Consider the following 55344-nt stretch of genomic DNA (forward strand, 5'->3'; position numbering starts at 1 on the left):
ACGATCGAGGCATAGATCCCCGCCTCGGGCGGCAGCCCCGCCAGCAGCGCATAAGCCAGCGATTGCGGGATCAGCATGATCGTCACGATCACCGCCGCGATCAGGTCGTTCGACAGCGCCTCCCGGTCGTACCGGCGGCCCCAATCCAGAATTGGCAAGTATCGCAACAGGTTGTGCATCGGTTCCACGTTCAAGAGGGCGCAGGGCGGGTGTTGGATGGCGCAGGGCAAGAAGCCCTAGCGACCTATTCGGCCGCCACCTTCAGCGGCTCGGGCTTGGCCATCCATTCCTTGCCCTTCAGCATCGCTGACCAATAGACCGGCGGTAGCAGCTTTTCCTTCAGGAACCAGGCCGCGCGGCTGGGTTTGGTCCCGTCGATCAGGAGTTTCGGGAAGCTGGGCTTCAGGACGCCGCCATAGCCGAACTCGGCCAGCACGATCTTGCCGCGCTCCACCGTCAACGGGCACGAGCCATAGCCGTCATAGGCCGCCACCGGGGCGCGGCCTTGGATATCGGCCACGATGTTGTCGGCCACCACTGGCGCCTGCTTACGCGCCGCCGCCGCGGTTTTCGCGTTCGGCGCGTTCATCACGTCGCCCAGCGACCAGATGTTGTCGAAGCTCTTGTGGCGCAGCGTCGTCTGATCCACATCGACCCAACCTGCCGCATCCGCCAGCGGCGACACCCGGATGAAGTCTGGCGCCACCTGCGGCGGGCAGACATGCATCATGTGGAACTCGACCGTCACCTGCTCGGGCTGCTCGTCGGGCTTGGCCACCTTGAACGTGGCGGTCTTCGCCGTTCCGTCCACCGCCACCAGATTGTGGAAGAAATTCAGCGCGGCGTCGTATTTCTTGACGTAGTCCATCAGCGCCGGGACATAGTCCTTGACCCCGAACAGCACCCCGCCCGCGTTCATGAACTGGATGTCGATGTCCTGGAGAACTCCGCGCCGGACCCACGCATCGCCCGACAGGTACATCGCCTTTTGCGGCGCGCCGGCACATTTGATCGGCATCGGCGGCTGGGTGAACAGCGCCCGGCCCGCTTTCAGACCCTCGACCAGCTGCCAAGTATAAGGCGCCAGATCATAGCGATAGTTCGAGGTCACCCCGTTGCGGCCCAGAGTTTCCTCGAGCCCTTCGACCGCGCCCCAGTCCAGCTTGAGCCCAGGGGTCACCACCAGACGGTCGTATTTGACCACCCGGCAACCATCCAGAATGACAGCGTTGTTCTGTGGCTCGAACGCGGCCACGGCGGCCTTGATCCATTTGACCCCGCGCGGGATCAGCGCGCCCATGGTCTTGGCCGTCTGTTCCGGGGTGAACACGCCGCCGCCCACTAGGGTCCAGCCGGGTTGATAATAGTGCACGTCCGACGGGTCGATGATGGCGATCGACAGGTCGGATTTGCGCGCATGCAGGCTGGCAGCGGTGGCGATGCCCCCTGCCCCGCCGCCCACGATCACCACGTCAAAGGACGCGTCGCCGGTGTCGGTGGGCGTTTTGCCGCCATTGGCGATGCGGCGGGCCACGCCGCTCATGTCATATCCGGCAGCCTTGGTTGAGGTCAGGATGTCAGGCAAGGCTCGGCCCTGCGCGGCCTCGTGCAGCGACCAAAGCGTGGCCGAGCGCGTGCCCGTCCGGCAATAGGCCAGGATCGGACCTGGCAGTTCGGTCAGGGCTTGACCGAAGGCCTGCGCGTCCTCATCCCGAACCAGGCCAGTCTGGACGGGAACGTACCGGGCTTCGATGCCAAGCTTTTCTGCAGCGGCCTCGATTTCCCCGAATGTCGGTTGGTCGGACCCTTCACCGTCGGGGCGATTGCAGATGATGGCGCGGAAGCCCGCGGCCTTGATCGCCGGGATATCGGCAAGCGTTACCTGTGGCGACACCGAGAGTGCGCCCGAAATCTTTCGGATTTCCATTGTTGTCTCCTGCGGTCAGATCTTGTTGACCGGAACCTTGAGCATCTGGTTGCCGTCCTTGTCGGTCGGGATGTCACCCGCCCGGATATTGACCTGGATCGACGGGATGATCAGGGTCGGCATCGCCAGCGTCGCGTCACGCTCGGTGCGCATCTTGATGAACTCGTCCCGCGACTTGCCGCCGCCCACGTGAATGTTGTGCGCCTTTTCCTCGGCCACCGTGGTTTCCCAGCGAATGTCGCGGCCGTTGGGGCCGTAATCGTGGCACATGAACAGGCGGGTTTCGTCCGGCAGGCTCAGCACCTTCTGGATCGAGTCATAAAGCGTTCCCGCATCTCCGCCCGGAAAGTCGGCTCGGGCCGAACCACCATCGGGCATGAACAGCGTGTCACCCACAAACGCCGCATCGCCCATCACATGCACCATGCAGGCCGGTGTATGGCCCGGTGTGTGCATGGTGAAGGCGGTCATGTTGCCGATCTTGTAGGTCATGCCATCGGTGAACAGTGCATCGAACTGGCTGCCGTCACGCTGGAACTCGGTGCCTTCGTTGAAGATCTTGCCGAAGACCTCCTGCACGATCTTGATGTTCTCGCCAATGCCGATCTTGCCGCCCAGCTTCTGCTGGATGTAGGGCGCCGCCGACAGGTGATCGGCATGGGCGTGGGTCTCGATGATCCACTCCAGTTTCAGGCCCTGCTTTTCGATCTCGGCGATCAGCAGGTCGGCATGTTCGAATGTGATCCGGCCAGCGGCATAGTCGATGTCCATCACGCTGTCGATGATCGCGCAAGCGTTGGATGTCGGGTCCGAAACGATATAGCTGATCGTCGCCGTGGCCTCGTCGTAGAAGCCCTGAACCTTGGGTTTGACGCTCAGATCCACCGGATACGCGGAAATCGGTGTCGCGATTGCGTCAGCCATTTTCTGGTTGTGGGTGTCGATTGCCTTTTGGTCGGTCATGATCGTGCCTCCTCTCTGACGCTCAGGCCTTGGCCGAACGTGTAATCAATGGTTGCCCTTGCAGAATGCGCGCCAACGCCAGCCCGGCGGCGACCGCGCCCAGAAACAGCAGAACCTCCCACCGTCCGGTGCCCAGGGCCGGAATTGCCGCGCCCGGGCAGAATCCTGCGATGCCCCAGCCCACGCCAAACAAGGCTGAGCCGCCGACAAGCTTCATGTCGATGTGCTTTGCGCCCGGAATCTGGAACCGGTCCGCATAAAGAGGCGCGGCGCGGCGCCATACCAAGCGATAGCCGATGAATGTCACCACCAGCGCACCGCCCATTACGAAGGCGAGGCTGGGGTCCCAGGTTCCGGCCAGATCGAAGAAATTCAGCACCTTGGCCGGGTTCATCATGCCCGAGATCGCGATGCCTGTGCCGAAGACGAGGCCGGTCAGGAACGTATGAAACAGTTTCATTGCCTCACCCTCCGAACATGTGGCGGATTACGAAAACCGTGATGGCGGCAGTTGCCATGAAGGTCGGAACGGCGACCAGGGACCGGGTCGCCAACCGCGACAGGCCGCACACTCCGTGACCCGAGGTGCACCCCGAGCCGAGGCTGGCGCCCAGACCGACGATGACGCCGCCGACAACGATCATCAGCGGGCTGATCGGCACGTCGATGGCCGGCATGGAGCCGGTCAGCACGTAGATCAGACCCGGCGCAACGATCATTCCGGCAACAAGCGCCAGACGCCAGGAAAACTCGGACCCGCTGTCAGGAAAGACCAGGCCGGACATGATCCCGGTGGCACCCATGATGCGGCCGAGGCCCAGCATCAACAACACGGCGCCCAAGCCTATCAGCAGGCCGCCGCCAAAGGATGCAAATGGCGTGAATACGGTTTCCATATTATCTGGTCCTGCAGGTTTTGATGCCCAAAAGCGTGTACACCGGGCAGAATTTCATGGTCGCGGTCAACAGCATGATGATGCCGACGATCACAGCGCCATATTTGAAAAGGGGTGCGGCGAACAGGGCCAGCCCGCTGAAGAGTGCCAGGTACAGCAGGACCAACCCAAGAGCTGCGCGCAGCGTGCGGTCGATCGTTCCGACGTTGTTGGTCATGTCGCCCTCCATATTCAGGTTTCTGAATGGCATATATGACGCCAGGAGCGTCTCTTCAGTGACAATGTCACGAAAGCCGAAAAGATTCCCGAAAAATCAGGTGCTGTGGGCCAAAGCCTGCAAAGCCGTTGTGTCGGTGAGCGTAATCTTGCCCCGGGATTGTGAAACTAACTCGCGTTTTTGGAAGTCGTGCAACACCCGCGAGACAACTTCACGCGCGGTTCCCAGTTCGCTGGCCAGTTGTTGGTGTGTCGCCTGCACCTCGTTCGCGCCATCGGCCAATGCAAGCAGACGTTCTGCCAGCCGGACATCGATCCGGCCGAAGGCGACGTCATCGACCACACGCAGAAGGTCGATCAAACGGCGGGAATAGGCTTGGAACACGAAATCGCGGAAAGCGTCCTCTTCCGCGGCAAGGCGGTCGAAGGCAGGCTTGGGCAGGACGATCGCGGTGACATCTGTTTCAGCAATGCCTTCGGCGTTATAGGCCTCTTCGGCCAGCATGCATGCCGTGGTCAGCACGCAGCTTTCGCCGGCTTCGACCCGATACAAGACGATTTCGCGCCCTGTATCCGAGCTTTGTGAAACGCGGATCCGGCCTTCGTACAGAAACATGAGGCTGTCCGGTACATTGTCGGGCCCGAACACCTCGGCCCCTTTTGGAAATTTCACGATCCGCGCAGCCGCGCGCAACCGGGCGCGGACCGCCTCGGGCAGGTGGCTGGTTCCGTGGAACCGCTGGGTCCAGTCAGCGATCGTCATGTGGCTGCTTGCATGGGTGGCCAAAAGCCCTCGTAGATCAGTACGGTTCTGCCGTCTTTCGTCCGGCCCGGACGACACGCTCGTAACGGTGCATCTTGTGCACCCGGCGCATGGCGTAGGACAGAACCGTGGTCACGATCAAGGGAAAGCTCCCGAATATGCCTCGGGTCCATCTGTCAGTCGCGACCCAGATCCTTGAGGATCGGACAATCCGGGCGGTCATCTCCGGCGCATTCTTGGATCAGGTGCGACAGTGTTTCGCGCATGGCTTTCAGGCCTTCGATCTTGGCATCAATCTCTTCGAGGTTCTGTTTCGCGATCCGCTTGACGTCCGCGCTGGCGCGGTGCTTGTCCTCATACAGCGCCAGCAGCGAGCGGCAGTCTTCGATGGTGAACCCCAGCGACCGCGCGCGCCCGATGAAAGCCAGCTTGTGCAGCTCTTTCTCGTCGAAATGGCGGTATCCATTGGTCGAGCGTCTGGGTTTGATGAAACCGATATCCTCATAATACCGGATGGTCTTGGCCGGCAAACCCGAGCGTTCGGCGACGTCCCCGATGTTCATGGCGGCTCCTTTCCTATTCGGCGGGTGTGGGTGCGTGTGCGATGGTCTGCGGTTTGCGGTCAGATCCGCTCGGCGGTCGGGCCGCCTTGACCCAACGCAGCCGCAGTGCGTTTGACAAGACGAACACGCTGGACAGCGCCATGGCGCCAGCCGCCAAAACCGGGGACAGCAAGGGTCCGCCAAAGGGATAGAGGATACCTGCGGCCACCGGAATCAGCAGCGTGTTGTAGCCAAAGGCCCAGAACAGGTTCTGCCGGATATTGCGCATGGTGCGCTGGCTGATATCGAAGGCGTTGACCACGCCGATCAGATCGCCCGACATCAGCACCACGTCTGCGGCCTCGATTGCGACGTCGGTCCCGGTGCCGATGGCAATACCGACATCCGCGGCCGCCAGCGCCGGAGCATCGTTGATCCCATCGCCGACAAAGGCCAACTTGCCGCCGTTCACGCGCAGGTTTTCCAATGCAGCGACTTTGCCCTCGGGCAGGACTTCGGCGACCACGGTGTCGATCCCAAGCTGTGCCGCGATGGCATGGGCCGTCGCCCTGTTGTCGCCCGTGATCATCGCCACTTTGAGCCCCAGCGCGTGCAAGGCTTCGATGGCCTCCGGTGTGCTGGGCTTGATCGGGTCGGCCACCGCGATTGCGGCGGCAGCGGTTCCGTCGATTGCGGCGTAGAGCGGTGTTCTGCCTTTGGCGGCCAGCGACGCGCCGTGATCTGACAGCGCGCTGATGTCGATGCCTTCGCGCTCCATCAGACGATCGGCACCGATGAGGATGCTGTGCCCTTCGACAGCCGCTTGAACCCCATAGCCGGTGATCGACTTGAAATCCTCGGGCTTCGGCAGATTCAGGCCGCGTGTCTCGGCCGCGCGCACGATGGCGGTGGCGATCGGATGTTCAGAAGTGGCCTCGACGGCTGCGACCAGGCGCAGGACGGTGTCCTCATCCAGCCCTTGGGCAACCACAAGATCAGTCAGTTCCGGGCGGCCTTCCGTCAGGGTGCCGGTCTTGTCCACCGCTACAACAGTGGTTTCCTGCAACATCTGCAGCGCGTCGCCCTTGCGGAACAGAACGCCCATTTCCGCAGCGCGCCCCGTGCCCACCATGATCGATGTCGGCGTAGCCAGGCCCATTGCGCAGGGGCAGGCAATGATCAGCACCGCGACCCCGGCAACCAGAGCCATACTGAGAGCCGGGTCCGGTCCGAACAGCAACCAAACAAGGACTGTCACGACCGCAACTGCGATCACCGCGGGAACAAACCAAAGGGTTATACGGTCAACCATGCCCTGAATGGGCAGCTTCGCGCCCTGAGCCTGTTCGACCATCTGAATGATCTGCGCCAGCATCGTATCCGCTCCGATCTTTTCGGCGCGGACGGTCAACGCTCCGGTACCGTTCACGGTGCCGCCTACGACGGTTGCGTCAGAGGATTTCTCGACCGGAACGGGCTCACCCGTGATCATGCTTTCGTCAACATACGAACTGCCGCCCAGCACCGAGCCATCGACCGGGATCTTTTCGCCGGGCCGCACGTGAACCAGATCGCCCACTGCTATCTGATCAATAGGCAGTTCGACGATGCGGTTCTCCCGTTCGACCCGCGCGGTTTTGGCCTGCAGGCCGACCAGCTTGCGGATCGCCTCGCCGGTTCGGCCTTTGGCGCGTGCTTCAAGAAAGCGGCCCAGCAGGATCAGAACCACGATGACCGCGGCCGCCTCGTAATAGACATTGGCCGTGCCGGTCGGAAGGATTTCGGGCGCAAAGGTCGAGATCAGCGAGAACCCATAAGCCGCCGACGTGCCCAAAGCGACCAGCGAATTCATGTCTGGCGCACCCTTGGCAAGTGCTGGAAAGCCCTTGGTGTAGAATTGAAGACCGGGCCCGAACAGGACCAGTGTCGTCAAGACGAACTGAATGTAGTGGCTGGCTTGCAGACCGATGGTGCTTGCAATCAGATGATGCATGCCGGGAATGACATGCGCGCCCATTTCAAGGATGAAAACCGGCAAGGCCAGGATTGCCGCAAACCCCGTTCGCAGTGCCAGTATGCGGATTTCGTCAGCTTTGCGATCCTGCGCCGCTGCCTGAGCCGAGTTGCGCGGCGTCGCCGGGTACCCGGCCGCGTTGGCCAATGCAGCAATCGCTTCGGGTGTCGTGGCGCCCGCTGCAAACTGGACGGTCGCGCTTTCCGAGGCGAGGTTGACCGACGTCGCCAGCACCCCCTGCCCGGCAAGCAAAGCCTTCTCGACCCGGCCGACGCATGAAGCACAGCTCATGCCCTGGATGTTGAGCGTGACGGTCTCGGTTACGGCTGGATAGCCCACCGCCTCCATCGCCTGTGCGATGGATTTGACATCAGCCGGAGCATGGAAATCCACCTGGACGCTCTCATTCGCCAGGTTTACTGCAGCCAAGTCGACGCCCGGAACCGCGCTGAGCGCACGCTCAACCCGGGCCACGCAAGACGCGCAACTCATCCCCTGAACCTGAAATTTGGCATGTGAAATATTGGCCATGTCGTCACCACGATTATCCGGTCGACCCTGTACATAAGGGTTCCAGCAAGTGGAAGGTCAAGGCCCTCTGCGGAATATCCCTGCACACCAAGCAAACCATCCCGTCAGGGCAAGAGCAGTTGCGGCTGTGCTCCGTCGGCAACAGGGCAACGATGGATGGCGACGGATCCTTGGTGAATTGAAGCGGAATCGCTTGGATGCGAGGGTATCACGCAAAGAGAATCACTTGGGAATCGGAAAGGTGCGGCATGACAACGAGGAAAGCATTGATTGGGCTATGCGCGCTGTCCCTGATTGCCGCCTGCACCGAGACCACGTCGATGTCCGGCGACAAAGCCCCCGGTGATCTTGCCAAAGTGCCCGAGGGCGTGGTCGAAATCGCCGCTCCGGGGCAGGACCTGACCGCCGTTCGGATCATGCCCGAAGACGGTTGTTACTGGTACCGTTACGTGGGTCCGGTCGAAACGACATACCTACCGCTGAGAACCGCCGATGGCCGCCCGATCTGTGCCCGGGCGTGACGGATCAGCTGCTGGCAGTCGCAAATCTTTCGGGTGGGTATAGATGAGCCGTCGCACCCGGCTGCACCCGGTCATACAGGCCTATGATATGGGCCATGACCATGCGCACACACCCTGAGCTTGCCCGCCCGCCGATAGACCGGGAATAGGGTGTTCCGTGGATGCGCAGATATGTGTCGCGATTGCCCTGAAACAGGTAGAAAGCGCGTGCGCCCAAGGGGTTGTTGGGTCCGCCGGGCATTCCGTCGGCAAACTGCGCATAGTCTTGCGGATCACGTTTGATCATGTCCGCGGTTGGGGTCCAACGCGGCCATTTGGCCTTGCGCCGGATGGTATAGGTCCCGGGTTCGTAGAGATTGCCACGGGCGATCGCCACGCCGTATCGCATCGCGGTTCCGCCCTCTTCGATGAAATACAGGTAGCGCGCGACCGCATCCACGTGAATGTCACCGGGCACCAGCGACCGATTGGTTTCGACCCGTTGCGGCAGAAACCGGGGATTCAACCCCCAAGGGTTCGAGGTGGCCGGGTCATAGTTGGCCGGCGTCACCTGCCTGTCCCAAGCCGCCCATTGAGATGCGGTCGACGCTTCGGCCGATGTCGCGCCAAGAATCGGTTGCGAGAAAACAGCAAGCGAAGTCGCAACAAAATGTCTTCTGGTCAGCATGTCTGCACCTCCAGTCGCCTTGCCGTGGCAGCAAGAAAAAAGATCGGACTAAACGATTCCCTGAAACAGACCCCGAGTCCATTCACTTGTTCGTTTGATGCAAAACCTTGTCGCAACTGGTGTTTTGAGGTCGTGCACAAACGGCTGCCGAAAGCCACGCATCTGGATAAGACGAATTTCTGAGCCGCCTCGGGTGGGTTGTCATAAAACTGTTACGGAAGCGTTACATAAGCTTCGCACGCCCGGACTACTGCACTCATCAAGGCCGCAGGGGGCGGCCAAAGCTGATTCTCAGGAGTGACCATGACCACCATCAAACTGACCGCTTCGGTTCTGGCAATCACCGCGATCGCCGCGTCCGCTGCCTCGGCGCGCGACGCCATCCGTATCGTCGGATCGTCGACCGTATTCCCGTACACCCAAGCCGTGGCCGAGCAGTTCGCCAACAACACGGGCGCAGCTTCGCCCATCGTCGAATCGACCGGTACCGGCGGCGGCATGAAAATCTTCTGCGAAGGCATCGGTGAAAACACCGCCGACATCACCGGCGCATCGCGTGCCATGAAGGCTTCGGAATACGAGCTGTGCCAAAAGAACGGCGTCACAGACATCTCGGAAGCCCTGATCGGTTTCGACGGCCTGTCGATCGCCATCTCGCGCAGCAATGAACAGGATTGGGACCTGTCGCTGGCCGACATCTACATGGCTCTCGGCGCCCAGGTGCCGGTTGATGGCGAGTGGAAGGACAACCCGTACAAGACCTGGAACGAAATCAACCCCGACCTGCCGGCCGTGGAAATCCTGGCCTATGGCCCGCCGCCGACCTCGGGCACCCGCGACGCGTTCGTCGAGCTGGCCATGCATGAAGGCTGCAAAGAGCTGGACTTCGTCAAGAGCGGTGACTTCGACAAGAAATGGGTCAAGGAAAACTGCTCGCGCATGCGTACCGACGGACCCTTCGTCGAAGCGGGCGAGAATGACAACCTGATCGTTCAGCGCCTTGAGGCGGACCCGAACGCCGTGGGCATCTTCGGCTACTCGTTCCTGTACGAGAACCTGGACAAGCTGAAGCCGGTCACGATCGAAGGCGTCGAGCCGAATGCCGACACCATCGCCGACAAATCCTATCCGGTGTCCCGCCCGCTGTACTTCTATGTAAAGAATGCGCATCGCGGCGTGATCCCGAACCTGGACGAGTTCCTGGCAGAATACATGTCGGATGATGCTTTGGCATCCGACGGCTACCTGGCCGAACGTGGTCTGGTTGGCCTGTCCGACGAGCGCCGTGAAGAGCTGCAGGACGCAATTCTGGACGGCCAGAACATGGAACCCAAGTCGTAAGATTTGCAATTCACAGGGCTGTCCGGCCGCGAAACCGGGCAGCCCATTTTTGTGCCTGGGGGGCAGATGACTACTTTCGTGTTTGCGGCGCTGTTGGGCGTCAGTATCCTTGGATATTTGCTGAACAGACGGGCTGCGGCCGGTCTGCGCGCAGATGGGACGTCCCTGCACTCCCTGCCCGGCTATCACGGGCTGTTTTCTTTTCTGTCCACGCTGGTTCCAGTCTTTGTGCTGATCGTACTTTGGCTGATCTTGCAGGGGCCGGTGATCGACCATGTGGTCATGTCGGGCCTGCCTGCCGGCAGCCTTGACGGATTGGACACTGGCGGGCGCCAGCTGGTGCTGGCCGAGATCAAGTCGATCTCGCGCGGTCAGATTTTCGGCGAGCCGGAACAGTGGAAGACGGACGCAGCCCAGCGGTATCTTGAACTGCATCAGATGTCGGGATGGGTTCTGCTGTCGATCGTTGTCATTCTGTCACTGGCCATCGTGGCATTTGCCCGGTCGCGTGTCGGCGTCGAATTCCGCGCCCGCCACAGTGTGGAACGCATCGTTTCCGGCCTAATGATTTTCTGCTCGACCGTCGCCATCTTTACGACCGTCGGCATCATTGCCGCGCTGCTGTTCGAATCCATCCGCTTTTTCGAGATGGTGCCGATCACCGAGTTCTTCTTCGGGCTGAACTGGGAACCGCAGATTCCTCTGCGCGAGGACCAGATTGCGGCCGAAGGTGCCTTTGGCTGGCTTCCGGTCATCCTCGGCACGATCGTCATTACCGTGGTCGCGTTGTTCCTGGCGGTGCCGGTGGGCCTGCTGTCGGCCATCTACCTGAACGAATTCGCGCCCGACCGCTTGCGGGCGGTGGCCAAGCCAGTGCTGGAGATTCTGGCCGGCGTGCCGACCGTGGTCTATGGCTTTTTCGCGATCCTGGTCGTGGCCCCGGCCATGCGCAGTTTCGGAGCCTCACTGGGCATTCCGGTTTCGCCCAACACGGCGCTGGCCGCAGGCAGCGTGATGGGCATCATGCTGATCCCGTTTATCTCGTCCTTTACCGACGACGCCCTGTCAGCCGTGCCGAAATCTCTGCGTGACGGAGCACTGGCGCTGGGTGCGACACGGGCCGAGACGGTTCTGAACGTGCTGTTCCCCGCCGCCATTCCCGGCATCGTCGGTGGCATCCTGTTGGCCGTCAGCCGCGCGATCGGGGAAACCATGATCGTTGTGATGGCGGCGGGCCTGATCGCCTCGCTGACCATCAACCCGCTGGACAGCGTGACCACGGTGACCGTGCAGATCGTCACGCTTCTGATCGGCGACACCTCGTTCGACAACCCCAAGACGCTGGCAGCCTTTGCCTTGGGCATGATGCTGTTCGTCGTCACCCTGATCATCAACGTCTTCGCGCTGCGCATCGTGCGCAAGTACCGCGAAGCCTATGACTGAGGCCAAGAATCATGGCTGACCTGACTGCAGGACAAAACAACTCGCCCAAAGGCGGAGACACCGCCGACGCCGTGCGCGCCGGCCTAGCCCGCCGCAACCGCAAGCAGAAGATACTGCAGGGCCTTGGCCTGGGCGCGATTGGGTTTGCATTTCTGATGCTGTTCATCCTGGTGGCCTCGCTGGTGTCATCCGGATACCAGGCGTTCACCCAGACCAAGATCACGCTCGAGGTCTATGTCGACCCCGAGGAGATCGAGCCCGAAAAGCTGCCGCGGGGCGGTTTCAAGGACGTGTTGCAAGCCTCGCTGTCCGAGTTGCTGCCCGAGGTGGACACCAGCGATCGGGCTACCCGAAAGGCCCTGTCAGGCATTCTGTCCAACGGAGCGCAGTTTGATCTGCGCGACCGGGTGGTGGCCGACCCTGCGCTGATTGGTCAGACCATCACGATGACCGTGCCGGTATCTGACCCGTATGACCAGCTGAACAAGGGCACCATCGACCGCGACACGCCCGAACAGAACCGCCGCTTGAACGATGCCGAGATTGCGTGGTTCGATCAGCTCAAGGCCGAAGGCGTGATCAGCAAGCCGCTGAACACCGGCCTGGTCACCAATGCCGACAGCCGGTTCCCCGAATTGGCGGGCCTGAAGGGCGCGCTGATCGGGTCGTTCTGGGCGCTGTTCGTGTGTTTCGTGATTTCCTTCCCGCTGGGCATCGGCGCGGCGATCTACCTTGAGGAATTCGCGCCCAAGAACAAGGTCAGTGACTTCATCGAGGTCAACATCAACAACCTGGCCGCGGTGCCGTCGGTCGTTTTCGGCCTGTTGGCGCTGGCGGTGTTCATCGGCTGGTTCGGGCTACCGCGCTCGGCCCCGTTCGTGGGTGGCATGACGCTGGCGCTGATGACCATGCCGACGATCATCATCGCCACCCGCGCGGCGCTGAAGGCCGTGCCGCCCTCGATCCGCGAGGCGGCCCTGGGCATCGGTGCGTCCAAGCACCAGGTGGTGTTCGGTCATGTGCTGCCGCTGGCGATGCCCGGCATCCTGACCGGTACGATCATCGGGCTGGCGCAGGCCTTGGGGGAAACTGCTCCGTTGCTGCTGATCGGGATGAACGCGTTCATCACCTCGGCCCCGGCTGGCCCGTTCGACAGTGCCACCGCCCTACCCACGCAGATCTTCATCTGGGCTGACAGCCCCGAGCGCGGCTTCGTCAGCCGGACCTCGGCCGCGATCCTGGTGCTGCTGGGGTTCCTGGTCACGATGAATGCAATCGCGATCTATCTTCGCAACAAATTCGAGCGCAGCTGGTAAGCGCAAAGGGGTCATCATGATGAACGACATGAGCAAGATCGAGCCGAGTACCGCCGTCGACGCCATCAAAATTCAGGCGAAGGGCGTCCAGGTCTTTTATGGCGACAACCAGGCAATCAAGGACGTATCGGTCGACATTCTCGACAAAACGGTAACCGCTTTCATCGGCCCGTCCGGATGCGGCAAGTCCACGTTCCTGCGCTGCCTGAACCGGATGAACGACACGATTGACGTCTGCCGGGTCGAAGGCGACATCCGGATCGACAACGAAGACATCTACGACAAACGGATCGACCCGGTGCAGCTGCGTGCCAAGGTGGGTATGGTGTTCCAAAAGCCGAACCCGTTCCCCAAGTCGATCTACGACAACGTAGCCTATGGTCCCCGGATCCACGGACTGGCCAGAACAAAAGCCGATCTGGATGAGATCGTTGAGAAATCCCTGCGCCGTGGCGCCATCTGGGATGAGGTGAAGGATCGCCTGCACGAGCCCGGCACCGGCTTGTCCGGCGGTCAGCAGCAGCGCCTTTGCATTGCGCGCGCGGTTGCCACTGAACCCGAGGTCCTGTTGATGGACGAGCCGTGCTCGGCTTTGGATCCAATCGCAACCGCCCAGGTCGAGGAACTGATTGACGAGTTGAAGCTGAACTTCTCGGTGGTGATCGTCACGCACTCGATGCAGCAGGCGGCTCGAGTCAGCCAGAAAACCGCGTTCTTCCACCTTGGCAGTCTGGTGGAATACGGGGACACGGGGCACATCTTCACCAATCCCGAAGACCCGCGCACGGAATCCTACATCACCGGGAGAATCGGATGACCCAGGACGCCATGAAGGACAAGCACATCGTCCGATCTTTTGATCAGGAACTCGAATCCGTTCAGGCGCATCTGATGCGCATGGGTGGTTTGGTCGAGAGCTGCCTGTCGGACGCGATCCGGGCACTGTGCGACAAGGATGTCGAACTCGCCGCGCGCACCGTCAAGGCTGATCGCGCCATCGACGAGTTGGAAGAGATGGTCAAGAACGACAGCGCCAACATCATCGCACGGCGCGCTCCTACGGCCATCGACCTGCGCGTGGTCCTGGCGACCTTCACCATCGCCAACCAGCTCGAGCGCAGTGGGGACCATGCCAAAAACATCGCCAAGCGGGCCGTGACCCTGGCGGACTCCGCGAGTTTGGACGAAGTCAAATCGGCGATCGCGCGTCAGGCCCAGCTGGTGCAGAGCATGATTGCGGATGCCCTGGATTGCTTCATCCAGCGGGACGCGGACAGGGCCCAGGCCATCCGTGAACGTGACGCCGATGTGGATGCGATGTACAATAACGTGTTTCGCGCTCTGCTGACCCATATGATGGAGAACCCGGGCAATATCACCCCGGGCATGCATCTGCATTTCGTGGCCAAGAACCTCGAGCGGATCGGTGATCATGCCACCGGGATCGCCGAGCAGACCATCTATCTTGTCAGTGGGCAGTTGCCTGATGATGACCGCCCGCGCCTCGACAAGACACCGACGGAAACCACCGAGGTCCTGTGATGCCAACGCCATCGATCCTTGTCGTCGAAGATGAACCCGCACAGCGCGAGATCATCTGCTACAACCTCGAGGCCGAAGGCTTTGACGTGCGCCAGGCCGAAACCGGTGACGAGGCGCTGTTGCAGATCAAGGAAGTTCCGCCCGATCTGATCCTGCTGGACTGGATGCTGCCCGGCGTTTCCGGGATCGAGATTTGCCGCCAGCTGAAGATGACAGCCGCGACCCGTGCCATTCCGGTGATCATGCTCTCGGCAAAATCCGAAGAGGTCGACAAGGTGCGCGGGCTGGAAACCGGTGCCGACGACTATGTCACCAAGCCCTATTCGGTGATCGAGCTGATGGCCCGAGTCAAATCCCAGTTCCGGCGGACCCGCCCCGCAGCCGTAGGCGAGCGGTTGGAATACGATGACATCGTCCTGGATGCCGAGACGCACCGCGTGACCCGCGCGGACGAGGACATCAAGCTGGGCCCGACAGAGTTCCGGCTGCTGTCGACCTTCATGGAAAAGCCGGGCCGGGTCTGGAGTCGCGAACAATTGCTCGACCGGGTCTGGGGGCGCGACATCTACGTGGACACCCGGACCGTCGATGTGCATATCGGGCGTTTGCGAAAAGCTCTGACCGTGCGTGGAGGGGTTGACCCGATCCGCACCGTGCGCGGGGCCGGTTACGCGCTCGGCTGAGCCCTGGCCTCTGCCATTTCGCGCAGGTGACATCCCAGCATCAGCTGCGCGGGCCAGAGCAGATAGGCCTCGATCTCGATGTTTTCGCCGAAGGTCAGCAGCAGCAGGGTCATCAGCAGGCCCAGCGGCAGTCGGCCGCGCGCCGAGCGGACCGCGTCGGTGATCACCACGCCGAAATGCACGGCGAAGGGGACAAGAAACGCCACGAAGCCGGTGATGCCCTTGACGAACAGAAGGCCGTACCAGGTATGGTGGCTTCCGATGGGCATATACTCGACCAAATGCGCACCGGGCTGAACCGTTCCGTGACCAAAAAGCATCGCGTCGGACTGCCAGCGTTCATAGGCAATGCGTTGCAGGGTTTCGCGCACACGGGTGCTGTCGGCGCGGGCCGATTTGAAATTCTGCAGCGCCTGGTTGACCAGGTCGATCGCGGCGGCTCCCCACGCCGCGGACGCCGTTGCCACGGCCGACACCAGAAACCATCCGATGCTGCGCGCCACCAACGGCAAAAGGCGCGGCCCCAGCGTGCAGGCCACCAACCCGACCAGCCCCATGCGGGATTTCGACGCCAGGATCATCACAATGCCTGCGCTCAGACCGACGGCCATCCATCCCCGGTGCCGCTCTTCGAGCGCGAACAGGACCATGCATACCCCCAGCAGGGCGGCAAATGGCGACCAGGGCGCGAAGAACTGCCACCGGGGCGTCCAACTGGCCGGATCGATCGTGTAGAGATAGACTGAGAAATACTCGGGCCCCGGCCCACCTACCGCCTTGAGCGGTGAGGTGAAGATCTGGCTGGGCAGGCCCAGATAAGGTGCCGCCAACAGCGGGGGCGCAAGGCACAGGGTCCACAGCCCCAGTCTGCACTGGCCCCGCACCAGAACCTCGCGCCGGATCGGCAGCACGGCCCCGGCCAGAATGAACAATGGAATAAGCGCCCAGCCCTTGGCCCAGCCGATCGAAGACTTGATGGTTTTACCCAGCCCCAGCCCCCAATCCAGATGGCCGGCCCACAGTGCAAACAGCATCAACAGCATGCCGGCCATCCATAGCCAAACCAGCGCCGGAACCGGCCCGGTGGCCCGCAGGTCCGGACGGATCGTCGGCCCCAGATACAAGGCCAGCGCCGCCAACCCCGCCAGGGACCATCCCAGTACCGGCCCGACGACATAGAGCGCGCCGATGGCATAGAACGGCCATGTCCAGACCAGCGCGCGCCAGACAAGCCGCTCGGCCGGGTTCTGCGGCTCGGCCTGGGTCATGCCTTGTTCTCGCCTGTGTCTTTCAGCAGCCGCGAGATCAGCGGGTTGCGGACCCATGCCAGCGTCAGCCCGATCAAAAGCATCAATGTGGCGGCAATCCCGGCCGCGATCGATAGCTTCTTGTTGGGTGAAGACGGCCGTTCCGGCAGCGACGGATTTTCCAGCACCTGGATCAGCGGGTACGAGGCATAGACATCGGTCTTTTTCGATTCCGACCGGGCGATGGCCGAAGCAAAGACGGCTTCGGCCACGGCAAAATCCCTTTGACGGTCTTCGAGTTCGGCGGCCACCGGCGCCAGCGCGGACAGGCGCGCAGTTTCGGCCGCGACCTGTGCGGCAAGGGTTTTTACATGCTTCTCCTGCCCCGCGCGCAGGGCGTTTTCGCGGACAAGCTCGCTGAGCAACTGCGCGCGCTCTCCCTCGGGGGCGCGGTCCAGACCCGAGAGCTGATCGACCGACAGGCCGGTCACCTCGGCCGCGCGTTGGACGGCAACCTGTCGTGCGCCTTCATATTCATCCCGCGCTGTGCGGTAGACCGGATGGCGCGGCCCGAAATTAGCATCGGCCTGCGCCAGCTTGGCCGCGCCGGCCGAGACATCCTTGAGCAGCGACATGTATTGCGCGTCGGCGTACAGCTTTAGCGTCACCGCGGCGGCATCCGGCGGCAGATCCAGCGCGACCTCAAGAGCCGCGACCCGCTCGGCCTGGCGGGCCAGCGTGCTTTCTTCGGCCCGCAGCGTCTGGCGCGCGCGGTCATTGGCGGCCACCTGCTCACGGTATTGGGCGGCCGAGAGCAGCCCACTCTGCCGCTGCAATTGCTCGATCGCAGCGCGGGTTTCACGAACCGAGCGCTGATACTCGTCGATTGCGCCGCTGTTGCTGGCTTCGCGCGTGGCGATCTCGTCCGCGCGCAGGGCGTCGATCTCGGCAAAGAATGCAGCGACAAGGGCATCGCCGTGGCGTTGCGCATCCCCCGGGCTGGTGGCCTCCATTTCGATATGGATAAGGCTGGTCTGGTCCACCAGGCGGATGCGCGGCTTGCCGAACGCATCGCGCTCGGCCTCGACGGCGCGTGCGGCCGCATCCAGAATGCGATCGGCCGACAACAGCCGTTTGTAGGTTTCGGTGGGGCTGATCGACCCGTTGGCAAAGGCCGAATTGGCGTAGGACGAGGCCTGCCCGATATTGGCCAGATTGACCGTGGCCGACGCGCCCGATCCCGGCAGGATCAACGAGGCGTGGGATGCGTATTTGACCGGCGCGGTTGCCAGATACCCGCTGATCGGAGCCCAAATGCAGCTGGACCCCAAAAGAAACAACGCAACGTATCGCGGCAGCCGTCCCGCATCGGTCAGCCGCCCGCCCTTGAGAACGCGCCGCCAGCCCAGCGACCGGATGTCAGTGCGGCTGATGCGCGCCCAGTCCCAGGGGCGGTTTGGCGCAAGCGTTTGTTGGTTGTCGGAAATCTGGTTCGGCATATCAAATCCTCTCTTACAGGAATGATATACCGGGGCGGCTTGGGCTGTCCGCTGCGCAAGGGGTTAGGCCGGGGCGGGTTGGGACAGGCCCCCTATCCGAAAGGATGGGCGCTGGTCAGAACAGGCCCGCCTCGCGCGCGGCCATCGCGGCCTGGGTACGGTTGCTGACACCCACTTTGCGGTACAGCGTTTTCACATGCAGCTTGATCGTGGGCTCGGACAGGTCCAGATCGCGGGCGATCTCCTTGTTCGACTTGCCCTCGGTCAGACCCTTGAGGACCTGGCGCTCGCGCTCGGTCAGTTTTTTGGCCATCGGGTGGGTGTCGTTCGGCTGCTCGGCGCTCATGAATCCGACGGGCAGATATTGCTCGCCCATGGCCATGAAACGGATGGCGTTCACCAGAGACTTGGCCGGCAGGGTCTTGGGCACGAACCCGGCTGCCCCCAGCTCGAGCGCACGTTCAGCCAGATCGCGCGAGGCATCGCCGGTGAACAGCGCCACATGCCGCGCGCGATCCATGCCAATGCAGGTTTCCAACCCGCTCAGCCCGTTCATGCCTGGCATGTTGAGGTCCAGCAGAACCAGATCAAACGGACCGTCGGATTCGATCTTGGCCCTTGCGGTTGCAAAATCCGGCGCGGTGGTGGGTTCGATCCCGCCTGCGGCCTCGATGAAGGCGACGAGCGTGTCCAGAACCAGTTCGTGATCGTCGGCGATAAGAACTTTCATCAATGAACTCCATGTGCCTCCACCCAGACCTGAAAAGGTTAGTAAACCATTGATGATCGGCGGTGAAGACTACCGAACGGACAGGCAGATACCCGATCGGATAGGAGCAACTGGCCGGATTTCCTTGCGGTGCCGCATCCAGGCCGCGTCAGTCAGCCTATTTCTCCGCGCGCTCTCCCGATGCTCGTCTGTTGCGGCGCCGGCACAGCGGGCAGGTTCAGGGCAAGAGTTCAGTTCATGTTCGGAGAGTTCCATGCACTTTCAAGCCGCACACGCCCTATTCGACGGCGCACACACCACGCCCGGCACCGCGCTGCCAATCACCGAAATCCTCGGGCAGCCGGTGGTGAATGCAGAATCCGGTCCGGTCATCACCACGCTTTTGGATGGTCACCGCCGGACCGTCTTTTTCCTGAACGCACATTGCGCAAATGTCCGGGCAAAGAATGACCAATATCGAGCAGCCCTGACGCAAGCCGACTTCGTCCTGCCCGACGGGATCGGGGTCGAGCTTGCCGCCGCGATGCAGGGCGAACACCTGACCGAGAACCTGAACGGAACCGACTTTGTCCCGCGCCTGGTCCGGCGCGCGGCCAAGCTGGGCCAGTCGGTCTATCTGCTGGGCGGAACGCCCGGCACCGCACAGGCCGCAGCAGCGCGCCTGCAAGACATGGCACCCGGCCTGAGGATTGCCGGTTCACGCGACGGGTTTGGTGGCATCGAACGCACGGACGAAGCCCTGGACGAGATCAACCAATCCGGCGCAGATATCCTGCTGGTGGCCATGGGCGTTCCGCTGCAAGAACTGTGGATTACGCGGCACCGTGCCCGGCTGAACCCGAATCTGGTTCTGGGTGTCGGCGCGTTGTTCGACTTTCTGGCGGGCAACGTCCGGCGGGCACCCGGGATCGTGCGGCGGGTCCGGATGGAATGGGCGTGGCGGTTGGCGATGGAGCCGCGCCGCATGGCCCGCCGCTATCTGATCGGAAATTTCGAATTTCTGGGACGGTGCGTCGCCCAGGCTCTTGGCGGGCTGACGCCCAGCCGTAGTCTTGACCTGACCTTCGCGCTGGCGGCCATGACGGTTCTGGCCCTGCCGATGCTGGCCATTGCCGCCCTTGTCCGGCTGGACAGCCGCGGCCCGGCCCTGTTCCGGCAGACACGGGTGGGCAGGAACGGGGTGCCTTTCACCGTCTACAAGTTCCGCTCGATGACCACCGACGCCGAAGCGCAAAGGGCCAGCCTGCTGGCGCAGTCCGACCGCGCAGGCGTGTGCTTCAAGGCACGCCACGATCCGCGTGTCACGCGGGTGGGCAAGGTTCTGCGCCGCTTTTCGCTGGATGAGCTGCCGCAGATCCTCAACGTGTTGAAGGGCGATATGTCGATCGTCGGACCGCGCCCTGCCCTGCCCGAGGAGGTCGCCAAATACCCGCCCCGCGCGCTTGAACGCATGGCCGTCCGCCCCGGGATCACCGGCCTGTGGCAGGTGTCGGGCCGGGCCGCCATCGACTTTGACCGGATGATCGACCTGGACACGGCATATGTGCGGTCCCGTTCGGCCCTTCTGGATCTGATGCTGATTGCCATGACCGTGCGGGCCGTCGTGTCCGGCCGCGGCGCCTACTGAGAAAACCCAAGGAGAATTGTTATGACCAAGATTCGCAAAGCCGTCTTTCCCGTCGCCGGACTGGGCACAAGGTTTCTGCCCGCAACCAAGACCGTGGCCAAGGAAATGCTGCCCCTGATCGACCGCCCTCTGATCCAATATGCCGTCGACGAGGCGCGCGCGGCCGGGATCGAAGAATTCATCTTCATCACGTCACCCGAGAAAACCGCGCTTGAGGCCTATTTCGGGCGGAATACGGCGCTTGAACGCAAGTTGAAGGATGGTGGCAAGACCGAGCTCTTGAACAACCTGCGCTGCGCCGATCTGGAGGATGGCAAATACTGCTTTGTCCGGCAGGATGCGCCCCGTGGATTGGGCCATGCCGTGTCGCTGGCGCGCGAGTGCGTGGGCAATGAGCCGTTTGCGGTGATCCTGCCCGATGACGTCATCAGCGCCCGACGCCCGGCTCTGTCACAGATGGTCCAAAGCTATTGTGACCAAAGCGGCCACATGGTTGCGACCCAATCCGTGCCGTCCGACAGGATCGAGTCCTACGGGGTGGTCGATATCGCCCTGCAGGCCGGGCGTGTGCAAAAGCTGCGCGGCCTGGTCGAAAAGCCCAGCCCCGAGCAGGCGCCATCGAACTACGGCATCGTCGGGCGGTATATCCTGCAGCCATCGATCTTTGATCGTCTGGCCGGCCAGGCACCGGGTGCGGGAAATGAAATCCAGCTGACCGACGCCATCGCTGCGGATATCGAAACCGCTGGCTGCTCGGGCTACGCCTTCGCGGGTGAACGCTTCGACTGCGGCTCAGTCGCCGGGTACCTTGAGGCCACCGCGGTTTTTGCCCTGCAGCGGTCAGAGCTGCGCGAAGGGTTTGAGCGGATCATGGCACAGCGCATGGGCCACCTGCGCCCGGCCGCGTAACGGCGGGCACCTATCCGTTCGGATAGGTGCTTATCCTGATGCCCGTCTGTTGCCCGGTCACGCTTTCTGATCTTGTGCAATTGGACACTAGGAGAATGACATGCGGATTTTACTTGCAGCCTTGGCAATGGTTCTGACCTTGGGCCAGGCACAGGCCCAGGATCTGGCCGAACCCGCCGGAGAGGTGGTTCTGACGATCACCGGCAACCTGACCCAGTCCGGAGCCGAGGATGGTGCGCGGTTCGGTATGGACATGTTGAAAGCCTTGCCCGCACGGACATTTGCGACCTCGACGATCTGGACCGAAGGTGAAAACACCTTTGTCGGCGTGCCCTTGTCGGTGGTGCTGGAGGCAGTCGGTGCAGATGGCAGCATTATCCGCGCCACAGCGATCAACGACTATGCGGTTGAAATCCCGATGGACTCGGTCACCGAAAGCGACCCGATCGTGGCCTATGAAATGAACGGTGCCGAGATGTCACGCCGGCAGAAGGGCCCGCTGTGGATCGTCTACCCCTATGACAGCGACCCGAAATACCAGACCGAGGTGACCTATTCGCGCAGCATCTGGCAACTCGATCGTCTCGAGGTCGTTAAATAGCTTGCAACCGGAATGAGTGCAGTAATGAGTAAAGCGCAGTGAACAATCGATGAGGCTCGGATTGAGCGATTCCGATACGCAGGTTTTGCGCCGCCGATGGGTCTTCGGGCTCATCGGCTTCGGCGTTTTGTTGGGTCTGGTCACGGTGGCGTGGCTGTCGGCGCAGGTGTTTACCGATTTCAACGACCGGCGAGCGGCACCTTCGGACAATGTCCAATGGACGCTGTCGCAGGTCGAGGTCGACTATCTGTCCTACCTGAATGCTCTGGAAACCGCGTCGGCGGCGCAGGACGCGGAGAATGGCACGTTGGATCTGGTGCGCCGGCGGTTCGATCTGTTTTACAGCCGTGTCGATACGCTGGCCCAATCCCGCGTGTTCCAGCCTTTGCGCCAGGATGACCGGTTCCGCCTGCCGTTGGAGCGGGTGACCCGGCACCTGAACGCCGCGATCCCCTTGATCGACGCGCCGGATGCGGAGCTGTCCGAAAAACTGGACGATCTGAAACGCGCCGCCCTCGAGATCGGTCCGCATGTCCGCACGTTGGCCGTTTCGGGCATCTCGTATTTTGCCACCGAGTCGGACCAGCAGCGCATCCAGACGGCGGCAAACTTGCTGCGATTGGCGATTCTGTCGGGGGCCTTGCTTCTGACTCTGGGTGCTGTCAGCGCCTATCTTCTGGTGGTCAACCGGCGCGCCACGCGCCGCGGCCGGGCGCTGCGGCAGGCGAATGAACGGATGAACACGATCCTCTCAACCTCGTTGGACGGAGTGATCGTGGTCGATGCCAAGGGCGACGTGATCGAGTTCAACCCAGCTGCCGAGGCAATATTCGGCTATACGGCGGATCAGGCCCGGGGTCGCGCGATCGGTGACCTGATCGTGCCGCCGCATCTGCGTGAGGCACATAGCGCCGGCATGGTGCGCATGCAGTCTGGCGGAGAACGTCATGTCGTCGGCAAAGGCCGTGTCCAGTTGGAGGCGATGCGCGCGGATGGCGAGCAGTTTCCGGTCGAACTGGCGCTGCAATCGGCCCGGGCAGGCGATCAGGAAATCGTCATCGGCTTTGTCCGTGACATCTCGCAGCGGGTTGCCGCCCAGCAGGAATTGATCAGCACTCGTGACCGCGCCTTGGCCGGCGAGAAGGCCAAGGCCGATTTCCTGACCGTGATGAGCCACGAGATCCGCACGCCGCTGAACGGGTTGCTGGGCAACCTCACGCTGCTGAAAAACACCCGCACCACCCGCGAACAGGCGCGGTTCGTCGAGAACATGGAAATCTCGGGCCAGATCCTCCTGAGCCACGTCGACACCGTTCTGGACATCGCCCGGTTTGAGGCCGGGAAACTGTCGGTGGCGTTGCAGCCCTCGAACCTGAACGACATCCTGCAAGAGATTGTGGACGGTCAAAGCGGCAACGCCGCCTCGCGGGAGAACTCCATCTCTTGGCAGTGGGTGGGTGAGGCGCGCCCCTGTGTCGCCGCCGACGCCCAAAGGTTGCGGCAGATTCTTCTGAACCTTGTCGGCAATGCCATCAAGTTCACCGAAAACGGCCGGATCTCGATCGAGGTCGAAGTGACCGAGCCTGGCCCCACGGCCGGCGTCAACATCTTTGAATTCCGCATCATCGACACGGGTATCGGTATCGGCCCTGATGAGGTCGACGTCATCTTTGACGATTTTCACACCAGCGATCCAAGCATCGGTCGGGCCGCCGGCGGCACCGGTCTGGGCCTGGGCATCGCACGTCGGTTTGCTCGGGCCATGGGCGGCGAGATCGGCGTTGAAAGCACACCCGGCGAGGGCAGTGTATTCTGGGTTCGTCTGCCGCTGCAGGACGCCGAATTGGACGCCAACGTTGACAGCGACCAGCCAGAGGTTCAGCACGCACAGCCGTTGGACGTGCTGGTGGTCGAAGACAACGAGATCAACCGCGAGGTGATCTGCAACATGCTGAAACTGGACGGTCACCGGGTGACGGTTGCCGAGAACGGCCAACTGGGCGTGGACGCGGCGGCTGCGCATCGGTTCGACGTGATCCTGATGGATATCAGCATGCCGGTCATGGACGGTCCGACGGCCACGCGCCACATCCGCAGCGGGGGCGGGCCTTCGGCAGAGATACCGATCATTGCCGTTTCGGCCAACGTGCTGCCTGATGCGGTCGACGCGTTCCGCGCCGCCGGTATGACCGCCTTTGTCGGCAAGCCGATTGCCCTGGATGCCTTGCGCAAGGCCTTGTCGGTGGTCACCAACCTCGGAGCTTCGACCCGGTCCGAGGACGAAACGGATCATATCGGAGATCTGCGCGTCAGCCTCGGCGCCGACGTCTTTGACCGGTTGCTTGGCAAGTACCTGTCCGAAGGGGATGCCGTCGTCGCTCAGCTTGCCCAGTTGGAGGCCGGTGAAGCCGATCTGGACCAGGTCGCGCAGGAGTGTCACAGGCTGGCGGGAAGTGCGGCGACCTTTGGTGCGATGGGGTTCCGCGATGCGCTGATTGCGATCGAGATGGCCGCAAAATCAGCAGAACGTCAGCAGGTCGCCCTTCTGTTGAACGGTCTGCCCGAGGTTTGGGAGCGGGCAAAGGCTGTGTTGCCCGCCCCCGGTGCGATCAAGGGATGAGCAGCGCGGCGGCCCCGACGATGCCCAGCGACCGGGCGATTTCGGTCACTCCGGTGACCTTGCTGTCGTAACAGGCCACGGCATCACCCGGCAGAACATAGGGGTCGAAGTCGTCACGGTCTCCGCGCCGCAGCAGCTTTTCGATATTGCGCTCGATCACGACCGAGGACCCGGTCACTGGGTTGCGCGTGAACAACACTGCGCTGCGGTTGGCGTTTGTCGTCTTCGACCCGCCGACGCAGTTGCTGTCGACCACGGCCTGCAGGAAACGGGTGCCATAAGGCACTTCACGCACGTCGCGCCCGATGGCGGATTCTGCATTGCCCGCGGCCGGTTGGGTCAGGTTCGACATGTATAGCGTCACGCCGGGCGGGCTGATCGGGCTGGGGCGCATCAGCGCGTCCTGGAAGCAGCCGCGGCTGTTGACCACGATCTGGTCGCCGGTCAGCAGCATGATGTCGGTCGGGTCCGATCCTTCGAACACGCCGCGCAGATCCATGCGATAGATGCGCCCCTGGCGGTGCAGCTCGACCGCTGACAGATCGGCATCCGGCCGCACCCCGCCCGCGGCCCGCAGCGCCACCGACAGGTTGCGCCCCTCGGTCGAGGCCCCCAGCGCGCCTTGGCGCCGACGGTCGAGGGAATCGCCCGGAACACCGCCGATCTCGACCGAGTGCGGCTCGAACACCGCGCCGCGCACACCCACTGTTACCGAGGCGAAATCGCTGACCCGCACGGTCACGCGGGGTTCGGCGTCATAGAACTGGGCTGCAACCAGAACGCGGGCCACCTCTTGTTCGACCTGCTCGGTGGTGCGGCCCTGGGCGCGCACGGGCGGCAGGTAGGGCAGCTTCAGGTCTCCGTCACGCGAAACGACATAAGCGTCGCTCAGCAGATCGTCCCCTTCGATGGTGATCTGGACCATGTCGTTGCGCGACAGTTTCTCGCCCAACAAGGGGCTGAGTGCGGGTTGAGACCATTTCGCATAGGCATTCGCGCCCTGATCGCCGGCCTGCGGCATGCAGGTCTGGCCGTTCATCGCCGCAGCCTGCAGCAATGGCGTGTTGCCCCGCCGACGTCCGGGTTCGCGGTATTGCGCCTGATAGCTTTCGCCGCGAGATACGGCTTCGATGTTGCGCGGGGTCTGCATGCTGCTGCACCCCAGCAGGGTCGAGGCGCTGACGGCCGTAATAAGGAAGTTCTTGAAATTCATGGTCATTTTCATCTCCTGATCTGTCACAGAAGATAAACCCTGCCGCGCGGCCTGCGTCAGCCCGGCATCGGGATGGCGGCTTGTCCCATTCGGATAGGTCCCTCTCCGAACGGTCCCCTGCCCCGTACGACCGCGTCCGGGACACAGGCCTTGGCCACCCGTACAACAGAACCAACAACTGTTTTTCGGGATCACGGCGTCATGACGCACAGCTTTGCACAATCCGGTTTTCTGCGGCACCTGTTGGCCTACACCGCCTCCGAAGTGGCGGCCAAGGCGTCGCGCCTGGTCGTCGTGGTGGCCGTTGCCCGTACCCTCAGCCCCGAAGCGATCGGTCTGGCCGCAGCGGCTCTGGCGGCGGGCGACATTCTCAAGGCGCTGACCGAGAACGGGGTGAACCAGCGTATCATTCAAGCCCCGTCCGAGGAACTGGCACAGCGGTGCAACACGGCGCACCGCATCTTCTGGGTCTGGTGCTCGGGGCTGTGCCTGCTGCAACTGGCGGTCGCAGCGGCACTGTTCGTCATGGGCCACGCAATGCTGGCGATGCTGCTGGCGGTGCTGGCCGGGGAATACCTGTTCATGCCGGCGGGCCTGGTTCAGGCCGCACTGGCAATGCGCGAGGGCAAGCTGCAGCAGACCGCCGCGATCGCCGGCGGGCAAGTCGTGGGGGCCAACGCCCTGACGGCGCTGCTGGCGGTGGTCTGGGCTTCGCCCATGGCGCTGGTCCTTCCGCGCCTGCTGACTGCACCTGTCTGGCTGGTGCTGATGCGCCGCCTGCGTCGGTGGTCGCCTGATCGTCAGGCCGGGTTTGCAGCTTTGAAACCTTTCGTGGTCTACGGCTGGGCCGTTCTGGGCGTCGAACTGGTCAAGGTTCTGCGCCTGCAGGCAGACAAGCTGGTGGTGGGCGCGATGATGGGCGCAGAGGCGCTTGGCATCTATTTCATGGCTTTCAATGCGGGGCTTGGGCTGGCCACTTCGTTCACGCAAGCCTTCTCGGTCGTTCTGTTCCCGCATCTGTGCGCGGCCGAGGACAAGCATGGGGCGCTGCGCCACGGGCTGGGCCTGTCGCTGCTGATCCTGACGCCGCTGGTTCTGCTGCAGGCGGCTTTGGCCCCGGTCTATGTGCCGCTGCTGCTGGGACAGGGCTGGGCCGAGATCGCCCCGGTGGTATCGGTTCTGTGCCTTGCGGCCCTGCCGACGGTGATCTGGTCGGCGGTCGCCGGGTGGCTGCGGTCGGAAAACCGCCCCGTCACGGAATTGCGGGTCAGCACGGTTCTGGCCGCGAGCCTGATCGCGAATACCGCCCTGATGGCGCCGCTGGGCCTGATGCCCGTCGCCGTCGGGTATGTCTGCACCTGCAGCGCCATCATGCTGGCCGCATCCTGGGCGCTGCTGCCGCGGGGTTCTGCAATCACTCAGGAGGCGCGCGCCCAATGACCCGGTTTTCCATCATCGTTCCCTTCCACAATGACGCGGCAACCATTGCCGCCACCCTGAATAGCCTGCTGGGGCAGAGCTTTGCGGATTTCGAACTCATCTGCGTGGGCGACAAGCCCTCGCGCCAGACGACCGAAGTTGTCCGGCAATTTTGCGCGCGCGACGCCCGGGTGCGGGTTGAGGCCAACCCCAATCGCGGCCCCAGCTCTGCGCGCAACCATGGTGCAACTGTGGCCACCGGCGACATACTCGCGTTCTGCGACGCGGATGACCTGTGGGTCACGGACAAGCTGGCCCAACTGGACCGGTTGTTTGCAGATACCAGCATTGATGCGGCCTTTGGTCAGATCGGGTTCTTTTCCGAAACCCCCGGTGATTGTCCGACGCGCTCAACGGTTCCCACCGATCCCCTGACCATTCCAGACCTGCTGGCGGAAAACGCGGTGTGCACGATGTCGAACCTTGCAGTGCGCCGCCAGGTGTTCGCTGCTGTCGGCGGGCTGAACCCGGCTGCGGTCCACAACGAAGATCTTGAGCTGTTGATCCGCTTGGCGGGCGAAGGCCACGTGATCATCGGGGTTGACCGCCTGCAGGTCTGGTACCGGACCAGCGGCAGCGGCCTGTCTTCGGACCTCGAGGCGATGCGGGCCGGGCGCGCTCGGGCGGTTGCAACGGCGGCCCGCTACGGCGTTGCACCGTCGCGCGCATCCGAGGCGATCTACATGCGGTATCTGGCCCGGCGCGCACTTCGTCTGGGCGCGGAACCGTCGATGGCCCGCGCTTATGCCCGCGCCGGTCTGGCGCTGAGCGCGCGCAGCTTTCTCAACCCAATCCGCCGCGGTGTGCCCACTGCACTTGGCGCGGCACTGGCCCCTGCCCTGCCCCGCCCGATCCGTCAGGCGCTGTTTGCCCGCTGATTCCAACCAGGAGACCAAAAATGCCCGAGGCATCCATCATCGTTCCCGCCTACAACACCGCCGCGACCATGACCGAGACTCTGGCCTCGCTTCTGTCGCAGACCCATGATGATTTCGAAATCATCATCGTGGATGACGGCTCGCAGGACGAAACCCCCGCCATTGCCCGCGCCCATGCGACCGACCCCAAAGTGCGGGTGATCCGGCAGGAAAACCGCGGCCTCGCCGGGGCGCGCAATACTGGCATCGCGGCCGCGCGGGGAGAGTTCGTCGGCTTCTGCGACGCCGACGACTTGTGGCTGCCGGAAAAGCTGGCCACCCATGTGCGTCACCTGCAGGCCGAACCCGACCTTGCGATCAGCTATTCCGGCAGTGCCATGATCGACGAGGGTGGTCGGCTGATGCGCGTCCGCCAGTCGCCGCGCCTGCGGGACGTGACGGCGGCACATGTCCTGAAACGCAACCCGATCGGCAATGGGTCGGCAGCGGTAGCGCGCAAATCGGCCTTGCTGGATCTGGCCTACCGCCCAGCGTTCGAGACCAAGCGCGACTGGGTCTTTGACGAAACCTTTCGCCAGTCCGAGGACATCGAATGCTGGCTGCGGCTGATGCTGACGACGGATTGGCAGATCGCAGGCGTGCCGGGGCTGCTGACCCGCTACCGGATCCATGCGACCGGCCTGTCGGCGGCCTTGGACCGTCAGTTGCAGGCGTGGGAGCGGATGGTCGACAAGCTGCGTCCACTGAACCCTGAATTCTTTGCCCGGCACGAGGCGGCGGCGCGCGCCTATCAGCTGCGCTATCTTGCGCGCCGCGCGGTCAGCAATCTGGATGCGCACAAGGCTTGGGAGCTTGCGCAGCGGTCGATTTCAACCAGCGCCCGGCCCCTGATCGAAGAACCCGCAAAAACGTTGACCACCATCATCGCAGCCGCAGCCCTGCGCGCGGTCGGGCCGGCGCCTGTTGTTCAAGCCGGTCGCCTCATGCGCCGCCAGACTTCCATCTGAACCGAGGTTTCCAAATGTCCAAGATCACCGTTCTTCACCTTGTTGATGACACCACGACCGGTGGGGTCATGCGTATGCTCGACCATCTTGCGCAGCTGCCCGAACTGGCCGACGAAGTCCACCAAGAGGTTCGCCCGGTCAAGCGGACCGCCTTCAGCTGGGGCAGTTTCCAAGCCGATGTCATCGTGTGCCACATTGCCCCCGGCTGGCGCTGCCTGCCGGCCTTCTCGGCCTTGCGGGCGATGCATCCCACCACGCGGTTGGTTCATGTCGAACACAGCTATACCCGGTCTTTCACCGCCTTGAACGTGCCGCACAAGCGGCGGTTCTTTGCGATGCTGCGCGTGACCTATTCGTTGTTCGATCAGGTCATCGCCGTCAGCAAGGCGCAGGCCGGCTGGATGGCCGACCGGCGGTTGACCCCCGCATCCAAGCTGAGCGTGATCTCGCCCCAGGTCGACCTGAGCGCGGTTGCCCGCGCAGCCGGGCCGGTCGAGGCGGCCCGGGTCATCGGTGCGATCGGACGGCTCGAGCCGCAGAAAGGTTTCGATCTGCTGATCGAAGGGTTTCGCATGTGCCCCAACCCCGATGCACGGCTTGTGATCTTTGGCGAAGGCAGCCAGCGCGACCGCCTTGCAGCCTTGGCCGCAGGCGACCGGCGGATCGAGTTTCGGGGCCACGCCGACGACCCGGCCGAGGCCTACCGGGCCGTGGACGTGGTGGCGATGCCCTCGCGGTGGGAGGCCTACGGGCTGGTGGCGGATGAGGCGCGCGCGGCGCGGCGTCCGGTCATCGTCAGCATGGTCGACGGTCTGCGTGACCGGATCGGGGCAAGCGGCGTGATCCCGTGCGGGTCCGATCCCAAGGCGTGGCGCAAATCGATCGAGGCAGTTCTGGCGGGCACGCCTCCGGTGGTTCCCGCCCTGGCACCCAAGGCTGATAGATCCCGCTATGCACAGCGGTGGCAGCAGGTGTTCGATCCGGCCAAACGGTTGTGAGGGCGGCGTGGTGACGGCTACGGCAAGGCGCGCCGCAAGAACCAGCGGCAATGTCCGGGCGGGTTTTGCGTGGGCGTGTTGGCCAGGCGACCAAAGGGCTCGAATCCCAAAGCCTCATAGAACCGCGCGGCGGACGGGTTGGATGTGTCCAGCCACGCAGAATGACACCCGCGCCGGCGCGCCTCGGCAAAGGCGTGGTCCAGCAACTGCCGGCCCAAACCGCAGCGTCGATGGGCCGGGTCGATCCATAAGGTCTTGATCAGCAGCCACCCATAGGAGGTTGCGCCATGCAGGCCGCCCACCCGGTTGGCGCCGTCCTGCGCAATCAGCGTGATGCTGTCATTGACCCCTTGCGGCGCGGTGGCCCGCAGTTCCGCAAGAAGGGCTTGCTCGACCCAGTCCTCCTGCCCGGGGGCGGAAACAATGGACGGGCCCGTCATCGGTCAGGCCCATGCCCGTTGAGTGGGGATCGGTGCGGCACCGCTCATGCCGGGGAAGTTTCCGCGTTCAGGATCTCGATCACCATCGCTGCCGTCCAGGTGAAGCTGCTGCCGCCGCAGGGTTCGGCGGTGACCGGGTCGTAATATTCGGCAAAGCCGCTTTGCTCGATCAGGCGCAGGCTGTCGTCGACGATCCGCTGCACGATCCGGGTTTGCTCGGCGCGTTGCAGACCATCTGCGATCATGTAGTTCACGATCAGCCAGACCGGCCCGCGCCAGTACCTTAGCCCGTCGAATTCGGGGGCCGCCGGGTCGTGGCTGGGCACCAGATACGGGACCGTGGCACCGATGGCTTCCAACCGCTGGGCAATGGCTTGCGCGCGGTGCTCGGGGATGGGACAGAACGCCGCCAGCAACCCGCCGATCGAGGGGCTGTCGATCAACTCCCCGGTGACCCGATCAAAGCACAGATATTGCCCACGGGTCTCGCTCCACAGGGCGTCCATCGCCGCGATGCCCGCTTGCGCAAAGGCGCGCGAGGCGCTTGCGATCTCGGCCTCGCCCAGGTCGTCGGCCAGCGCGGCAAGGTCGAGGCACGAGCGGATCAGGATCGCGTTGAATCCGGGGTCTACGACCCGGAACGGCGAGGCGTCATGCAGCCTGGAATTATCCCAGCCAAGGCCGCGGAAATGTTGCACCAGCCAGATATAGCGGCGGTATTCTTCATCGGTCGGCCTGTGCGCCGGGTTGGCGTGGGCCACGTCGCGACGCTGGAACGGGGCCACGCCCTCGGTCGGGACCCGGGCCAGCGCCGCGTCCCAATCTACCGAGTTGTCACGCCCCGATTCCCACGGGTGGATGATGGCGACCAGTCCGGTGCCCTGCGGGTCACGGTTCGTATAGAACCATTGGTGCCAAGCATGGATCTTGGGCAGCAGGGCACGGGCCTGCGCATCGGCCAGCGCCCGGTTCTTCGCCCGCGCATGGATTCGCCGTACGGCAAACCCGGCCACCGCAGGCTGCGTGATGCCCGAGGTTGGAACCGCGCGGCCAGTGGCCCAGACATCCGGCCCCGGGAAATAGCCGTCATTCATCTCGTGAAAGATGATATGCGGCACCATCCCGTCATCCCACTGATGCCGGAACAAGGTCTCGATCTCGCGCCAGGCGCGGGCCTCGTCGAAATGCGAGAACCCAAGGGCGCTGAGCGCGCTGTCCCAGTTCCACTGGAACGGATAGAGGCCGTGGGTGGGCACCGTATAGTCGCCCCGGTCGTTTCGGACCAGAACGGCGCGGGCCTGTTCGATAAGATCCTGTTTCATTGCGCGCTCCTCAGGCTACGGCCAGGGTTGTTTCGGGGTCGAACCAGCGCACCCGGTCGGGCTGCGGGGCCAGGGTCAGGGTGTCGCCGCGGCGGACGGTCAGATCACTGTCCAGAACCGCGCGGAACAGGGCGCCGTTCACGCTGCAGGTGACAAGCAGATGCGCGCCCAGGGGCTCGACCACCTTGACTGTGGCGGCAAGGCCCGTATCGGCCGGGCGCAGATCCTCGGGGCGGATCGCGAAATGCAACGGCGTGGTTCGGGACGGCCCGTCGAGGATCTGGCCCGCGACGGTCCATTTGCCGTCTCCGGACGGGGTGGCGGGCAGGAAGTTCATCGGAGGATTGCCGATGAATCCGGCCACAAACTCGGCCGACGGGTTGCGGTAGACCTCGATTGGCGAGGCCGCCTGAACGATCTTGCCCTGATGCATCACGCTGATCCGGTCGGCCATGCTCATGGCTTCGACCTGGTCGTGGGTGACATAGATGGCGGTGGTGTTGCTTTCGGCCAGAACGCCTTTGAGCTCGGCCCGCATCTCCATCCGCAGCAGCGCGTCCAGGTTCGACAGGGGCTCGTCCATCAGGATCACGTCGGGCTCCATCGCCAGGGCGCGGGCTACGGCGACGCGCTGGCGCTGACCGCCGGACAGCTCGCCCGAATAGCGCCCCAGCAGCTGGTCGATATGCATCAGACCCGCCGTGCGCTCGACCCGGCGCTTGACCTCGTCATTGGGCAGTTTCTGCATCCGCAGGCCGAACCCGATGTTTTCGAACACGGTCAGATGCGGGAACACGGCATAGTTCTGGAACACCATGGCGATACCCCGATCCTTGGGCGGCAGGTGATCCACCCGGCGTCCGCCGATCCAGACCTCGCCCTCGGTTGCGGTCTCCAGCCCGGCGATGATCCGCAGCAGCGTGGTCTTGCCGCAGCCCGAGGCCCCCAGCAGAACCATGAATTCCTGGTCCTGGATGGTCAGGTTGATGTCGTGCAGCGCCTGATAGCTGCCAAAGCGTTTCGCGACATTCTTGATTTGAATTTCTGCCATTATTCCAACTCCTTGGGGCTGTCAGCGGTTGGCGATGCCCCACATGGCGAACAGGTATTTGCGCACGGCGAAGATGAAGATCAGCGCCGGCACGACCAGGATGAAACCGCCTGCGAATTTCAGATGCAGCGGCGACGTGTCGAGGTTCTGCAGCAAAAAGGCCGTCAGGGTCCGGTTCTCGATCGTCAGAACGGCGGCGGCGAACACCTCGTTCCACGAGATCACGAAGGCGAAGATGGCCGAGGCCGTGATCCCCGGCAGGATCAACGGCAGCACCACCTTGGTGAAGGCGGTCAGCCGGGTGCAGCCCAGCGTCCAGGCGGCCTCTTCCAGTTCCAGCGGGATGCCGGAAAACAGCGAAAAGGTGATCAACACCGCAAATGGCAGCGCCAGCGTGGTATGCACCAGCGACAGGCCGAATACCGTGTCATCCAGCCCGGTCTGGATGAACATCACCGCCAAGGGCAGCGCCAGCAGCGGCAGCGGAAAGGCACGGGTCAGCAGGATCAGCAGGCGGAACAACTCTTTCCCGCGAAAGTCGAACCGGGACAGGGCATAGCCCGCCGGTGCACCGATCAGGATCGACATGATCATCGTCAGCCCCGCCACCAGGATCGAGTTCTTGAGCGCGGTCAGGATGCCCGCAAAGCCTGCAAAGAACCCCAGGCTGCCCAGGTCGAATTCGGGGATGAACGGTTTGGGAAAGCTGTTCACCGTTTCCGGCGAGGACAGCGTGTTGATCAGCAGGAAATACAGCGGCACCAGCACCCAGGCGCACAGCAGCACCACCGCAGCGATGTAGACATAGCGTCCGGCCCGGCGTGTATCGGGCGCGGCGACCTCGGTCGTGACGGTCGTCATATCGTGGCTCCTTTCGGGACACGCAGGGCGCGCAGGATGATCAGGGTGAACCCGATCGAGATGGCGAGGATGATCAGCGCCATCGCCGCGGCCGCGCCGCTGTCAAGCAGGTCGAATTGATAGGCGTAGGTTTCGCTCATGAGGACGGGGAACAGGGTTCCCCCCAGGGCCAGCACTACGGCGAAGACCTCGAAGGCCAGGATCACGCGCAGCACCAGTGCCGTCTGCAGCGACGGGCGCAGCAGCGGCAGCGTGATGCGGGTGAAGCGTTTCCAGGGCGAGGCGCCAAAGACCTCGGCCGCCTCGTAATATTCCTTGGGGATCAGGCCGATCCCTGCCACCAGGATCACCAGCATGATCGCGGTGGCGCGCCAGATCTCGGCCAGGGCGATGGCCAAGAACACCACGCCGGGGTGTTGATAGCTGAGGAAATTTACCGGCCGGTCCACCACGCCCAGCCCAGAAAGCATGGAGTTCAGGAAGCCCGACTGTTCGAAGATTGCCAGCCAGATGATGCCCGCGGCCAGATCCGAGATCCCCAGCGGGATGGTCCAGACATACAGCACCAGGTCGCGCCCGCGCTGCATCTTGTTGACCATCGTGGCCATCAGCAGCGCCAGCGCCAGTTGCACCGGAACCACCGCCGCCGCCAGCAGCAGCGTGTTCTGCAACGAGATCGGGAATTTCCAGTACCCGACCACCTGCCGGAAATTGTCCAGCGTAAATCCGTCGCCGGTGTTGAAAGCCTGCTTGGCGACCAGGACGAAAGGATACAGAAAGAACAGGCACAGAAACGCCGTCACGGGCAGGATCAGCACATAGGGCAACACACGAGCGTTCATCTGATCGCTCCTTTCCTTGCGGAAGTTCCGGTGGTTTCGGGCAGAGAGGTCGGGGGACACCGGGCCTGCGTCAAGCCCGGTGTCGGGATCAGGTCAGACCCTTATTCGACGGGGCACGGACCGTCCGAAGGCGCATCCGGAGCCCAGCAGGGCGCGCCGGTTTCCTGCATGATCGCCTCCAACGCGCCTTTCTGATCGTCCAGCACGGTGCGGATGTCCTGACCGGCCAGCACGATCCGCTCGAACGCGTCGGTATAGACGCGGTTGAAGTCACCGCCCTTGTCGCCCAGTCCCGCAGGCAGCAGCCCGGGGTTGGCATCAGCCGAGCCGCTCATCTTGGCGACCGCGTCGCCTGCGGCCTTTACGGCTGGCGGCAGGTCGGCGGGCAGGTCAACCGCGACGACCGGGAAGAAGTTGGTGGCACGCAGCGTGGCGATCTGGGTTTCCGGCTTCATCATGTAGGCGACCAGAGCTTTGGACGCTTCCATGTCCGGTGCGGTTTTGGGGATCGCAACCCCAGCCAGTACCGGCATGAAGCCGCGCCCGGTCGGGCCCGCCGGGGCCGGGAAGGCCACGAAGTCATCAGGCCGCTCGTTGAAGGCCTGCGCCAGACGCGAGGTGTGGTCGAACACGATCCAGGCGTCGCCCGACAACAACTGTTCCTGCATGAACGAGAAGTTGGTCGAGGCCGGGTTGGTATGTGTCCACAGCTCGCGGAATTTTTCCCACGCGGTCACGGCATCGTCGCTCGCAAAGGTCCGCACCACGCCGTTCGTGTAGGACGGGTACAGATAGCCTTGGAAGAAACGGTGCTTCAGGCCCTTGGGCCCGGCCGGGAAGCCGAATTTCGGCTCTCCCGCAGCCTCATGCGCGTTGGCGGCCCATTCGATCAGCTGGTCATAGGTCAGCGCATTGATGTCTGCGCCTTCGGGCAAATACTGCAGCGCCTCTTTGTTGGCCGCCATGATATAGCTGGCCTGCATCCAGGGGATGTATTGCAAGCTGCCTGCCCCAAGCGTCGCCAGCTCGTTGAACGTGTCCGAGGCCGAGGCGATTCCCAGATCATCCAGGTCGACCAGATCGTCAGGGTTCATGGCCGAGAAATCGCCGTGCAGCGCGCCCAGAACGCCGATCGTGCCCGAGCCGGCCTGCAATTCGGCTTGCAGACGCGTCAGCCAGGGGCCGCCGTCATTGGGCTGGTAGTCCACGCCACCCTCGAAGCCTGAAAGAACCTGTTCGCGCATGGCCTGCGCCTCTTCGACCGGCTTGGCCTGCGTCGACCAGAACAGAACCTCGGCCTGCGCCACGTTTGTGACTAGGGCCAGAACAAGGCCGGATGCGGCACCGACCAGCTTGGATTGAATTGACATGGACTCCTCCCAGAGTTTCGATTGGGCCTTTTGCCCGTTCTGCCCGGTGGGGTCGGTTTGCTGCGCTTGTCGTGCGACGACTCACCCCAGGCGATGCCATTAGCATGGTATAACGATATATCTTGCGTCAACGAATATTTTCCAATTGGTTGGCCCAAAGTTTTGAAGTTCGTAGGAATTGCTCGTTGCAATACCCATGTGGGTTGGGCATTTTGATGATGCAACGATATATCAGAAGTCCGAGAAATGCCCGCCAAACCCACCCTCGCCAGTGTCGCCAAAGCCGCCGGAGTCTCGATCCCGACGGTCAGTCAGGTGATGCGCGGCACCGGGCGGATTTCCGAGCAGACCCGCAAGAAAGTGCTGCAGGCGGCCGAGGACCTGCACTATGTCACTGACTCGCGCGCGGCGTCGATGCGATCGGGCGAGAACAGGGAAATCGGGTTCGTTCTGAACCAGTTCGCAAACCCGTTCAACGCCGAAGTCGTCAGCGGAGCGGTCGAACTGTTGGAGGCCGAGGGGTATCTGGTTTCGATCCTGGACACGCGCGACGACGCGGACCGGCAGGGCAAGCAATTGCGGGATTTCATCCGCAATGGGCGCGGCGGCCTGCTGTGGGTGCCTGCGCTGGAGACCACGGCAGAAACCCTTCAACTTTTGCGCACGCATGGTTTGCCGACGGTGACCTTTCTGCGCCATGTCAGCCCCGATTTTGATCATGTGGGCATCAGAAATGCCGAGGCGACCGCGACCGCGACAAATCACTTGGCAGATCTTGGGCATCGACACATAGCATTTTTCGGCGGTATTGGCATGAACCCCGTTCGAAAGCAGCGCATATCCGGGTACCAGCGTACGCTGCAGGACTTGTCTTTGGGTCCGCCGATCATCTGGCCCTCACCTGACACCAAGCGTGCGGGTATGCAGGAGATGCTGAAATTGCATGACGCCCATCCAGAGGTCACGGCGGTGGTCTGCAATGGGGACATGGTCGCTTTGGGGGCGTGTTTCGGTTTGATGCGGGCTGGGTTGCAGCCGGGGCGGGATGTTTCGATTGTTGGATTTGACGATACCGAGGATGCCTCGGTCGCAATTCCCGCGCTCAGTACCATGGCGGTTTCGCCAAAGCGGTTGGGCCGCAAGCTCGCGCGCACTCTGCTGGACAGGATAAAAGACCCTGATATGCCGGTAATCGTGTCCGAAGTTTCAGCCCGGTTCATCGCACGGGAAACCACGGGGCCGCTGCAGAAGGACCGCTGACGGATCAGGCGCGCGTATCCGGCAAGGTCTCGCTCCACTTCCGCAGCTCGTCCAGAAAACCCAGCGCGGTGCGTCCACGTTCGGTCACGGAGTACTGCACTGAAACCGGTGAGGTTTCGAGCACTTGGCGGAGTACCAGGCCCTGTTGCTCCAATTGGCGCAGGCGTTCGGCGATCATCTTTTTGCTGGCGCCGCCGATCATCCGCGCCAAGTCATTGAATCGCACTGGCTCGTCTTTGAGGTGCCACAGGATCGACCCGGTCCACTTGCCACCGATGATCCGCATGCCGCGCTCGATGGGGCATGGTTCGCGGCACGCATCCACCGCTTGCCGCTTTCCTTGGTCGTCCTGTTCGATACGGGCACGCATCGCCTACTCCAGTCCAGTTTCAGGTTACAAAAAGTAAACTGGTTGCAATTCATCACTGCCGTTCTCAAGTTCGGTTTCACCCCAACCGAAGTCAAGGGGCAAGCAGTTTCAAAACCAAGGATATGGACATGAACAAGATCCTGATCGTGAACGGTACGCAGCCTTATGAATTCGCGCCCGGCCGCCTGAATGCGTCGCTGGTGCAACGGGCGCAGGACGCACTGGCCGGTATGGGCCACGAGGTGCGCGTGACCACGGTTGCTGAAGGGTACGACATCAATGCCGAGATCGACGCCCATGTCTGGGCGGATGTGGTCATCATGCAGTTTCCGGTGAATTGGATGGGTGTACCGTGGGTGTTCAAAAAGTACCTCGACGAGGTCTACACCGCGGGCATGGACGGCCGGCTGCTGGCCGGCGACGGCCGGACCGCCGAGGCGCCCAAGGCCAATTACGGCACCGGTGGCCTGCTGCACGGGACGAAATACATGCTGTCGGTCACCTTCAACGCCCCGAGCGAGGCGTTCGACAACCCCGCCGAGCCGTTCTTTGCCGGGGCCAGCGTCGATGACCTGCTGTGGCCCATGCACCTGAACGCCAAGTTTCTGGCGATGCAGCCCCTGCCCACCTTCGCGGCTTTCGACGTGATGAAGAACCCCCGGATCGAGCAGGATTTCCAGCGGTTCGACGCGCATCTGAAAGAGCATTTCGAGGAGATCGCGCATGTCGCAGCCTGACATTCACCTCTACACCGCGGCCACGATGAATGGCTACAAACCGGTGATCTTCCTGGAAGAGGCAGGCGTACCGTACGACCTGACCCCCATCGACTTTTCCAAACAGGAACAAAAGACGCCGGCGTTCTTGTCGCTGAACCCCAATGGCAAGATCCCGGTGATCGAGGACCGGGCCGAAGGTCGCGCGATTTTCGAAAGCGGCGCAATCCTGTGGCACCTCGCGCAGAAATACGGTCAGTTCCTGCCCTCAGATCCGATGCAGCAGTCCGAGGTGATGCAGTGGATGCTGTTCCAGGTCGGGCATGTGGGTCCGATGATGGGCCAAGCCATGTATTTCCAGCACATTGCTGCCCCCAATGGCCATACCGAACCATTCTCGATCCGCCGCTACGTGGACGAAAGCCGCCGCCTGATGGAGGTGATGAATGATCGTCTGAATGGGCGCGACTGGATCGCGGCGGGGCAATACACGATCGCGGATATGATGCTGTTCCCTTGGGCGCGGGCCTATGTCTGGGCGCGGGTTCAGGTCGATGACCTTCCGCATCTGAACGCATGGTTCGACCGCATCGATGCCCGCCCCGCAGTGCAGAAGGCGCTGACCATTCCCAAGGCCAATCCCCAGTTCTGGGATGCCTCGGCTGATGCCAGCGCCTTTGCGCGGGAGAACGCCGCGCGGTTTGCCGGTGACGTGAAAAAGGACTGAGGCCGCGGCCCGGGCTCCCTAGCCCGGGCCCGCACCACAGCACCTTGGGCGCCGCACCGCCCGCGCGCAGGTCGATGGCCGGGAGGACGCTTTACTCGGGTGTCAAAAGCGGTCAGTCTGAACCATCGGCGCGCTGGGTGATCCCCTCGGGCCGCGCTGTCACATCATTGTCGTCATAAACGTTCAGATGATGCGTCGACCAATTTATTTCGAGAGGTGCCTCATGACCCTATCCAGCAAATTCGCGATGTCGCGGCGTCAATTCCTGGCCACCACCACGGCCGGCGTCGCCATGGTTTCCCTGCACCCGTTTTCTGCCGCCGCCGCAAGCAACCAGGCGCATCTGCGGATCATGGAAACGACCGACATTCACGTTCACGTCTTTCCCTACGACTACTATGCCGACAAGCCGCGCGATACGGTGGGCCTGTCACGCGCGGCCTCGATCATCAACGAGATCCGGGCCGAGGCCACAAACTCGATGCTGGTCGACAATGGCGACTTTCTTCAGGGCAACCCGATGGGCGACTACATCGCCTACGAGCGTGGCATGAACGACGGCGACACCCACCCGATCATCAACGCGTTCAACACGTTGGGCTATGATGCCGCGACGCTGGGCAACCACGAGTTCAACTATGGCCTGAGCTTTCTGGAAAAATCGCTGGCCGGGGCGCAGTTCCCGATCGTGCTGGCCAATATCGCCAAGAAACAGGGCGCAAACCCCCGCGCGGACAAGACACTGGTGCAGCCCTATGTCATCCTCGATCGCGAGATCGAGCTGGGCGATGGCAGCAAACAGCCGATCCGCATCGGCGTCATCGGCTTCACCCCGCCGCAGATCATGAACTGGGACCGCCGCCACCTGGAAGGCAACGTGCAGGCCCGCGACATCGTCGAGACCGCCAAAGCCTATGTGCCCGAGATGAAAGAGCAAGGCTGCGATCTGATCCTGGCCCTGTCGCATTCGGGCATCGGCGCGGCCGATCACGCGGACGGGATGGAGAACGCCTCGGTCCCGCTGGCCGGGGTCGATGGCATCGACGCGCTTGTGACCGGGCACAACCACCTGGTCTTCCCCTCGCCCACCTTCGCCGACCGTGCCGGAGTTGACGTGGACAAGGGCACGCTGATGGGCAAGCCGGCCGTCATGGGCGGGTTCTGGGGGTCGCATCTGGGCGTGCTCGACCTGCTGCTGGAACGCGACGGCAACGAATGGCGCGTGGTTACCACCACCTCCGAGGCGCGGCCGATCTCGAAGCGCAACGAAGACCGCTCGATCACCGCGCTGGTCGATGACGACCCAAAGGTGCTGGCCTCGGTCGCGCGGGACCACGAGGAAACGCTGGCCTATGTGCGCCGCGCGGTGGGCAAGACCTCGGCCCCGCTGCACAGCTATTTCGCGCTGGTGGCCGATGATCCCTCGGTCCAGATCGTGTCGATCGCGCAGAAATGGTATGTTGAGGAGATGCTGAAAGGCACCGAGCACGAGGGTCTGCCGATCCTGTCGGCCGCGGCGCCGTTCAAGGCCGGTGGCCGGGGTGGCCCGGAATACTATACCGACGTGCCGGTGGGCGATGTGGCGATCAAGAACGTGGCCGACCTGTATCTCTATCCCAACACCGTGCGCGCGGTGCGGGTGAACGGCGCGCAACTGCGCGGCTGGCTGGAGCGTTCGGCCGGGATGTTCAACCAGATCGAGCCGGGCGCCAAGGATGCGCTGCTGCTGAACCCCGAATTCCCGTCCTACAACTTCGACGTGATCGACGGTGTGACCTATCAGATCGACCTGTCTCAGCCCTCGCGCTTTGGCCCGAAGGGCGAAGAGGTCAAACCTGATGCGGCGCGCATCGTGAACCTGCAGTTCAACGGTGCCCCGGTGACCGACGACATGGAGTTCATCATCGCCACCAACAACTACCGCGCTTCGGGCGGCGGATCGTTCCCGGGCGCGATGGGCGACACCATCGTGTTCGAGGCCCCCGACACCAACCGCGACGTGATCGTGCGCTATATCGTCGAGCAAGGCACGATCGACCCCAAAGCCGACGGCAACTGGTCCTTCGCACCGCTGGGCGGCACCACGGTTCTGTTCGAAACCGGTCCCAAGGCGCGCGATTACATCAGCGACGTCAAAGGTTTGGCGCTGGAAGACGCAGGCGACGGGGCCGACGGTTTCGCGGCCTTCCGCATCACGCTCTGACCGGCGACAGACACCGGATCGGGCGGCCAATCTGGCCGCCCTTTTCTCTTGGTTTGTGGCTGAAGGCCGGATTATCACACGCATTGGCGGGATGCTTATTTTTCAGGCGATAGGGGAAAAAATGCTCAGAAATAGGGCGAACGAGTTTTCTCAACCAATTGCCTCTGCCGTGCTGCACTGACACCAGGAAAAGGCTGTGGTGCTTTCGCATCCGACAGTCCTTTTGCCCGGAGCTTCCGATAACCTCTTTGTCCGCAATAACTCCCGCGCAAGCGATCGCCGCGCCTCCCCGTGCTGTTGGGCGGGGTGTTGTGTCCGTGGTTGGCCGCGCTGGCCGGACCGAGTTGCAGGACCTGCGCCAGCAAGGGTCGCTGAAGCTGCTGTTTCCTCGGCGTGATGGCTCGGACATGCAGGCCGTTCTGGTCAATACCGCCGGCGGCGTCACCGGCGGAGACAGTTTTGACCTTTCCGCCACCGCTCAGCCAGATGCACATTTGACCCTGACCACGCAGGCCGCCGAGCGCGCCTATCGCGCGTCCGGAGTAACCCCGGGCCGGATTCGGACGCATCTGACCGTGGCGGCAGGCGGCCAGTTGAACTGGCTGCCGCAGGAGACGATCCTTTTCGATGGTTGCTCGATCGACCGCTGCCTGCGCGCCGATCTGGCCCCTGATGCCGGCCTGCTGCTGGTGGAATCGCTGATCTTCGGACGCGCCGCGATGGGCGAGCGGATTACTGCGGCCCACTTCCAAGACCGCATCGAAATCTGGCGCGCGGGCCGGTTGGCCCATCTGGACGCGCTGCGTCTGACCGGTGATCTGGCGGCGGAAGTGGCCCGGCCGGGCGTTGGCGACGGCGCAGGCGCGCTCAGCAGCCTGATACTGATCCGCCCGGATGCCGCCGCGCATCTGGACCCGATCCGCGCGGCCTTGCCTGACACCGGCGGCGTCAGCCTTGTGGGTGACGACATGCTGTTGATGCGCCTGCTGGCGCCCGACGGTTTCACGCTGCGCCAGACCCTTGTGCCGTTACTGAACCGGCTGACCCGCAATTCCCTGCCAAGACCCTGGATGATCTGACATGCAACTCTCGCCGCGTGAAAAAGACAAACTGCTGATTGCCATGGCCGCAGAGGTGGCGCGCAAGCGCCTGGCCCGAGGCGTGCGCCTGAACTACCCCGAGGCCATCGCGCTGATCACCGATGCCGTGGTCGAGGGTGCCCGCGACGGCCGCTCGGTCGCCGACATGATGGAGGCCGGCGCGCAGGTCATCACCCGCGATCAGTGCATGGACGGCATCCCCGAGATGATCCACGAGGTGCAGGTTGAGGCGACGTTCCCCGACGGCACCAAGCTGGTCACCGTCCACAACCCCATCCGCTGAAGGAGATGACGATGAGAAACCTGGCTTCCCTGCCCTTCGCCCTGATGGCCGCGCCCGCGCTGGCGCATGACGGGCCGCACCTGCACCCGCATGACTCGGGCACCTGGCTGGTGCTGGTCCTGCTGCTGGCGATCGGCGGCGTCGCATTCTGGCTGAAGGCGCGCAAATGATCCCCGGAGAGGTCATCACCGCCCCCGGCGAAATCGAGCTGAACGCGGGCGCGGCTGCAATCACCCTGATAGTGGCCAATACCGGTGACCGCCCCGTGCAGGTGGGCTCGCACTATCATTTCGCCGAAACCAATCCGGCGCTGGATTTCGACCGGGCCGCCGCCCACGGCATGCGGCTGGACATCGCCGCCGGAACCGCCGTGCGGTTCGAACCCGGCCAAAAGCGCGAGGTGCAACTGATCCCGATCAGCGGCGCGCGGCGTGTCTTCGGGTTCAACGGCGCAGTCATGGGAGACCTCTGATGCCAGCCCGGATCAAACGTTCCGACTATGCCGCCATGTACGGCCCCACCACGGGCGACAAGGTGCGGCTGGCCGATACTGACCTGATCATTGAGGTCGAGCGCGACCTGACCACCTATGGCGAAGAGGTCAAGTTCGGCGGCGGCAAAGTGATCCGCGATGGCATGGGCCAGTCTCAGGCCACCCGCGCCGAAGGGGCGGTGGACACCGTCATCACCAATGCGTTGATCGTAGACTGGACGGGCATCTACAAGGCGGATGTGGGCCTCAAGGATGGGCGCATCGCCAAGATCGGCAAGGCGGGCAACCCCGACACGCAGCCCGGCGTCGATATCATCGTCGGCCCCGGCACCGAGGCCATCGCGGGCGAGGGCCGCATCCTGACCGCTGGCGGGTTCGACAGCCACATCCATTTCATCTGCCCGCAACAGATCGAGGATGCGCTGCATTCCGGCCTGACGACCATGCTGGGCGGCGGCACCGGCCCGGCGCATGGCACGCTGGCCACCACCTGCACGCCCGGCCCCTGGCATATCGGGCGCATGCTGCAGGCGGCCGATGCCTTTCCGATGAACCTGGCCTTTGCGGGCAAGGGCAACGCCTCGCAACCGGCGGCTCTGCGCGAACAGGTCCTGGCCGGGGCCTGCGCCCTGAAACTGCACGAGGACTGGGGCACCACCCCGGCGGCCATCGATTGCTGCCTGTCGGTGGCCGACGAGATGGACGTGCAGGTGATGATCCACACCGACACGCTGAACGAAAGCGGCTTTGTCGAAAACACCGTGGCCGCCATGAAGGGCCGCACGATCCACGCCTTCCATACCGAGGGCGCGGGCGGCGGCCACGCCCCCGACATCATCAAGATCTGCGGCGAGGCGCATGTGCTGCCCTCCTCGACCAACCCGACCCGGCCTTTCACCGTGAACACTGTCGAAGAGCATCTGGACATGCTGATGGTCTGCCATCATCTCGACAAATCCATCCCCGAGGACGTGGCCTTTGCCGAAAGCCGCATCCGGCGCGAGACCATCGCGGCCGAGGACATTCTGCACGACATGGGCGCCTTCAGCATCATCGCCTCCGACAGCCAGGCGATGGGCCGCGTGGGAGAAGTGCTGATCCGCACCTGGCAGACCGCCGACAAGATGAAGAAACAACGCGGGCGCCTGCCGGAGGAAACAGGCGAAAACGACAATTTCCGCGTGCGCCGTTATATCGCGAAATACACGATCAACCCGGCCATTGCGCACGGGCTTGGCACCCATATCGGCAGCATCGAGGAGGGCAAACGCGCCGATCTGGTGCTGTGGAGCCCCGCTTTTTTCGGCGTGAAGCCCGAGATGGTGCTGTTGGGCGGCACCATCGCCTGTGCGCAGATGGGCGACCCGAACGCCTCGATCCCCACGCCGCAGCCGGTCTATTCCCGGCCGATGTGGGGGGCCTATGGCCGCTCGGTCGAACAGAGCGCGGCGACCTTCGTATCGGAAGCCGCGCAGGAGGACGGCATCGCCGCGCGTCTTGGCCTGGCCAAGCAGACCGTAGCCGTGCGCAACACACGCGCGATCGGCAAGCGCGACCTGCGGCTGAACGATGCCCTGCCCGAGATCGAGGTGAACCCCGAAACCTACGAGGTGCGCGCCGACGGCGAATTGCTGACTTGCCAGCCCGCCGAAACCCTGCCCATGGCGCAACGCTATTTCCTGTTCTGAGAAGGGACGCCCTGATGCTTGCCACATCACAGAAAATCCGCCGCAACGGGCAGTGGGACGAAACCCATGGCACCGTGACGCTAAACTACGAAGACCGCTTTCTGCGCCGCCGGATGCTGCGCACCGCACAGAATGAAGAGTTCCTGGTGGATCTGTCGCAGACGACCTCGCTGGACGGGGGGGATGCGTTCGAACTGGCCGATGGCCGCCTGATCGAGGTGGTCGCCGCCGCAGAGGATCTGTTCGCCGTCACTGGCCCCGATCTGACCCGGCTGGCCTGGCATATCGGCAACCGTCACACTCCCTGCCAGATCGAGCCCGCCCGCCTGATGATCCGCCGCGACCATGTGATCCGCGACATGCTGCTGAAGCTTGGCGCGACGGTCCAGGACATCCGCGCACCCTTCAGCCCCGAAGGCGGCGCCTATGGGCACGGACGGACGCATGGCCACAGCCACTGACCTTGATCTTCTGACGCTGACGCAATGGCTGTCACCCGCCTACCCGGTCGGGGCTTTTGCCTATTCGCACGGGCTGGAACGCTTGGTTCGATCGGGCGCGGTGCACGATGCGGCCAGCCTGCGGGATTGGCTGCACGACGTGCTGGAACACGGTGCGGGATGGTCGGATGCCCTGTTTCTGACCGCCGCTTGGCGCGCGAAATCCGAGCTCGCCGTGGCCGAACTTGACGATATGGCCCGCGCCTTCTCCGGCCCCTTCGAGCGCAGGTTCGAGACCGCGCAACAGGGCGCGGCCTTCTGCGGTGTGACGGCTGCAGTCTGGGGCATCGAGCTGACGGATCTGACCTACCCCGTCGCCGTCGGCTGCGCCGCGCGCCAGGCTGGTTTGCCGGTGGAGCCAACCGCGCGGCTGTATCTGCATGCGTTCATCAGCAATCTTGTTTCGGCTGCGCAGCGGCTGATGCCCCTGGGCCAGACCGCTGCCCAAGGGGTCGTCCGGGACATGGCGCCCTTGTGCGCCCATCAGGCGCACGCGGCAGTGGAGGCCGATCTGTCCGCCCTGTCCGGCACCGCCTTTCTGGCCGAGATCGCGGCCATGCAACATGAAACCCAACAACCAAGGATTTTCCGCACATGAGCAGCATGAACGGCCCTCTGCGGGTGGGCATCGGCGGCCCGGTCGGTGCGGGCAAGACCAGCCTGACCGCCGCCCTCGCCCGCGCGCTGCGCGACACCCACTCGATCGGGGTGATCACCAATGACATCTACACGCAGGAAGACGCCGAGGCGCTGATGCGCATGCAGATCCTGCCGCAGGACCGGGTGATCGGCGTGGAAACCGGAGGTTGCCCGCATACGGCGATCCGCGAGGATGCCTCGATCAATCTGGCCGCGGTGGCCGAGATGGTGCGCCGTCACCCCGAGGTCGAGATCGTTCTGATCGAATCTGGCGGTGACAACCTGTCGGCCACCTTCAGCCCGGAACTGGCGGATGTGACGATCTATGTGATCGACGTGGCCGCGGGCGAAGAGATCCCCCGCAAGGGTGGCCCCGCGATCACCCGTTCAGAAATCCTGATCATCAACAAGATCGACCTTGCTCCGCATGTCGGAGCGGACCTGTCGGTGATGCAGCGCGATGCGGCCCGGATGCGCGGCGATCGACCATTCGTATTCACCAACCTGCGGAGCGGCAGCGGAACGAGTGAAATCATCGACCTGTTGGACAAGATCGCCGGCATCGGCGCCGGACGACGTGTAACGGCGTAAGACCCTCAACACGACTATGGGCGTTTCCGGTTCCAGAATTTGGAACCTTGCGCCTGCAAGGCAATTCGATGTAACCGGATTCGACCACCGAAGCTGTCCTAGCGATAGCCCGGTGCGAGAAAGTTGCAGCCGGGCCGATCCTTCTAGGGGCCGCCCCATCACCTGAGGACCGCCGGTGAGCTCATTCGTCGTCGCGATCATTCTGTCGGCTGCCATCCTGCACGCCGTCTGGAACGCCATCGTCAAAACCGCGGGCGACCGGACGACGACGCTGGGGCTTGTGGCCTTCGGGCATGTGATCCCAGCCAGCGTCATGATCCTTGTGCTGCCCTTTCCGGGCAGCGACAGCTTTGTCTACATCCTTTTGTCCACCGTCGTGCATTTCGGTTATTACTTCATGCTGGGCAAAGCCTATCAGCATGGCGACCTCAGCGTCGTCTACCCGATCGCCCGGGGCATCGTTCCGGCGCTAGTGGCGCTTTGGGCCTATCTTTTGCTGGATGAGGTTCTGCCCCTGCAAGCCTGGATCGGCATCGGTCTGATTGCGGTCGGCATCCAGCTCAGCAGTTGGAGCTCGCTCCGGCAAGGCGTCGGCGGCGCAGCGCTGGGGTTTGCGGTGGGTACCGGACTTTGCATCTCGGTCTATTCGGTTGTGGACGGCATCGGAGTGCGGCTGTCTGGAAACACGCTCAGCTACTGGGCTTGGGGGGCGTTTCTGCACCTGTTCATCGCCGGCTTTGTGGGTCTTCGACGGCGGCAGGTTCTGACACAACTCCCGGCCCGCACCTGGGCGATCGGCATCCTGGGCGGCTTCGTGTCGATGCTGGCTTATGGGCTGGTGCTGTATGCCAAGAATTTCGCGCCGCTGGGGGCGGTCTCGGCGTTGCGGGAAACCTCAGTGATTTTTGCGGCCCTGATCGGGTTCGTCTTCCTGCACGAAGGCTATTGGGTGCGCAGGCTGGGGGCCGCCATCCTGATGGCGGGGGGCGTGGCGCTGGTTGGACTGTCGGGCTGAGCCGATCCGTCAGGTGCCGTAGCGCGCCATGAACATGTCAACGGCGTTGGTGGCCACTTCCTCGATTTCCTCGTCCGAGAACCGGGTTTGGATCCCCAAAGCCGCGAGTGTCCACAGGCGCACCTTGCACAATTCCGAGAACTGCTCGGCGGCAAAATGCACGTCGTCAATCGCCAGTTCACCTTTGGCCACGGCTTTTTCCAGATACTCGGCCATCTGGCGCTGACCGTTGGCGGGGCCGGCCTCGTAGAACGCCTTGCCCAGTTCCGGGAACCTGTCACGCTCGGCTACGCAGATGCGGAACACCTGCTGCGCAAAATCCGATACCAGAAACCGAGTCAAATGCGTGGCGGTGATCATCAACGCCTCGCGTACCGGTTTGGTTTCGTCGATCATGGCCAGCACGTTTTCAGCCATGCGGCAACACTCGGTCTGCGCCACCTCGGAAAACAGAAGTCGTTTGTCCGGGAAATAGCTGTAGAGCGTCGCCTTCGACACACCCGCCGCGCGCGCGATATCATCGACGCTTGCGCCTTCGAACCCATCCGCCATGAAAACCTCTCGGGCGCCGTTCAGAACCTGGTCGAATTTCCGTCCAGTACGCACGATGGTGGCGGCTTGGGTCATGGTGTCTCCTTGGCTGGGTGCTGCGACAAATCTATAAACCAGTCAGTTCAGTTTCAACGGTTTTCAATTCGGCTTGAAAGTTCCGTTACGCAGCGTAGATTAGAATAATTCTAAAACGAGGGTGGCAATGCGGTTTTTCACTCAGCGCAAACACTTCAGAGATCTGACCGAGCAGGAAGTTATTGCGCTTGCGATTTCGTCCGAGGAAGACGACGCGCGGATCTATAGGTCATATGCCGAAATGCTGCGCCCCGACTATCCGGCGACAGCCAAAATCTTCGATGGCATGGCTGCCGAGGAAGACGAGCACCGCCGTCGCCTGATCGGTCTGCACGAGGATCGGTTCGGCCCGGTGATCCCTCTGATCCGGCGCGAGCATGTCGCCGGTTACTACGCCCGCCGTCCGATCTGGCTGGTCGAGAATCTCGGAATCGAGCGAATCCGCGAAGAAGCCGAGATGATGGAGCGCGACGCGGAACGCTTCTATCTGGCGGCTGCTGGTCGTACGACCGATGCAGCAACACGCAAACTTCTGGGCGACCTGGCTGCGGCCGAAGCGGGACATCAAGCCGCGGCCGCCGAATTGGAAGAAGCTCACCTGGATCACGATGAAAAAGAAGCTGAAAAGGTGATTTCGCACCGGCAATTCATCTTGACCTGGGTCCAGCCGGGATTGGCCGGGCTGATGGACGGGTCAGTGTCGACCTTGGCGCCGATCTTCGCGACGGCCTTTGCCACGCACGACCCTTGGACGACCTTTCTTGTGGGCCTTGCAGCGTCAGTGGGCGCGGGCATTTCCATGGGCTTCACCGAAGCGGCATCGGACGATGGCGAGCTGTCGGGCCGTGGATCACCGGTCAAGCGGGGTTTGGCGTCCGGGGTGATGACCACGGTCGGCGGATTGGGCCACGCCCTACCCTATCTGATCCCGGAATTCTGGACGGCCACGATCATTGCCTTCATCGTGGTGTTTTTCGAATTGTGGGCGATCGCGTGGATTCAGAACCGCTATATGGAAACTCCGTTCTTCCGTGCGGCTTTTCAGGTCGTTCTGGGCGGATCGCTGGTGCTGGCAGCCGGGATATTGATCGGCAGCGGGTGATGACCCTGCTTGCGATGTGGTAATTCTATGTTACCAATCTGCGCATGGTCGATATCTTTCTGCGCACCCTGCCCTTCTTTGCGATCATCGGCCTGGGATACTGGGCCGGGCGCAGCCGGTTCTTCACCGAAGACGCCACGGCCTATCTGACCAAGTTCGTGTTCTATTTCGCGTTGTCGGCGATGCTGTTCCGCTTTGCCGCCACGCTGCCCTTTGCCGAGATCTTCAACGCGCGGCTGATGCTGGGCTATCTGATCGGCACCGCCGGCGTATACGCGCTGGCCACGTTGGTCGCCTATCTGCGCGGGCTCGACATCCCCACCGCGGCGGTCGAGGCGCAATGCGCCGCTATCGGAAATGTGGGCTTTCTGGGTCTGCCGATGTTGGCCCTGCTGTTTTCCGAATCCGCCATCGGGCCGGTCATGCTGGTTCTGACGGTCGATCTGGTGGTGTTTTCCTCTCTGATCGTGATCCTGATCAACGGCGGGCGGGATGGTCGGCTGAGTGCCGGAACTTTGCGCCTGATCGGCCTTGGTTTGCTGAAGAACCCGATGATCGTCTCGATATCGGCTGGGTTGATCTGGTCGGCCCTGCAGATGCCGGTGCCTGACCCGTTGAACGATTTTCTGACCATTCTGGGCGGCGCCGCCACGCCGGGGGCGCTGTTCGCCATCGGCGCCTCGCTGGCCAGCAAATCGGCCGAGCGGGTTCAGATCGCGCTCTGGCTCAGCTTTTGCAAACTTGCCGTGCATCCGGCCTGTGTGGCTGTGGTGCTGCTGTGGCTGCTGCCGACTGATCCTTTTGCCGCGGCGGTGGCTATCTCCGCCGCCGCCCTGCCTGTGGCCGGCAATGTCTACATGCTGGCGGCCCACTATGGCGTGGCGCCGCACCGGGCATCTGCCGCCATTCTACTGTCGACCATTGTCAGCATTCTGACCGTGCCGGTGGTCATCGCGTGGGTTGCCGCATTCTGACGCGGCGACTTCAAAATGCGTGCGAACATTGGTGCCCGGACTTTACGCCGGGGCCTTCGCCCGTTAGCCATGGCACGAACCCAACGTAAGGATGATGCCAGATGGAAACCCTTTCCGAAAACGCCTGTTTCGGTGGCGTGCAGGGCGTGTACCGCCACGCCTCGGCGGCGTGCCAGTGCGACATGACCTTTGGCCTGTTCCTGCCGGCCGAGGCCAAGGACGGCCCGGTTCCGGTCCTGTGGTATCTGTCGGGCCTGACCTGCACCCATGAAAACGCGATGGTCAAAGCGGGCGCGCAGGGCTGGGCCGCCGAACAAGGCATCGCACTGGTCTTCCCCGACACCTCGCCGCGCGGCGAAGGGGTCGCCGATCATGAGGATTACGACCTGGGCCAGGGCGCCGGGTTCTACGTCAACGCCACGCAATCACCGTGGGCGCCGCATTTCAACATGTGGGACTATGTGGCTGACGAACTGCCCGCGCTGCTGGTCGAAAACTTCGCCATCGACGGCGACCGGCAGGCCATCACCGGCCATTCGATGGGCGGCCACGGCGCGCTGACGCTGGCGATGAACCTGCCGGGCAGGTTCCGTTCGGTCTCGGCCTTTGCGCCGATCTCGAACCCCACGGCCAGCGACTGGGGCCGCAAGCAACTGGGCGCCTACCTGGGCGACGACCCGGCCGCCTGGGCCAAACATGATGCGACGCTGATGATGAAGGAAAAGGGCTTTGACGGCCCGATCCTGATCGACACCGGCACCAACGACCAGTTCATCGACCTGCTGCGCCCCGAGGCTCTGGCCCAGGCCATCGCCGAACGCCGCCAGCAGGCCACGAACCGGTTGCAGCCCGGCTATGACCATTCCTACTTCTTCGTGTCCACCTTCATGGAGGACCACGTCACCTTCCACGCCGAAGCCCTGTACGGAGACTGAGGGATGAGCAAATACGACTATGACCTGATCATCATCGGCTCGGGCCCATCGGGCCGCGCGGCGGCGATTCAGGCGGGCAAGCTGAAACGCAAGGTTCTGGTGGTTGACCGCCGTGACCGGTTGGGCGGCGTATCGGTGCACACGGGCACGATCCCGTCGAAGACCCTGCGCGAAACGGTGCTGAACCTGTCGGGCTGGCGCGAGCGCAGCTTTTACGGCCGTTCGTACCGGGTCAAGGACCAGATCCGCGCCGAAGACCTCAAGGCCCGGCTGCACATGACGCTGGACTATGAGGTTGACGTGCTGGAACACCAGTTCAACCGCAACCACGTTGAAACCATGGACGGCGTAGCCCGCTTCACCGGCCCGCACGAGATCGAGGTCACCGCCGATGCGGGCGACACCACCCGCTTGACGGCCGCGAAATTCCTGATCTCGACCGGGACAAAAACTTATCGCCCCGATTACGTGCCCTTCAACGGCAAGACCATCGTCGATGGCGACGAGTTCCTAGAAATGGCCGAGATCCCGCGCTCGCTCTGCGTGATCGGTGCGGGCGTGATCGGGGTCGAGTATGCCACGATGTTCTCGGCGCTGGATGTGCGGGTGACGCTGATCGAACCGCGCGAGACCTTTCTGGATTTCATCGACAAGACCCTGATCCAGGAATTCACCCATCAGATCCGTGAAAACGGGGTGGACCTGCGCTTGGGCTCGGCCGTGGAAAAGATCGAGGACGCCGGCAAGCATGTCGAGATCACCATGTCAAACGGCCGCCATGTCCGGGCCGAGATGCTGTTGTTCGCGGCGGGCCGTATGGGCAACACCTCGGCGCTGAATTTGGGTGCGGTTGGGATCGAAACCGACCACCGCAACCGCATCACGGTCGATCGCAAGACCTATCAGACCTCGGTGCCGCATATCTATGCCACCGGGGACGTGATCGGGCATCCGTCGCTGGCCTCGACCTCGATGCAGCAGGGACGCGTTGCGGCCTGCCACGCGCTTGAGACCCCTACCCTGCCAGAAAGCCCTTGGTTTCCCTATGGCATCTATTCGGTGCCCGAGATCTCGACCTGCGGCATGTCCGAGGAAGAGCTGCAGGAACGCGGCATTCCCTATGAGGTGGGCGTGGCCCGGTTCCGCGAGACCTCGCGCGGGCATATCATGGGGCTCGAGCACGGGATGCTGAAGATGCTGTTCTCGCTGAAAACCCGCCGGGTGCTGGGCGTGCAGATCGTCGGCGAAGGCGCGACCGAGTTGATCCACATCGCCCAGGCGGTGCTGAACCTGAAGGGCACGGTGGACTATTTCGTGCAGAACACCTTCAACTATCCGACCCTGGCCGAGGCCTACAAGATTGCCGGGCTCGACGCCTTCAACCGGATGCCGATCCCGGACGAGTTCAAGGTGCGCAAATCCGATGCCCCCGAGCCAGCAAAGTTGGCGCCCAAGAAGGCCAAGCAGGCGTGACGACCCTGTATGTCGATGGCGACGCCTGCCCGGTGAAGGCCGAGGCCGAACGCGTCGCCACGCGGCACAAGGTGCCGATGGTGGTGGTGGCGAATGGCGGGCTGCGCCCGTCGGCCAACCCGCTGGTTCAGATCGTGACCGTGGCGCAAGGCGCTGACGAAGCCGACAAGTGGATCGCCGAGCGGTGCGACGCGGGCGACATCGTCATCACCTCGGACATCCCGTTAGCCGCCAAATGCGTCCAGGCCGGCGCGCGGGTGCTGCGCCCCAATGGCGAGGCCTTCACCGCTGCCAATATCGGTCAGCAACTGGCGATGCGCGATCTGATGGCGGATCTGCGCGCCGCCAATCCGCTGGGCGCCGGGGGCGGTGGCAAACCGTTTTCCAAGGCCGACCGATCGCGGTTTCTGGACGCGCTCGAGCGTGAGATGCGCGCCGCCCTGCGCGGCTGAGTTTGGCCTTGCATCCCGCTCGGCGGGTTGGTTCAGTCAGCCCCAAACGCAACACAAGCGAACAGGAACCCCCATGCCCGTAGAAGCGGTTGTTTTTGACATCGGCAACGTTCTGATCGAATGGCAGCCCGAGCGGTATTATGACCGTGTGATCGGCGAGGACAGGCGCCGCGAGATGTTCTCGGCCGTCGATCTGCACGGCATGAACGACCTGGTCGATCAGGGGCATCACTTCACCGACACGATCTATGCCTGGGCCGAGAAATACCCCGATTGGCGCGACGAAATCCGCATGTGGCACGACAACTGGATCGAACTGGCCGCGCCCGAGATCCCGCATTCGGTCCGGCTGCAGCGCGCGCTGCGGGCCAAGGGCGTGCCAGTCTTTGCGCTGACCAATTTCGGGGTGCAGAATTTCGACTATGCCACCACCGTCTATCCGTTCCTGAAAGAGTTCGACCGGCACTATGTCTCGGGGCGGATGAAGATGGTGAAACCGCATGCCCCGATCTACCAGATGGTCGAACAGGATTGCGGCCTGCCGCCCGAGACGCTGCTGTTCACCGACGACCGGATCGACAATATCGAAACCGCCCGTGGCCGTGGATGGCAGACCCACCATTTCGACGGCCCGAAGGGCTGGGCCGAAAGGCTGGTGTCCGAAGGTCTGCTCTCCTTGGACGAGGCCGCCTGATCCTAGGCGGCAGCGGGCTGCGCCGGGCGGTTTTCGCGGATCGGCAGGTGCACGATCGCGCTGAAGGCGCCGATGGCCACGCCGATCCACCAGACCACGGTATAGTCGCCATAAAGGTCATACATGCGGCCGCCCAGCCAGATGCCCAGGAAACTGCCGACCTGATGGCTGAAGAATATGATGCCATACAGCGTGCCCATGTAGCGCAAGCCGTAAAGATGCGCGACGAGGCCCGAGGTCAACGGGATCGTCGCCAGCCATAGTGACCCCATGACCAGCGAGAACAGGATCACGGTCAGAGGCGTGATAGGAAACAGGATGAACGCTGCGGCCGCGATCGTGCGCCCGGTATAAACCGCCGCCAGAAGGTATTTCTTGGGGAAGTGATTGCCCGCCCACCCGGCCAGCAGGGTGCCTCCGATATTGGCGAGCCCGATCAGCGAGATCGCCAGCGCACCCAAAGCAGACGTTGTTGTGATGCCCATCGCATGCAGGACACCGCCGGGTTGTATCGGCCCGCACATCTCGGTCACGAAGGCCGGGAAGTGCGCGGTGATGAAACCCAGTTGATAGCCGCAGCTGAAAAAACCCAGGAATATCAGCGCATAGGACGGGTCGCGGAAGGCGCGGCCCAGGATCTGGCCCATGCTTTCTTCCAATTCGGCCTTGCTGACCTGCGCGGGTGCGCGCATGAAAGGCAGCGTCAGCACAAGGGCCAAAATGGCAATGGCGAAGATGATGAACACCTGCTGCCAAGGCAGGAATGTCAGCAGCCATTCGGCCGTGGGCGCGCCGATCACCTGCCCGAAGCTGCCCGCTGCCGTCACGATCGCCAGTGACATCGAGCGGTTCTGATCCGTCGCGGCCCGCCCGACCACCGCCAGCACCACGCCGAAGCCCGTGCCCGCAATACCGAAGCCGACCAACCAGGCATAGAGTTGGTGCCCGAAGGGCGTGACGGACCAGGCCGACAGAACCATCCCTGCCGCATAGGTCAACGCGCCCAGAATGATCGCCCGCCGATCGCCCATCTTTTCGGCGATGGCGGCAAAGATCGGCTGGCCGATGCCCCAGGCCAGGTTCTGGATCGCGATGGCCAGCGAGAAATCGGTGCGCAGCCAGCCGAACTCCTCGGCGATCGGAATCTGAAACACGCCGAACGAGGCGCGCACGGCGAAGCTGACCGTAATGATCACGCATCCGACGATCAGCACCGGGTTGAGCAGACGGGCGGTTGGGGTCATGGGGCCTCCGGTTTCAGCCCGCCGACAGTATCCACTTGGGCTCGCTCGTCAATTCAGGAGTTTTGCGGTCACGATTAACCAAAATTGATGCATGTCGGGGGATGCCTTCTTTTCAATGGCGCGGGTGGGCGCTATGGCTCGGGCCATGACCGACATGATCTCGTTGTACGAGGCCCGCGTTGCCGATGGCACCCTGAAC

General features: G+C 63.1%; 58 protein-coding genes (2 of these 58 cut by a window edge). 35 read left to right on the forward strand and 23 right to left on the reverse strand.

All coding sequences use genetic code 11. The annotated features are described in order from the left end of the window. The 9 genes from ACR0NY_RS14925 to ACR0NY_RS14965 all read right to left on the reverse strand — a co-directional run. Positions 1-179: the 5' end (the start) of a SulP family inorganic anion transporter gene (locus ACR0NY_RS14925; RefSeq protein ID WP_170341597.1), read on the reverse strand. 1558 nt of this gene lie to the left of the window's left edge; only the first 179 of its 1737 coding nucleotides appear in the window; its start codon is at positions 177-179; its stop codon lies off the left edge, out of view. A 65-nt stretch (positions 180-244) separates the two neighbouring features. After that, entirely contained in the window at positions 245-1927 is a 1683-nt protein-coding gene (locus ACR0NY_RS14930) for a bifunctional protein tyrosine phosphatase family protein/NAD(P)/FAD-dependent oxidoreductase (protein WP_170369590.1), read from the reverse strand. Positions 1928-1942: 15 nt separating this feature from the next. Beyond that, entirely contained in the window at positions 1943-2827 is an 885-nt protein-coding gene (locus ACR0NY_RS14935) for an MBL fold metallo-hydrolase (protein WP_170341794.1), read from the reverse strand. Between the two features lie 85 nt (positions 2828-2912). Beyond that, on the reverse strand, positions 2913-3350 hold the full coding sequence (locus tag ACR0NY_RS14940) for a DUF6691 family protein (protein WP_093963297.1): 438 nt from the start codon (positions 3348-3350) through the stop codon (positions 2913-2915). Between the two features lie 4 nt (positions 3351-3354). Then, positions 3355-3786: a YeeE/YedE family protein gene (locus tag ACR0NY_RS14945; RefSeq protein ID WP_170369592.1), complete on the reverse strand. Its 432-nt coding sequence runs from the start codon at positions 3784-3786 to the stop codon at positions 3355-3357. Between the two features lies 1 nt (position 3787). Next, positions 3788-4003 carry a YgaP family membrane protein gene (locus ACR0NY_RS14950; protein ID WP_170421196.1) on the reverse strand — a complete coding sequence of 72 codons (216 nt, stop codon included), beginning with the start codon at positions 4001-4003 and terminating at the stop codon, positions 3788-3790. Between the two features lie 96 nt (positions 4004-4099). Next, on the reverse strand, positions 4100-4765 hold the full coding sequence (locus ACR0NY_RS14955; protein ID WP_170369267.1) for a Crp/Fnr family transcriptional regulator: 666 nt from the start codon (positions 4763-4765) through the stop codon (positions 4100-4102). Between the two features lie 176 nt (positions 4766-4941). Further along, a complete protein-coding gene (gene cueR, locus ACR0NY_RS14960; RefSeq protein WP_093963300.1) occupies positions 4942-5328 on the reverse strand; it encodes a Cu(I)-responsive transcriptional regulator in 387 nt (128 codons plus the stop codon). Positions 5329-5341: 13 nt separating this feature from the next. Continuing rightward, the gene (locus ACR0NY_RS14965) at positions 5342-7852 is read right to left on the reverse strand and encodes a heavy metal translocating P-type ATPase (protein ID WP_170369269.1); all 2511 of its coding nucleotides are present in this window, start codon (positions 7850-7852) and stop codon (positions 5342-5344) included. A gap of 248 nt (positions 7853-8100) precedes the next feature. Here ACR0NY_RS14965 and ACR0NY_RS14970 point away from each other — a divergent pair, with 248 nt between their 5' ends. Then, a complete protein-coding gene (locus ACR0NY_RS14970) occupies positions 8101-8373 on the forward strand; it encodes a hypothetical protein (protein ID WP_170341585.1) in 273 nt (90 codons plus the stop codon). A gap of 4 nt (positions 8374-8377) precedes the next feature. Here ACR0NY_RS14970 and ACR0NY_RS14975 read toward each other — a convergent pair whose 3' ends face one another. After that, positions 8378-9040, reverse strand: a complete 663-nt coding sequence (locus ACR0NY_RS14975; protein WP_093963303.1) for a L,D-transpeptidase — start codon at positions 9038-9040, stop codon at positions 8378-8380. A gap of 303 nt (positions 9041-9343) precedes the next feature. Here ACR0NY_RS14975 and ACR0NY_RS14980 point away from each other — a divergent pair, with 303 nt between their 5' ends. The 6 genes from ACR0NY_RS14980 to phoB all read left to right on the forward strand — a co-directional run bounded on the left by ACR0NY_RS14980 (position 9344) and on the right by phoB (position 15365). Beyond that, positions 9344-10381: a substrate-binding domain-containing protein gene (locus ACR0NY_RS14980; RefSeq protein WP_170341583.1), complete on the forward strand. Its 1038-nt coding sequence runs from the start codon at positions 9344-9346 to the stop codon at positions 10379-10381. A gap of 66 nt (positions 10382-10447) precedes the next feature. Continuing rightward, the gene (pstC, locus tag ACR0NY_RS14985) at positions 10448-11824 is read left to right on the forward strand and encodes a phosphate ABC transporter permease subunit PstC (RefSeq protein WP_254432953.1); all 1377 of its coding nucleotides are present in this window, start codon (positions 10448-10450) and stop codon (positions 11822-11824) included. 11 nt (positions 11825-11835) lie between these two features. Then, entirely contained in the window at positions 11836-13140 is a 1305-nt protein-coding gene (pstA, locus tag ACR0NY_RS14990; protein ID WP_170341579.1) for a phosphate ABC transporter permease PstA, read from the forward strand. Positions 13141-13159: 19 nt separating this feature from the next. Continuing rightward, a complete protein-coding gene (pstB, locus tag ACR0NY_RS14995; protein WP_093963750.1) occupies positions 13160-13957 on the forward strand; it encodes a phosphate ABC transporter ATP-binding protein PstB in 798 nt (265 codons plus the stop codon). After that, positions 13954-14682: a phosphate signaling complex protein PhoU gene (phoU, locus tag ACR0NY_RS15000; RefSeq protein WP_254432954.1), complete on the forward strand. Its 729-nt coding sequence runs from the start codon at positions 13954-13956 to the stop codon at positions 14680-14682. Before pstB ends, phoU begins: the two co-directional genes overlap by 4 nt. Further along, on the forward strand, positions 14682-15365 hold the full coding sequence (gene phoB / locus ACR0NY_RS15005) for a phosphate regulon transcriptional regulator PhoB (protein ID WP_170341577.1): 684 nt from the start codon (positions 14682-14684) through the stop codon (positions 15363-15365). The genes phoU and phoB overlap by 1 nt, the downstream gene beginning before the upstream one ends. Here phoB and ACR0NY_RS15010 read toward each other — a convergent pair. The 3 genes from ACR0NY_RS15010 to ACR0NY_RS15020 all read right to left on the reverse strand — a co-directional run bounded on the left by ACR0NY_RS15010 (position 15350) and on the right by ACR0NY_RS15020 (position 18841). Further along, positions 15350-16633: an O-antigen ligase domain-containing protein gene (locus tag ACR0NY_RS15010; RefSeq protein WP_170341576.1), complete on the reverse strand. Its 1284-nt coding sequence runs from the start codon at positions 16631-16633 to the stop codon at positions 15350-15352. The two genes, phoB and ACR0NY_RS15010, sit on opposite strands and share 16 nt — an antisense overlap. Continuing rightward, the gene (locus tag ACR0NY_RS15015) at positions 16630-18111 is read right to left on the reverse strand and encodes a GumC family protein (protein ID WP_170369273.1); all 1482 of its coding nucleotides are present in this window, start codon (positions 18109-18111) and stop codon (positions 16630-16632) included. Before ACR0NY_RS15015 ends, ACR0NY_RS15010 begins: the two co-directional genes overlap by 4 nt. A gap of 115 nt (positions 18112-18226) precedes the next feature. Next, entirely contained in the window at positions 18227-18841 is a 615-nt protein-coding gene (locus tag ACR0NY_RS15020; protein ID WP_170341572.1) for a response regulator transcription factor, read from the reverse strand. Between the two features lie 253 nt (positions 18842-19094). On the opposite strand from ACR0NY_RS15020, the gene ACR0NY_RS15025 reads away from it, so the two are divergent. The 4 genes from ACR0NY_RS15025 (at position 19095) to ACR0NY_RS15040 (ending at position 24598) form a co-directional block, all read left to right on the forward strand. Then, positions 19095-20468 carry a WecB/TagA/CpsF family glycosyltransferase gene (locus ACR0NY_RS15025; protein WP_170369275.1) on the forward strand — a complete coding sequence of 458 codons (1374 nt, stop codon included), beginning with the start codon at positions 19095-19097 and terminating at the stop codon, positions 20466-20468. 21 nt (positions 20469-20489) lie between these two features. Continuing rightward, on the forward strand, positions 20490-21377 hold the full coding sequence (locus ACR0NY_RS15030) for a UTP--glucose-1-phosphate uridylyltransferase (protein ID WP_170341569.1): 888 nt from the start codon (positions 20490-20492) through the stop codon (positions 21375-21377). Between the two features lie 100 nt (positions 21378-21477). Then, entirely contained in the window at positions 21478-21978 is a 501-nt protein-coding gene (locus ACR0NY_RS15035) for a putative pterin-binding protein (RefSeq protein ID WP_254432955.1), read from the forward strand. A 61-nt stretch (positions 21979-22039) separates the two neighbouring features. Beyond that, positions 22040-24598 (forward strand): PAS domain-containing hybrid sensor histidine kinase/response regulator, encoded by a 2559-nt coding sequence (locus ACR0NY_RS15040; protein ID WP_170369277.1) that lies wholly within the window; start codon positions 22040-22042, stop codon positions 24596-24598. On the opposite strand, the gene ACR0NY_RS15045 is transcribed toward ACR0NY_RS15040, so the two are convergent. Next, positions 24588-25817, reverse strand: a complete 1230-nt coding sequence (locus ACR0NY_RS15045) for a polysaccharide biosynthesis/export family protein (RefSeq protein ID WP_170369279.1) — start codon at positions 25815-25817, stop codon at positions 24588-24590. The two genes, ACR0NY_RS15040 and ACR0NY_RS15045, sit on opposite strands and share 11 nt — an antisense overlap. 195 nt (positions 25818-26012) lie before the next feature. Between ACR0NY_RS15045 and ACR0NY_RS15050 the strand changes: the two genes are divergently transcribed. The 4 genes from ACR0NY_RS15050 to ACR0NY_RS15065 are packed head-to-tail and all read left to right on the forward strand — an operon-like array spanning position 26013 to position 30173. Then, a complete protein-coding gene (locus ACR0NY_RS15050; protein ID WP_170369281.1) occupies positions 26013-27251 on the forward strand; it encodes an oligosaccharide flippase family protein in 1239 nt (412 codons plus the stop codon). Next, positions 27248-28168 (forward strand): glycosyltransferase family 2 protein, encoded by a 921-nt coding sequence (locus ACR0NY_RS15055; RefSeq protein WP_170369283.1) that lies wholly within the window; start codon positions 27248-27250, stop codon positions 28166-28168. The genes ACR0NY_RS15050 and ACR0NY_RS15055 overlap by 4 nt, the downstream gene beginning before the upstream one ends. A 20-nt stretch (positions 28169-28188) precedes the next feature. Then, entirely contained in the window at positions 28189-29175 is a 987-nt protein-coding gene (locus ACR0NY_RS15060; RefSeq protein WP_170341560.1) for a glycosyltransferase family 2 protein, read from the forward strand. 14 nt (positions 29176-29189) lie between these two features. Further along, positions 29190-30173: a glycosyltransferase family 4 protein gene (locus ACR0NY_RS15065; protein WP_170341558.1), complete on the forward strand. Its 984-nt coding sequence runs from the start codon at positions 29190-29192 to the stop codon at positions 30171-30173. A gap of 17 nt (positions 30174-30190) precedes the next feature. Here ACR0NY_RS15065 and ACR0NY_RS15070 read toward each other — a convergent pair whose 3' ends face one another. From ACR0NY_RS15070 to ACR0NY_RS15095, 6 genes are all read right to left on the reverse strand, one after another. After that, positions 30191-30613, reverse strand: coding sequence for a GNAT family N-acetyltransferase (locus ACR0NY_RS15070; protein WP_170341556.1), 423 nt, complete (start codon positions 30611-30613; stop codon positions 30191-30193). Positions 30614-30657: 44 nt separating this feature from the next. Continuing rightward, positions 30658-31935: an amylo-alpha-1,6-glucosidase gene (locus ACR0NY_RS15075; protein WP_170369285.1), complete on the reverse strand. Its 1278-nt coding sequence runs from the start codon at positions 31933-31935 to the stop codon at positions 30658-30660. 10 nt (positions 31936-31945) lie between these two features. Further along, positions 31946-32986, reverse strand: coding sequence for an ABC transporter ATP-binding protein (locus tag ACR0NY_RS15080; protein ID WP_170369287.1), 1041 nt, complete (start codon positions 32984-32986; stop codon positions 31946-31948). Positions 32987-33007: 21 nt separating this feature from the next. Further along, on the reverse strand, positions 33008-33847 hold the full coding sequence (locus tag ACR0NY_RS15085) for a carbohydrate ABC transporter permease (RefSeq protein ID WP_170369289.1): 840 nt from the start codon (positions 33845-33847) through the stop codon (positions 33008-33010). Further along, a complete protein-coding gene (locus ACR0NY_RS15090; RefSeq protein WP_170341551.1) occupies positions 33844-34689 on the reverse strand; it encodes a carbohydrate ABC transporter permease in 846 nt (281 codons plus the stop codon). Before ACR0NY_RS15090 ends, ACR0NY_RS15085 begins: the two co-directional genes overlap by 4 nt. A 101-nt stretch (positions 34690-34790) precedes the next feature. Then, the gene (locus ACR0NY_RS15095; protein WP_170369291.1) at positions 34791-36059 is read right to left on the reverse strand and encodes an ABC transporter substrate-binding protein; all 1269 of its coding nucleotides are present in this window, start codon (positions 36057-36059) and stop codon (positions 34791-34793) included. Positions 36060-36305: 246 nt separating this feature from the next. On the opposite strand from ACR0NY_RS15095, the gene ACR0NY_RS15100 reads away from it, so the two are divergent. Further along, entirely contained in the window at positions 36306-37319 is a 1014-nt protein-coding gene (locus tag ACR0NY_RS15100; protein WP_170341549.1) for a LacI family DNA-binding transcriptional regulator, read from the forward strand. 4 nt (positions 37320-37323) lie between these two features. Here the strand turns inward: ACR0NY_RS15100 and ACR0NY_RS15105 are convergent, their stop codons facing one another. Beyond that, positions 37324-37689, reverse strand: coding sequence for a winged helix-turn-helix transcriptional regulator (locus tag ACR0NY_RS15105; RefSeq protein WP_093963326.1), 366 nt, complete (start codon positions 37687-37689; stop codon positions 37324-37326). A gap of 128 nt (positions 37690-37817) precedes the next feature. Between ACR0NY_RS15105 and ACR0NY_RS15110 the strand changes: the two genes are divergently transcribed. The 12 genes from ACR0NY_RS15110 to ACR0NY_RS15165 all read left to right on the forward strand — a co-directional run bounded on the left by ACR0NY_RS15110 (position 37818) and on the right by ACR0NY_RS15165 (position 47644). Then, positions 37818-38426, forward strand: a complete 609-nt coding sequence (locus ACR0NY_RS15110; RefSeq protein WP_170369293.1) for an NAD(P)H-dependent oxidoreductase — start codon at positions 37818-37820, stop codon at positions 38424-38426. Beyond that, complete coding sequence (locus ACR0NY_RS15115) at positions 38413-39132, forward strand: glutathione S-transferase family protein (RefSeq protein WP_170359490.1); 720 nt, start codon at positions 38413-38415, stop codon at positions 39130-39132. The genes ACR0NY_RS15110 and ACR0NY_RS15115 overlap by 14 nt, the downstream gene beginning before the upstream one ends. Positions 39133-39355: 223 nt before the next feature. Next, positions 39356-41335 carry a bifunctional 2',3'-cyclic-nucleotide 2'-phosphodiesterase/3'-nucleotidase gene (locus ACR0NY_RS15120; protein ID WP_437342590.1) on the forward strand — a complete coding sequence of 660 codons (1980 nt, stop codon included), beginning with the start codon at positions 39356-39358 and terminating at the stop codon, positions 41333-41335. A gap of 317 nt (positions 41336-41652) precedes the next feature. Then, a complete protein-coding gene (locus ACR0NY_RS15125) occupies positions 41653-42414 on the forward strand; it encodes an urease accessory protein UreD (RefSeq protein ID WP_170369295.1) in 762 nt (253 codons plus the stop codon). 1 nt (position 42415) lies between these two features. Further along, positions 42416-42718 carry an urease subunit gamma gene (locus ACR0NY_RS15130; protein ID WP_005976933.1) on the forward strand — a complete coding sequence of 101 codons (303 nt, stop codon included), beginning with the start codon at positions 42416-42418 and terminating at the stop codon, positions 42716-42718. 11 nt (positions 42719-42729) lie between these two features. Then, the gene (locus tag ACR0NY_RS15135) at positions 42730-42888 is read left to right on the forward strand and encodes a hypothetical protein (RefSeq protein WP_170341545.1); all 159 of its coding nucleotides are present in this window, start codon (positions 42730-42732) and stop codon (positions 42886-42888) included. Beyond that, the gene (locus tag ACR0NY_RS15140; protein WP_170369298.1) at positions 42885-43190 is read left to right on the forward strand and encodes an urease subunit beta; all 306 of its coding nucleotides are present in this window, start codon (positions 42885-42887) and stop codon (positions 43188-43190) included. Before ACR0NY_RS15135 ends, ACR0NY_RS15140 begins: the two co-directional genes overlap by 4 nt. Further along, on the forward strand, positions 43190-44899 hold the full coding sequence (gene ureC, locus ACR0NY_RS15145) for an urease subunit alpha (protein ID WP_170369299.1): 1710 nt from the start codon (positions 43190-43192) through the stop codon (positions 44897-44899). Before ACR0NY_RS15140 ends, ureC begins: the two co-directional genes overlap by 1 nt. 14 nt (positions 44900-44913) lie before the next feature. Beyond that, positions 44914-45360 (forward strand): urease accessory protein UreE, encoded by a 447-nt coding sequence (locus tag ACR0NY_RS15150; RefSeq protein ID WP_170369300.1) that lies wholly within the window; start codon positions 44914-44916, stop codon positions 45358-45360. Beyond that, a complete protein-coding gene (locus ACR0NY_RS15155) occupies positions 45344-45997 on the forward strand; it encodes an urease accessory protein UreF (protein ID WP_254432956.1) in 654 nt (217 codons plus the stop codon). Before ACR0NY_RS15150 ends, ACR0NY_RS15155 begins: the two co-directional genes overlap by 17 nt. Next, a complete protein-coding gene (ureG, locus tag ACR0NY_RS15160; RefSeq protein ID WP_170341535.1) occupies positions 45994-46629 on the forward strand; it encodes an urease accessory protein UreG in 636 nt (211 codons plus the stop codon). Before ACR0NY_RS15155 ends, ureG begins: the two co-directional genes overlap by 4 nt. A gap of 175 nt (positions 46630-46804) precedes the next feature. Next, positions 46805-47644, forward strand: coding sequence for an EamA family transporter (locus tag ACR0NY_RS15165; RefSeq protein ID WP_170341533.1), 840 nt, complete (start codon positions 46805-46807; stop codon positions 47642-47644). Positions 47645-47653: 9 nt separating this feature from the next. Here ACR0NY_RS15165 and ACR0NY_RS15170 read toward each other — a convergent pair whose 3' ends face one another. Then, a complete protein-coding gene (locus ACR0NY_RS15170; protein ID WP_170341531.1) occupies positions 47654-48271 on the reverse strand; it encodes a TetR/AcrR family transcriptional regulator in 618 nt (205 codons plus the stop codon). Positions 48272-48398: 127 nt separating this feature from the next. Here ACR0NY_RS15170 and mbfA point away from each other — a divergent pair, with 127 nt between their 5' ends. From mbfA to ACR0NY_RS15200, 6 genes are all read left to right on the forward strand, one after another. After that, positions 48399-49373 (forward strand): iron exporter MbfA, encoded by a 975-nt coding sequence (gene mbfA / locus ACR0NY_RS15175; protein ID WP_093963335.1) that lies wholly within the window; start codon positions 48399-48401, stop codon positions 49371-49373. Between the two features lie 44 nt (positions 49374-49417). Continuing rightward, positions 49418-50347, forward strand: coding sequence for an AEC family transporter (locus ACR0NY_RS15180; RefSeq protein WP_170369304.1), 930 nt, complete (start codon positions 49418-49420; stop codon positions 50345-50347). Positions 50348-50448: 101 nt separating this feature from the next. Next, on the forward strand, positions 50449-51282 hold the full coding sequence (gene fghA, locus ACR0NY_RS15185) for an S-formylglutathione hydrolase (protein WP_170369306.1): 834 nt from the start codon (positions 50449-50451) through the stop codon (positions 51280-51282). 3 nt (positions 51283-51285) lie between these two features. Next, positions 51286-52755 (forward strand): Si-specific NAD(P)(+) transhydrogenase, encoded by a 1470-nt coding sequence (gene sthA, locus ACR0NY_RS15190; RefSeq protein ID WP_170369308.1) that lies wholly within the window; start codon positions 51286-51288, stop codon positions 52753-52755. Then, positions 52752-53207 (forward strand): YaiI/YqxD family protein, encoded by a 456-nt coding sequence (locus tag ACR0NY_RS15195; RefSeq protein WP_170341524.1) that lies wholly within the window; start codon positions 52752-52754, stop codon positions 53205-53207. Before sthA ends, ACR0NY_RS15195 begins: the two co-directional genes overlap by 4 nt. A 73-nt stretch (positions 53208-53280) precedes the next feature. Then, positions 53281-53901, forward strand: a complete 621-nt coding sequence (locus ACR0NY_RS15200; protein WP_170369310.1) for an HAD family hydrolase — start codon at positions 53281-53283, stop codon at positions 53899-53901. Between the two features lie 2 nt (positions 53902-53903). Here ACR0NY_RS15200 and ACR0NY_RS15205 read toward each other — a convergent pair whose 3' ends face one another. Continuing rightward, on the reverse strand, positions 53904-55145 hold the full coding sequence (locus tag ACR0NY_RS15205) for an MFS transporter (protein ID WP_170341520.1): 1242 nt from the start codon (positions 55143-55145) through the stop codon (positions 53904-53906). 145 nt (positions 55146-55290) lie between these two features. On the opposite strand from ACR0NY_RS15205, the gene zapE reads away from it, so the two are divergent. Next, positions 55291-55344, forward strand: the 5' portion of a protein-coding gene (gene zapE, locus ACR0NY_RS15210) for a cell division protein ZapE (protein ID WP_170341982.1). 1005 nt of this gene lie beyond the right edge of the window; the window shows 54 of its 1059 coding nt (coding positions 1-54); the start codon lies at positions 55291-55293; the stop codon falls past the right edge of the window.

This window comes from Ruegeria sp. BJ5, from assembly GCF_056537865.1.

What these genes read in the sequence shown, in the direction of transcription:
- pstC (WP_254432953.1), top strand. Translation starts at nt 10,448, where the DNA reads ATGACTACTTTCGTGTTTGCGGCGCTGTTGGGCGTCAGTATCCTTGGA.
- ACR0NY_RS15045 (WP_170369279.1), bottom strand. Translation starts at nt 25,817, where the DNA reads ATGACCATGAATTTCAAGAACTTCCTTATTACGGCCGTCAGCGCCTCG.
- ACR0NY_RS15140 (WP_170369298.1), top strand. Translation starts at nt 42,885, where the DNA reads ATGATCCCCGGAGAGGTCATCACCGCCCCCGGCGAAATCGAGCTGAAC.
- phoU (WP_254432954.1), top strand. Translation starts at nt 13,954, where the DNA reads ATGACCCAGGACGCCATGAAGGACAAGCACATCGTCCGATCTTTTGAT.
- ACR0NY_RS15100 (WP_170341549.1), top strand. Translation starts at nt 36,306, where the DNA reads ATGCCCGCCAAACCCACCCTCGCCAGTGTCGCCAAAGCCGCCGGAGTC.
- pstB (WP_093963750.1), top strand. Translation starts at nt 13,160, where the DNA reads ATGAACGACATGAGCAAGATCGAGCCGAGTACCGCCGTCGACGCCATC.
- ACR0NY_RS15075 (WP_170369285.1), bottom strand. Translation starts at nt 31,935, where the DNA reads ATGAAACAGGATCTTATCGAACAGGCCCGCGCCGTTCTGGTCCGAAAC.
- mbfA (WP_093963335.1), top strand. Translation starts at nt 48,399, where the DNA reads ATGCGGTTTTTCACTCAGCGCAAACACTTCAGAGATCTGACCGAGCAG.
- ACR0NY_RS15105 (WP_093963326.1), bottom strand. Translation starts at nt 37,689, where the DNA reads ATGCGTGCCCGTATCGAACAGGACGACCAAGGAAAGCGGCAAGCGGTG.
- ACR0NY_RS14930 (WP_170369590.1), bottom strand. Translation starts at nt 1,927, where the DNA reads ATGGAAATCCGAAAGATTTCGGGCGCACTCTCGGTGTCGCCACAGGTA.
- ACR0NY_RS14940 (WP_093963297.1), bottom strand. Translation starts at nt 3,350, where the DNA reads ATGAAACTGTTTCATACGTTCCTGACCGGCCTCGTCTTCGGCACAGGC.
- ACR0NY_RS15155 (WP_254432956.1), top strand. Translation starts at nt 45,344, where the DNA reads ATGGCCACAGCCACTGACCTTGATCTTCTGACGCTGACGCAATGGCTG.
- ACR0NY_RS15130 (WP_005976933.1), top strand. Translation starts at nt 42,416, where the DNA reads ATGCAACTCTCGCCGCGTGAAAAAGACAAACTGCTGATTGCCATGGCC.
- ACR0NY_RS15080 (WP_170369287.1), bottom strand. Translation starts at nt 32,986, where the DNA reads ATGGCAGAAATTCAAATCAAGAATGTCGCGAAACGCTTTGGCAGCTAT.
- ACR0NY_RS15110 (WP_170369293.1), top strand. Translation starts at nt 37,818, where the DNA reads ATGAACAAGATCCTGATCGTGAACGGTACGCAGCCTTATGAATTCGCG.
- ACR0NY_RS14950 (WP_170421196.1), bottom strand. Translation starts at nt 4,003, where the DNA reads ATGACCAACAACGTCGGAACGATCGACCGCACGCTGCGCGCAGCTCTT.
- ACR0NY_RS15065 (WP_170341558.1), top strand. Translation starts at nt 29,190, where the DNA reads ATGTCCAAGATCACCGTTCTTCACCTTGTTGATGACACCACGACCGGT.
- ACR0NY_RS15150 (WP_170369300.1), top strand. Translation starts at nt 44,914, where the DNA reads ATGCTTGCCACATCACAGAAAATCCGCCGCAACGGGCAGTGGGACGAA.
- ACR0NY_RS14970 (WP_170341585.1), top strand. Translation starts at nt 8,101, where the DNA reads ATGACAACGAGGAAAGCATTGATTGGGCTATGCGCGCTGTCCCTGATT.
- ACR0NY_RS15035 (WP_254432955.1), top strand. Translation starts at nt 21,478, where the DNA reads ATGCGGATTTTACTTGCAGCCTTGGCAATGGTTCTGACCTTGGGCCAG.
- ACR0NY_RS15170 (WP_170341531.1), bottom strand. Translation starts at nt 48,271, where the DNA reads ATGACCCAAGCCGCCACCATCGTGCGTACTGGACGGAAATTCGACCAG.
- ACR0NY_RS15120 (WP_437342590.1), top strand. Translation starts at nt 39,356, where the DNA reads ATGACCCTATCCAGCAAATTCGCGATGTCGCGGCGTCAATTCCTGGCC.
- ACR0NY_RS15135 (WP_170341545.1), top strand. Translation starts at nt 42,730, where the DNA reads ATGAGAAACCTGGCTTCCCTGCCCTTCGCCCTGATGGCCGCGCCCGCG.
- ureG (WP_170341535.1), top strand. Translation starts at nt 45,994, where the DNA reads ATGAGCAGCATGAACGGCCCTCTGCGGGTGGGCATCGGCGGCCCGGTC.
- ACR0NY_RS15010 (WP_170341576.1), bottom strand. Translation starts at nt 16,633, where the DNA reads ATGACCCAGGCCGAGCCGCAGAACCCGGCCGAGCGGCTTGTCTGGCGC.
- cueR (WP_093963300.1), bottom strand. Translation starts at nt 5,328, where the DNA reads ATGAACATCGGGGACGTCGCCGAACGCTCGGGTTTGCCGGCCAAGACC.
- sthA (WP_170369308.1), top strand. Translation starts at nt 51,286, where the DNA reads ATGAGCAAATACGACTATGACCTGATCATCATCGGCTCGGGCCCATCG.
- ureC (WP_170369299.1), top strand. Translation starts at nt 43,190, where the DNA reads ATGCCAGCCCGGATCAAACGTTCCGACTATGCCGCCATGTACGGCCCC.
- ACR0NY_RS15020 (WP_170341572.1), bottom strand. Translation starts at nt 18,841, where the DNA reads ATGAAAGTTCTTATCGCCGACGATCACGAACTGGTTCTGGACACGCTC.
- ACR0NY_RS15015 (WP_170369273.1), bottom strand. Translation starts at nt 18,111, where the DNA reads ATGCCGAACCAGATTTCCGACAACCAACAAACGCTTGCGCCAAACCGC.
- ACR0NY_RS15060 (WP_170341560.1), top strand. Translation starts at nt 28,189, where the DNA reads ATGCCCGAGGCATCCATCATCGTTCCCGCCTACAACACCGCCGCGACC.
- ACR0NY_RS15180 (WP_170369304.1), top strand. Translation starts at nt 49,418, where the DNA reads ATGGTCGATATCTTTCTGCGCACCCTGCCCTTCTTTGCGATCATCGGC.
- fghA (WP_170369306.1), top strand. Translation starts at nt 50,449, where the DNA reads ATGGAAACCCTTTCCGAAAACGCCTGTTTCGGTGGCGTGCAGGGCGTG.
- ACR0NY_RS14955 (WP_170369267.1), bottom strand. Translation starts at nt 4,765, where the DNA reads ATGACGATCGCTGACTGGACCCAGCGGTTCCACGGAACCAGCCACCTG.
- ACR0NY_RS15200 (WP_170369310.1), top strand. Translation starts at nt 53,281, where the DNA reads ATGCCCGTAGAAGCGGTTGTTTTTGACATCGGCAACGTTCTGATCGAA.
- ACR0NY_RS15115 (WP_170359490.1), top strand. Translation starts at nt 38,413, where the DNA reads ATGTCGCAGCCTGACATTCACCTCTACACCGCGGCCACGATGAATGGC.
- ACR0NY_RS14975 (WP_093963303.1), bottom strand. Translation starts at nt 9,040, where the DNA reads ATGCTGACCAGAAGACATTTTGTTGCGACTTCGCTTGCTGTTTTCTCG.
- ACR0NY_RS14980 (WP_170341583.1), top strand. Translation starts at nt 9,344, where the DNA reads ATGACCACCATCAAACTGACCGCTTCGGTTCTGGCAATCACCGCGATC.
- phoB (WP_170341577.1), top strand. Translation starts at nt 14,682, where the DNA reads ATGCCAACGCCATCGATCCTTGTCGTCGAAGATGAACCCGCACAGCGC.
- ACR0NY_RS14945 (WP_170369592.1), bottom strand. Translation starts at nt 3,786, where the DNA reads ATGGAAACCGTATTCACGCCATTTGCATCCTTTGGCGGCGGCCTGCTG.
- ACR0NY_RS15055 (WP_170369283.1), top strand. Translation starts at nt 27,248, where the DNA reads ATGACCCGGTTTTCCATCATCGTTCCCTTCCACAATGACGCGGCAACC.
- ACR0NY_RS15030 (WP_170341569.1), top strand. Translation starts at nt 20,490, where the DNA reads ATGACCAAGATTCGCAAAGCCGTCTTTCCCGTCGCCGGACTGGGCACA.
- pstA (WP_170341579.1), top strand. Translation starts at nt 11,836, where the DNA reads ATGGCTGACCTGACTGCAGGACAAAACAACTCGCCCAAAGGCGGAGAC.
- ACR0NY_RS15090 (WP_170341551.1), bottom strand. Translation starts at nt 34,689, where the DNA reads ATGAACGCTCGTGTGTTGCCCTATGTGCTGATCCTGCCCGTGACGGCG.
- ACR0NY_RS15070 (WP_170341556.1), bottom strand. Translation starts at nt 30,613, where the DNA reads ATGACGGGCCCGTCCATTGTTTCCGCCCCCGGGCAGGAGGACTGGGTC.
- ACR0NY_RS15095 (WP_170369291.1), bottom strand. Translation starts at nt 36,059, where the DNA reads ATGTCAATTCAATCCAAGCTGGTCGGTGCCGCATCCGGCCTTGTTCTG.
- ACR0NY_RS15025 (WP_170369275.1), top strand. Translation starts at nt 19,095, where the DNA reads ATGCACTTTCAAGCCGCACACGCCCTATTCGACGGCGCACACACCACG.
- ACR0NY_RS15085 (WP_170369289.1), bottom strand. Translation starts at nt 33,847, where the DNA reads ATGACGACCGTCACGACCGAGGTCGCCGCGCCCGATACACGCCGGGCC.
- ACR0NY_RS15050 (WP_170369281.1), top strand. Translation starts at nt 26,013, where the DNA reads ATGACGCACAGCTTTGCACAATCCGGTTTTCTGCGGCACCTGTTGGCC.
- ACR0NY_RS15205 (WP_170341520.1), bottom strand. Translation starts at nt 55,145, where the DNA reads ATGACCCCAACCGCCCGTCTGCTCAACCCGGTGCTGATCGTCGGATGC.
- ACR0NY_RS14965 (WP_170369269.1), bottom strand. Translation starts at nt 7,852, where the DNA reads ATGGCCAATATTTCACATGCCAAATTTCAGGTTCAGGGGATGAGTTGC.